Here is a 57671-nt window from a genome sequence, read left to right as displayed (position 1 = left end):
TCAGGTAGGTACCCCAGGGGGTCACCCCCATGGAACAGTTGTTGATCGTTCCGAGAATGGTCTCTCCGCCAGGATCGCTTGCCGTCTTCATGCTGTCTGCACCGCGCATCGGGCCACTGATCGCCATCGGCGTACTAGCGGTAATGCGACGACCATAGGGAGAATCCTTCACCTGCCGCCAGTGACCGGCCTTGTCACGGCGCACCTCAATCACGCTGACGCCGTGGGCCGCCTGCTCTTTCCTGACCTGCGCCTCGGGGCGGGTAATCCCGCCGCCCTCGGCCCGCATTGCGGTGAAACCATCGCTATGGAGAGTGGGGTTGATGTATTCGTGATTGACCACCAGCAGACCATGGGCATTGGGTGCATCGGGAAACGGGAAGTAGGCCATTCCGTCATGGTTCTGCCCAGCTTGCGTGTTCTGCGCCTCCCAATTATCGGAAGCGTCGGGAGCCCATTCAGGCGCACCCTTGACGACCGGATCGCCCCAGGAGAAAAAGCGCTCCACACGATAGCCTTCCGGCACCTGCACGCTGTCGAAATTCGGGTCCAGCATGGGGGGCAAGGGCTTAAAGCCGATGGAGCCATCCTTCACCCCTGCGAACAGCATCGTGATCGAGTCTTCCGCTGCTCGAACACCCGGCAAGCCGCCCATACAGAAAAACCCTATAGCAGCGCCCAGACCGCCCTTGAGAACACGCCGGCGGGAATGGTCAACCACTTGACCCAGATTGAGTGCCGCGCTGGCATTGCGGGGCGTATCGTCAATTCGCTCGATCGCCTGATGGAAGTCCTCGTCAGACGGGCTGTTCGGGTCTAGCAGGCTCATCATGGTTCTCCGTTGGCAATGGCGGCGGCCGAACGCTACTTCGATAGCCTCTCAGCCTGGCGCCTTTTCCCTCAAGTAGAGGCCACCGTAGAACAGCCTGGGCTTTCATCAAAGCATAATCACCGGGTACGCGTTCGACACGCTCGGACCATCCCCCCGGCTTATGGGATGAGCCTAACGGAATACCCAGCGTATAGCTCAATACAACTTCCCAAACAACCAGCAGGCGCTTATGAGCCAGCACTGCACGATAACGGGATTCCGCACCCTGGGACGCTCTGTATCAACTTGCCCTCATCTGACACCCAGCGTTACATATTGAGTCACGCCACATATTGATGCCCGTTCGTGACTGTGTCCAAAATGCGCCTCTCAACCCGTTCCGGAAAAAACCATGCATTACCTCATCGCCGGGGCAGTGGCCGTAGCCCTGCTGCTTTGCCTCGGGCCGGCGCTGGCGTCCGATCGCTTTGCACCTGCCATCCTTTTCAACGCCGATGTGGTCATGGACAACGCCTACAACCAGCAGTTGCTGCGAGGCGTACAGACCTATGCCGAACGCAAGGAGAGCGACTACGAGTACCGGGCATCTGCGGATCTCACGACTTATCGGCGACATCTGGAAGCGCTGGCCAGGGCCGGCCGCGATCCGATCCTGACGCCGGGACCGCATACCCGTGAGATTGTCGAAGCAGTAGCGGGGCGCTATCCGGACATCACGTTCATCACCATCGATTACACGCTGGACCTGCCGAACGTCCGCTCGATCATGTTCCGCGAGAACGAAGCCGCTTTCCTGGCAGGCATCCTCGCCGCCATGCGCTCTGAAACAGGACGCCTGGGCTTTATCGGCGGCATGGATCTCCCGGCCATCCGCAGCTTCGCCGATGGATTCATCGCCGGGGCCCGCTCCGCTAAACCCGACATCGAGTTCGAACGCCGTTTTCTCTCGGATACCTCGCCACGCCCGTTCGACGACCGCGAGGCCGGCCATGCAGCCGCCAGCCAATTGCTGGCCGGGGGCAGCGATATCATCTTTGCCGCTGCGGGCGCTAGCGGCGATGGCGCCCTGGCGGCCATAAACCAGGCCGGCGCCCTCGCCGTCGGCGTGGACAGCAACCAGAACGGCCTCTACCCCGGGACAGTCCTGACATCGGTGATGAAGAACCTGGACCGCGCAGTCTACGTGGCCCTGGTGAGTGAACGCTGGGGTCTCTGGCGTTCCCCGGTGAAGCATCTGGGCATGGCCCAGGGCGGCGTCAGTCTCGCCATGGACAGGAATAATGCGTCACTCATCGACGACACCATGCGCCAGGCCATCGACCAGGCCCGCAAAGATATCCTCGCTGAACGCCTGGTGCTGGAGGGCGACAGGTCCCGGAAACGCGTCCAAGCTATAGAACGCCCGGCTCGCCTCACTGTGGCCTTGACGGACCGTGAGCAATGGCCCTACATCGTCGACCCGGCGTCCACCCAGGGAAACGATCAGCCGGGCCTCATCATCGACGCCCTGAACATCGCCAGCCAGCAACTCGACATCACTTTCGACTATGACCGCCAACCACTGCTACGCGGCGCCTACAGCCTATTGCGCAACAAGGCCGATGCCCTGCTGGTGCGTTCTATCAGTGCGGATCTGAAGAAAAACGGGGTGTACCCCATGAAGGGCATGGCCGAAGACCCGGATCGGGCCATCATGAATTGGGACCTGGCGGTATACCGTCGCAAGGACAGCCCCACTGGCAAGGATTACCGGTTGACGCCCATAGCGGTGCCCCTGGCGACCCGTATTGCCGACGAACTCTCAAGAGAAGGTGTTGAACTTTACGCCAATGATGACCTCGATAGCCGGCTCGCGATGCTCATGCGCGAACGGGTCAACAGCCTCGTTGCCGACCCGCTCCATGCCGACTACCTGATTAGCCAGTCACCCGAAATGAGCGGGCGCCTGGAAAAGACTGCGGATTCCATCGGCGAGGAAGCCAGCTACCTGCTCTTCAACCGCACGTTCTACAACCGCTACCCCGAATTCTGCGAGCAGCTCTGGAATCGCCTTTCCGAAGTGCGGGAATCGGTTGAACTCTGGGACAGGGCAGACCGCTACTTCACGGCACCGCAACCATAGGCCACCCTTACCAGGGTAACTCCTCACCATTGCTGTGCCAGAAGGAACCGGTGTTATCCAGGTTGAGACTATCGATCCGTTCCGCCAGTCCGGCTGCCGCCTCCTGAGGTGAAATCATACCGCCGAAGTTGACCATGCGGGTCTTGACGTAACCCGGATGGAGTTGGGCCACGGCAATGCCCTTCGGCTTCAGGTCCATGGCCAGCGAACGGCCGAAGGCGTTGAGCGCCGCCTTGGAGGCCCGGTAGCCATAACGACCTCCGGAATCGTTGTCGGCGATGGACCCCATGCGGCTGGTGACATTGACGATCTTGCCACCGCGGTGGATGAACTGAAGCACGGCTTCCGTAACCCGTAGGGGCGCGTAGGCATTGACCTCCATCTGGGTGCGAATGGAGTCGAAGTCGATCGAGCCCAATTGCTCATCCTGCAACAGTCCCGCGTTATTGATCAGCAGGTCGATGGCTTCAACGTCGCGCAGGCCATCGACGATCCGGCTGATGCCCGCCGGGTCGGTGACGTCCACCCCGTCAATCACCTTTTCAGCCACCGCTTCCAGCTCGGGGGAAGACTGCCGGCATACGCCGATGACTCCCCAACCTCGATCGGCATAGAGCCGCGCCAGTTCCAGACCGATGCCTCGATTGGCGCCGGTAATCAGAACCCGTTGCATGCTGAAACTCCTTTGTCCTTGGAACTAAAGAGCATTCTCCTGAAAACTGGAGAATGTCCTCCCGAAAACCTGTTCCCGCGAAAATGCGCGGGTCAGGACGCGCTGACGACCGGGCTGGTGCCTGCGTCCACCGAAAATGCCTCGGCCTCCTGCTCACAACTCCACTGGTCCTGGACCAGTTGCAGAAAGACTTCGAGCTCCGGCAACTGGTTCAGCCGGTCCTTACGCATCACGACATAGAGCGGCAGCCGCTCGGCGGTATGCTCGTAAAGCCTCAGCTCGCCCCGGCAGGCTGCCATGGACGCAAGATTGGCTTCCACCAATCCCAGGCCGAGACCTGCCTTGACCATGGCGATCGTGGAGTACTCGTCATCAGACGCTGCGACGATGTTCGAGCCGGCATAGTGCACCCCCAGCCGCTGACGCATCAACTCAAGGTAGGGGCATTTGTCGGAAGGTGAGACCCAGGGCAGTCGGGCCAGTTCACTGGTATCGTCGGGTAAGTCGCCGAGGCCGCGGTTCAGTGGGCCGATGGTAACGATGTTGATGTAACCCAATCCGATGCGCAGCAGGGCGGGATCGTCCTGCCCGCCGAACACGAAGCCGGCATCCAGCTCGCCAGCGAGCACCGCCCTTTGGTTCTCGGCCGAGCTGGCAGAGCGGATGACCAGGGAGACGTCGGGCAGTTCTCGGGATGAAGCTTCCAGAACCGATTCGATACGCAGCAGTTCCGGCAGGGAATTGAGACCAAACAGCAACTGTGTACGCGCCCGGCCAGCGATAGCCCTGGCCGTGGTCTCGAATTCGGCGAGGTTGCCGAGGACGCGATTGGCCAGGGGCAGCAGCCTGCAGCCGGCGTCGGTGAGTAGCATGCCCTTGCTGGTACGTTCAAAAAGCTGCAGGTCGAGTGCATCCTCAAGTTGCTTGAGTTGGGCGCTCACGGCCGCCGGTGTGGAGAAACGCCGTTCGGCGGCGCGTGTCAGGTTCTTCTCTTCGGCGATGAGCACGAAGGAGCGCAGCTTTTCGATCTGGATATTCATGACGCGTCCCCTGTCGACCATGCGGGTCCCAGAAACCGTCCCGCACCTGTTTCGGCAGAATACTACGCCACCTCGGTACGCGACACCCCGGCAGCCCAGGCAAGCGTTCAGAATCCCTGAACGCAATGTGAAGAATAACTAGATTCCGCATCTTTCCGCGCTTCCCTAGCATGGACTCCATGATCCAGCGATGGCCGCTAATTCTCGGCCGGGAGGCAAAACCCATGAGCACGAGCATGACTTTCAGTGGTCAACAGAACGTTGATGGTCACAAACACGTAGCCAGCCATAAGCGCCGGTCCATCCTCGGGAGCACGCAGAACGTCCTGCGCGGCTGGCGGGCCCGTTACCGCAACCGTCGCGCCCTGCGGAACGAATTCGGCCGGGCGAGCCCATCATGGCTGGCGCACATCGAACAGGACATCGGACTGGAACCGGGCAGTCTCCGGCAAGAGATGAGCAAACCTTTCTGGGCGGAGTGATCGCCCGGTAGCACCCGGCCCATCAAGCTCCTCCAGAGCTGCTAGTTGGGACGAATCGAAAGGTTCGTCCCTTTTTTTGGGTTTACTTCGAGCCTGGAGACCAGGGCAGCCCTACAGGCTGCTCCGAAGCTAAAGCGTCGGCTACATTTTTGCGGGCAACTGGAGCGTGTAGCATAAGCTTCAGCTTCTGAGACGCCGAAGGTGCCCAGAGACCCAACCTCTTGTTGGGTTTCCTCTAACCCGGACACAAAGGCAGCCCTGCGGGCTGCTCCGAAGGTGCCGGAGATCCCGCTACCTAAGCCGAACATTTAGCGACAGGCGTGCCCTGAATACCCGAAGGCAGTGCCTGCTTCTCGTTCCCCCGCTGGCGAAACAATGCGCGAATGGCACCAACCCTCGCCCGACGCGTCAGGTCGCGCGGCGTTCCCTGGGTCATGTACAGATTTGAGAGTGAGGAATGCGGCTGGCGTGACATGATCTGTCCTCCCGATGAAGTACTGGAATGCTGCCTCATCTCCATGACAACGCAGTTGCCACCGGCAATCCATCGAAAGGTTTTTGATGCCGGCGTTCAGGATACGTGAACGCCGGTAGTCGTCACGCCTCTCCGTTAGCCAACGTTGTAGCCGGCTTCGGGGCCAGGCGGCGCTGACGGTGGCGCAGCCCGATCACCACCGCACCGGTCAGATACATGGTGATCGAATAGACCGCCGCCGGTATCGCGATCTCGGGGTTACTGAGGAATGATGTCGCCACCATGATCGCCAGGGTGGAATTCTGGATACCGATCTCGATGGTGATCGACGTGGACTGATCCGCGTTCAGGCGGAATCCACGAGCCGCAAGGAAGCCCGCCCCCATCATGAACACGTTCAGCACCAATGTCGCCACGCCACTGCTGGTCACCTGGGTAATGATGCGGTCACCTTGCTTGGCCGTAATCACAATAATCAGGAACACCAGGAACAGCGCACCAAAGAGATTGATCTTCGGCTCGAGCCAGGCCGCGAACCTGGCGGCCTTCGCCCGGACCGCCATACCGATTATCACCGGCAATAACGTAATCGCGAACAATGCGGCCATCATGGTGCCCACCGGCACCTGGACCTGGGTACTGGCATCGGCAAAGGTCAGGAACGCCAGGCTCACGATCAGCGGGATGGTAAAGATGGTCAGCAGACTGCTGATCGCGGTGAGCGTGATGGACAAGGCCAAGTCACCGCGAGCCAGGTAAGTCACCAGGTTGGAGGTGGTACCGCCGGGGCAGGCCGCCAGCAGGACCAGCCCGATCGCCAGCGCCGCGGAGGGCATCAGCCAGGCCGCGACGGCAAACCCCGCTATTGGCAGGAGCACCATCTGGCCGAAGGTACCGAGCAGGACCGCCTTAGGGTAGCGCCCAACCCGGGTGAAATCGGCGATCTGCAAGGACAGGCCCATGCCGAACATGATGATGAACAGACAAAGGGGGAGAACAATCTGCGAGAAAACGCTGCTGGTCATGGTTTGAGGCCTTCAGTCCTGATACGCAGCCCGGCCGGAACCGAAACTTCATCATGGACATGTTTTGTTGTTTTTGGATCGACTTGGCGCCGGTAAACCATAGAAGACTATCACCAGCAGTGAACAACCAACTGTAAAATCGTTGACGTTTGGCCAGATTCATCACTTTGCCTCGCGGCAACAAAGGCGTCATATTGTGGGTGATAAGATCTCTGCGAAAAAAGGAGTTCGGCCGCACGCCTATGAAACATCTTTTCCTGATCCGGCACGGCAAATCCAGTTGGTCAGATCCGGCATTGGAAGACTGGGAGCGCCCGCTGAACAAGCGCGGCAAACGCCAGATTGAAATCATGGCCGGTCCGCTCGCACGGCAGGGCGCCTTTAACGGCCAGATCTATTCCAGCAACGCCATGCGTGCCCGCAAGACTATCGAAGGCATGGTTGCCATACTTGGCGACGACACCCTGCCTTCACGCGTTCGATTCAAGTCCAAACTCTACACCTTCGATGGCGATGTGCTGCGCAAGTGGCTCACCAAGCGCGACGAGGATATCGTAACCATCGTCGGACATAACCCCGCCCTGCTCGAACTGGCCAACGACCTGTTGCGCAAACCGATCAGCGAGCTGCCCACCGGCAGTTGCGTGCATCTGATGCTGCCGATCCAGCATTGGTGCGAACTGGAAGATGATACCGCCGCGTTGGGCAGCTGGCTGCTGCCACGCTGGATCGACTACAAGCTGTTCCAGAAAAAGCAGCCCCCGGACCCCGGCAAGAAAGAGGCAAAGCACCCGCTCCAGGCGCTGTCGCTGTCGTTACCGCATATCATGGAGCGACTGAAGCACCTGGAACCTGGCGCCAAACTGGGCTTCGACATCGAATTCCTGCACCAGTACCGCATCGCCATACGCCGTGCCCGGGCGGTGTTGGAAACCGTCTTCCAGATCACCGGCGACAAGACCCTGAAGAAACCGGTCAAGCGCTTCAAGCGACACGCCCAGGCCACCAGCCAACTACGGGACCTTGACGTATTCATGGAGACGCTGGCGCATTGGGAGGAAGACGCTGAATTTCGCGATGCCCTGCGCAGCAGCGGCGCCCCGGAGGCCTTTGCAGAACAGCGCAACGAAGCCCAGAAGGCTTTCGCCGAGCATGTCGAAACCCGCCAGTACATGGACGATATGGATTTCCTGCAGGCGTTCGTCCACGCCGGCGAGCTGGAGGACATCCTCCAGCAGCTCAATAAATACCGCATCCGTGAAGCGCTGGACGCGCGGATCGCGGACCACAACGCCCGGCTGGTCGCCCTGTCCGACCTGTCGTCCGACCAGGACTTCCATCGCCTGCGTAAGAATCTCAAGCGTATTCGCTATCTGGCGGATCTCGACCGTGCGCTACCGTCGGATTTCCGCAAGGACCTCAAGAAACGCCAGAAGCTGCTGGGGGAGTTCCAGGATCGCCATGTGCAGGAAGACTTCATGATGAAGTACCAGGCCGACGCGGACCCGGAAGGCATCCTGACACCCCTGATCCAGCGCCTGACCGGCCAGAAGCAGGCCGCCCGCCAGCGCATCCTCACCCTGGACCCGATCGACACTCCGGCGCCGGTAGCCCGCGCGGCTGCGAAGAAACAGGACGAGCCGGAGGAGGGTTAAGGGATCTCCCTAGACGGGATCGAGCAACTCGATCCAATGCTGCACCGGCCGGTCGGCCTTGGTGCCCAGATGCAACTGGCAGCCGACGTTGGCGGTGGCAATACGGTCCGGCTGATCGACGGTCAGCGCCTGCAGCTTGTTCTTCAGCAGCCGCTGACTCAGTTCCGGCTGAAGGATGGAGTACGTGCCCGCCGATCCGCAGCACAAATGCCTGTCACGGGTTTCAGCCAAAGTAATCCCCGCCTTGCGCATCACCTGTTCCACCACACCATTCTGTTTCATGGCGTGCTGCAAGGTGCAGGGGCAATGGAAGGCCACCTTGCCCGGATCCTTCGCTGGCTTGAGCGGACCGAGATCCTCCTGCAGCAGGAAGGCGCCCAGGTCGCGGGTCATGGAACTGATGGTTTCTGCCTTTTCGGCATAGGCCGGATCGTGGCGCAGCAGATGGCCGTAATCCTGAACCATGGCGCCGCAACCGGATGCGGTCATGACGATCGCCTCGGCACCGTTCTCCACCAGAGGCCACCAGGCGTCGATGTTGCGACGCATGTCGTCCAGACCATCTTCATGAGCCGAGAGATGATAGTTCAAAGCCCCGCAACAGCCGGCCTCTGACGCCTCCACCAGGGAGACACCCAGCTTGTCGAGCACCCGCGCCGCAGCGGCGTTTGTATTGGGTGTTGCCGCGGACTGGACGCAACCGGCAAGCGCAACGACCACGCGATCATGCTTCGCCGTCGGCCAGGGTTTGGCCGTCTGGCGCGGCGGCACTTTGGCCTTGAGGGTGTCAGGCAAGGCGGGTTGGAACAGTTGGCCCAGCCGCAATAGCGGCGCAAACAGCGTGCGATTGGGAACGATGCGGCGCAACGCCCAGCGGATGACCTTTTCCCGGCGCGAGCGTTCAAGACGCTCATCGATAAACCCGCGAGTGATATCCACCAGCCGGCCATACTGCACACCTGAGGGACAGGTGGTTTCGCAGCTGCGGCAGGTCAGGCAACGGTCCAGGTGGGTCTGGGTCTTCTCGGTAACGTCATAGCCTTCCAGGAACTGCTTCATCAGGTAGATACGCCCGCGCGGGCCGTCCCGCTCGTCGTTGAGCTCCTGATAGGTGGGGCAAGTTGCGGTACAGAAACCGCAGTGCACGCAGGCCCGCAGGATGGACTCCGCCTCCTGCCCTTCGGCGGTATTGCTGAATTTCTGAACAAGATTGGTCTGCATAGGATAACTTCCGGAAAATCTATAACCAGCTGTAGAGGCGTCCGGGATTAAACAGCCCGTCCGGATCGAAGGCCTCTTTCAGCCGTCGCTGGATACGCTTGAGGGGTTCCGGCTGGCGGTGCATGATCTCGCCGCTGCGATCACCGCCGCGGAACAGGCTGACCTGACCACCGGCCGCTTCGGCCAGATGCTCCATGTCCGACATAATGGCATCGCCTCGGTACCAGCGCTGGGCGCCGCCCCAGTCGATGATCCAGTCGCCGTCCAGGTCGGGGTTGGCGGCAGTGGAATTAACCGAGAAACGCCACAGCGATTCCGGCCCCTCGAAATAGGCCAGTTGATGATCGCGCAGACCTCGCCAGAAGCCTTCCGCGTCTTCGGTCACTTCGCCGGACCATTGATGCGCAGTGGCCTCGACAGCGGATTGTGCGCCTGCGAGTCGCAGGTAGAGCTGCCCATCCATCCAGCATGCGCCGGTCAGCGGCTTGGCCTCCCCTGCCCGCTCGTTCATGAAGCGGATCGCGTCCTCGATCGACATGGGCTGGATCAGGGTCAGCGTCGCCGCAGGACGCGGCATGACTTTCAGGCTGATCTCGGTCATTACTCCCAGGCACCCCAGGGCCCCGGCCTGCAGGCGGGAAACGTCATAGCCCGCCACATTCTTCATCACCTGGCCGCCGAACTTGAGGTGCTCTGCCTTGCCGTTTATCAGACGGATACCCAGCACCTGATCCCGCACGGAATTTGTCCAGGGCCGCCCGGGGCCGGACTGGTTGCAGGCCACGGTGCCGCCGATCGTCGCGGTGTCGTCGAATCGCGGCGGTTCAAAGGAAAGCATCTGGTTGTTCTCCGCCAGGGTGGCTTCGATCTCGGTGAGCGGCGTACCGGCACGAGCGGTCAGAACCAGCTCCACCGGCTGGTAATTGACGATGCCGGCATGTTCGCTGACATCCAGCGGCGTAGTTGGAACACCCGCATCACGGCCCATAAAGGCCTTACTACCGCCACCGACGATGGTCAGCTTTCGCCCTGCCTCCCGGGCCCCCTTTACCTGGGCCTGAAGCGCTTCTGCCTGATCTGCCATTACGCCTCCGCGGCCTGTTTGCTGGGTTGCAGTGCCCGGTACTCCTGGCACTGACGCAAGGTGGGCACGCCTTTGCCGGGGTTGAGCAACCCATTAGGATCGAACGCCGCCTTGAGCGCGTGGAACTGGATCAGCTCGTCATCGCGGAACTGCACCGCCATCTGTCGGATCTTCTCAATGCCCACACCGTGCTCGCCGGTGATGCACCCCCCTACCGCGACGCAGAGTTCAAGGATGGCGCTGCCAAACGCCTCCGTGCGCTCGAACTCACCGGGCACGTTTGCATCGAAAAGAATCAGCGGGTGCAGGTTGCCGTCCCCGGCGTGGAAGACGTTGGCTACCCGCAACTTGAAGCGCTCGGACATGTTCTGCATTTCGGTCAGTACATGGGCCAGTTGGCCACGGGGGATGGTGCCGTCCATACAGTAGTAGTCTGGTGAGATACGACCCACCGCAGGGAAGGCGGATTTGCGCCCCTTCCACAGCAATGCCCGTTCTTCCTCGCTCTGGGAGGTGCGAACCGACGTGGCGCCAAATGAACGGAACAGATTTTCGGCCTGTTCGATATGCTCCTGCACTTCCTCGGCGGTGCCGTCCACTTCGCACAGCAGCAGGGCCTGGGCGTCCCGGGGGTAACCAGCGTGGGCAAAGTCCTCGGCGGCAGTAATAGCGTAGCCGTCCATCATTTCCAAACCACCCGGGATAATGCCATGGGCAATAATGCCGCCCACCGCGTCGCCGGCATTCTGGATTGAATCGAATCCGGCCATCACCACCTGTGCCTTTTCCGGCTTGGGCAGGAGTTTTACTTTCACTTCGGTGATGATACCCAGCATGCCTTCAGAGCCGGTGCTCAGGGCCAGCAGGTCCATACCGCAACTGTCCAGTCCATCGCTGCCAACGATGATGCGTTCGCCTTCGACGGTCACCATCTCTACGCTGAGGATGTTATGCACGGTCAGCCCATACTTGAGGCAATGTACGCCGCCGGAATTCTCGGCCACGTTACCGCCGATGGTGCAGGCAATCTGGGATGATGGGTCCGGCCCGTAATAGAGACCGTACTGGGCGACCTCTTCGCTGATCGCGAGATTGCGCACACCCGGCTGTAGACGGGCCGTACGGGCCAGCGGATCGATCTGGAGCACACGATTGAACTTGGCGAGAGACAGCAGTACGCCATTGGAACTGGGCATGGCGCCGGCACTCAGACCGGTGCCAGCGCCCCGGGCCACTACCGGCACGTCGTTGGCGTGACACAGGCGCATAACGTCCTGCACCTGCTCGACGGTTTCCGGCAGGACCACGAGCATCGGCATCTCGCAATACATGGACATGCCGTCGCACTCGTAGGGCTTCATGGTTTCGTCGTCATCGATCACGAATTGGGGATCGATGAAGGACCGCAGCCGACGCGCCAGCTCGGCCCGGTCAATCTTCGGTGCTGCAGACATAGGTCTCTCTCTTCGGGACATAGGCGCTTGTCAGGTCGCGGCGCCCGGTTTTTATGGTTCATCGCGGATTAGCACCTCAGGTAGTCGGAAGCCCTCCTCACGAGTCGCAAGACCATGGGCACCTTCGGCGCCTCAGAAGCATCTGCTACATGCTCGAGTTAGCTGGAAAATGTAGCCGACGCTTCAGCTTCGGAGCAGCCCGCCGGGCTGCCCATTCCCGAAATGCTTTCCGTTACACGGATCCCCACTAAAGTGCGAAGAACCTTTTTTTATAGTGGTGCTTAGAGCAGCAAACCCGCCTTGAGTTCAGCCCCGGTTCTGCAGGAAATAGTCGATCCCTGCCTGGGCGCAATCCATATCCTGCTGGGGCGTCCCGGAACTGAGGCCGATGCCGCCGACCACGTCGCCGTCGACCACGACCGGCAGGCCACCGCCGACGGTGCTTAGCTTACCGCCTACTTCGGTATGGATACCGAACGCCAGGTTGCCCGGGACGTTGGCCGCATTATATTCATGGGTCGCCTTGCGTGCGGCGGCCGCGGTAAAGGCCTTGTCCTGGGCCACGAAGGCGCTGGACACCTTGCCGCCATCCATCCGTTCGAAGGCAATCAGGTTACCGGATTCATCGGTAATGGCGATACACATGGGCACGCCAATTTCGTTGGCTTTTTCCGATGCGCCTTTGATAAGGATGCGAGCATCGGCGATATCGAGTCGTTTCACCGTCAACATGTAACTTTTCTCCTCTGAATGTCGTTGGTCACTCCCCGGTTATAACGGGGAGCGACCAACGGAAGCCATGCGACTTTCAGCCATCATCAATTTCAGACGGCACCTTAACCGTAGACGATACCGGGTAGCCAAGTAATCAGCGTCGGGAAGAGCACGCACAGGAACAAGCCGACAGCCTGGAGGGCCAGGAATACCAGTGATGATTTGAAAATGGTGCCCATGGAGATCTCCGGCGGGCAAACGCCGCGAATGTAGAACAGCGCATAGCCGAACGGCGGGCTGAGGAAGGACATCTGCATGTTCACCAGATAGAGCACGCCGAACCAGAGCACCACGTCCTCACCCGGCACCGCGGGCAGGCCGAACAGGCCGTCGAAGGTCAGCGCCTCGACGATGGGAATGAAGATCGGCACGGCCAGCAGAAGGATCCCCACCCAATCCAGGAACATACCCAGCACCACCAGCAGGAGCATCAGCAGGAACAGGATGCCGTACGCCGACATACCTGTGCCCAGGATGGCATTGGTGATGAACTCCTGTCCGCCCTGGAGAATGTAAAAGCCCACGAACACCGAGGCGCCGAACATGATCCACAGCACCATCGCGGACGCCTTGGCGGTGGTGATCGACGCTTCCTTGAGCGTCTGTATGGAGAAGGCCTTGTGCATCCAGGCCACCAGGATAGCGCCGAACGAACCAATACCCGCTGCTTCCACCGGTGTGGCGATACCCCCGAACAGCAGACCCAGCACCAACGCCACCAGGATCAATGGCGCGATCAGATCCTTGAGCAACAGTAGTTTGCCCTTCAGGGAAATGCGCTCTTCCTTGGCGACTGGCGGGCCCAGCCTGGGGTTGATGGCAGTGCGAATCAGCACATAGGCAATGTACATACCCGAGAGCAACAGCCCCGGCACCACGGAGCCCAGATAGAGTTCGCCCACTGACTGCTGGGCCACCACCGCGTAGAGGATGGCCAGGATCGACGGCGGGATCAGGATACCCAGGGTACCGCCGGCCATGATCGAGCCCAGGGCGATCTGATGATCGTAGCCCCGCTTTAGCATCGCCGGTAGAGCGATGATGCCCATGGTGACCACCGCCGCACCGATAACGCCCACCATGGCCGCCAGGATGGTCGAGGCGAGGATCGTCGCCGATGCCAGACCGCCGCTCAGGCCGCCCATCCACTTGTAGACCACGTTGAACATTTCCTCGATCAGCCCGGCCCGCTCCAGCATCGCGGCCATGAAGATGAACAGCGGGATCGCCGCCAGATCCGAGTTGGTCATCATCGGGAAGATACGGCTGGGCACGATGTTGAGCATCAACGCATCGCCCACCAGGTAGATGAAGACCACCCCCAGACCACCAGTAACGAACGCCAGCGGAAGCCCCATCATTAGCGCCACCAGCAATGAGCCGAACATCAGGTAGGTCAGAGGAGCGATACCAATGCCGTAGAGACTGCCGGCCAGGCGGAACAGGAAGTACTCGTCGCTGTAGGGATCGTAGAACAGGATATTGATCACTTCGACGCAGATGATGAACGCCAGGACGACGGTCGAAACGATCATCAACCAGGTGCCCACGTGGCCGATCAGAGCGCTGGTGGCGCTGGCAGCGGCGTTGGGTTTCGCGGTATTGACGCTCATGCCGCACCCTCCTTACCCAGACGAATAAACAGGGCAATGTCCTTGATCAGTTTCGACACGCCCGCCAGCAGGATCAGGATAGCCCCCAGCAACATCATCGCTTTCACCGGGTAGTACTGGATGCCCCAGGTTTCCACGGTGGTCTCATGCATCGAGTAGGAATTCTGAAAGAAGGTCCACGATGTGATTGCCAGTGCAAGGGCGAAGATGAAGAAGAACATGGAGGTAAATATATCCATGCCCACCTGCCCGCGCTCCGGCAGCAGGTTGTAGAGCACGTCCACCCGTACATGGGCGCCATGCAGCAGGGCAAAGGCTCCAGCGAGTAGGTACTGCATGCCCAACAGCAGGAAGCTGGCCTCGTGCACCCAGATGGTGGGCATGTTGAAGATGTAGCGCATCACCACTTCGAAGAAGTAAAAGCACACGGCGTTGACGGTCCAGAACGCCACGAACACGCCGGAATGTTCGCTGATCCAGTCGATCACGCGGGTAAACCCGTTCACCCCGGCATCCGGATGGCGCTCCTGCGGTGTGGGTTCATGGAGTTCGCCCGGTACCGGCGTCAATTCTTCCTCGACCGGTCCCTTGCGTTTCCGCTGCCAGCGATCCAGCGCCATCATGATCAGCGGCATCACCGCCAGCCAGCCCCAATAGAACCAGTGGGGCAGGACAAAACCAAACCCTTCAAGATCGGACATAATTCACCCCTCAGCTAACGAATGAGGGAGAGCCGAAGCTCTCCCCTGTGCAGGTCATGTTGAGAGGCTTATTCCATGCCCTTGATGTCGTCCGGACTCACGTAACCGACGGTCTCGTTCATCATGTAGTCGAGCTGCATGTCGAAGATCGCGCGAGCATCCTCGTCCTTGTTGGCCCACTTGTACCAGATGGGAATGGCGGCGCGGCGGAACTCCATCAGGTCCTGCTGGCTCAGACGGGACACGGTGTCGCCTTCCGCCTTGAACTTCTCCATGGCCTCGACGTTGCGCTCCTGGATGGTGAGGTAGTGCTTCATCGAGTAGCTACGGACCTCGTCCTCGACCAGTTGCTGCAGTTCCGGATCCAGTGCATTCCAGGCGCGCATATTGACGGTCAGGTCCATCAGGTCCACCGGCTGGTAGATCGACATCACCCCCGGCGGTCCAAACAGGATGTAGTCGGTCACCTGGGAGAAGCCCAGTTCGTAATTCACTGCCGGACCCACGTAGTCAGCCGCGTCGATGGTGCCCTTTTCCAGCGCCGGGAAGATATCGGAACCCGGTAGACTCACGGTGGACACACCGAACTGCTGGAACACCTCGGCCACCATGCCGCCGGGCACACGGATCTTCATGCCCTTCAGGTCAGCCAGGCTGCTCACCGGTTTCTTCGAGTGGATGATGTTGGCGTCATGCTGGATTGGGCCGACATAGAACAGGCCGTATTTCTGGTAGATTTCCCGTGTCTTTTCCAGCATGCCCATGGCATAGAACAGCGTATCCCACTGGTGCGGCTGATCAGGGCCGGCAGGATAGGACGATAGGAAGACCGACGCGGGAATCTTGCCGGACCAGTAGAGGGTGAATGGATTCATTCCCTGCAGGACACCGTTGCGCACCGCGTCGAACAGGGCGTTGTTGTCCGCCGCTACGGCCTTGGCCGGGAAACAACGGAAGATCAGCTCGCCGCCGCTCTTCTTCTCCATGGAATTACACCATTCCTCGAAGAGGTCATAGCCCACGGTACCGGCATCCCATACGGACTGAATCTTCCAGGTGGTAGCCGCAGAAGCCGGTGTACTGACAGAAAAGGTGGCGAGTAAAGAGGCGCCGGCCAGGGCGGCGACGAAGGTAAAGGATTTCATCAGGCCTTTTTTCAGGCCGAGGCGCTCACGCGCCGTCTTTCGGGCGATACCGATATTTCGACGATTGATTAGAGCTTCCATTTGTAGCTGTCCCCACTGTCATTGTTGTTGTCAGGATCCTGGAGTCAGCGAGCTCGCACGCTAATGGGCCGGTTTTCTGGAGCCCGATACTACCCTCGGCGCGAAGCTCCCAGCACCACTACTGATAATCGTCGGGGTTTCGCGATTCGTCCAGAAATTGATCAATTGTCAAAAACTATGTCGGTGATATGACAGAAACAACCTACTAACCAATTGATGCATGGGCATTTCTAAATCGCTGTCACAAAAGTGCCATTTGGCTGCTATAACGTAGGGTGCGATCTGGAAAGCTGCGGTGCCCCGATCAGTGCAATCGGGCGGGGCCATCGAAAACCGTCAACTCAAAGGGATATGTAAGATGAAAAAGTTGCTGACCATCGCTTGCGCTACGCTATTGATGCCGATGCTGGCTCACGCGGATTTCCAACTCGACGATCGCTACACCGACAAGGACGGCGATCTGATTGCGGACATTCCGGAGGACGAGTCCAAACAGATCGATCCGTCCACCCTGATCTTTGCCTACACCCCGGTCGAAGACCCGGCCGTGTACAAGGAAGCCTGGTCCGATTTCCTGACGCACCTGGAAGAGGTCACCGGCAAGAAGGTCCAATTCTTCCCGGTGCAGTCCAACGCCGCCCAGATCGAAGCCATGCGTGCCGGCCGTCTGCACATCGCCGGCTTCAATACCGGCTCAAACCCGCTGGCTGTGGCCTGCGCCGGTTTCCGTCCATTCACCATCATGGCATCTCAAGATGGCTCCTTCGGCTACGAGATGGAAATCATCACCCATCCGGATTCGGGCATCGAAGACGTCGAGGACATCAAGGGCAAGGAACTGGCCTTTACCTCACAGACCTCCAACTCCGGCTACAAGGCGCCCTCGGCGATCCTGAAAGCCGACTACGGCATGGTCGCCGGTGAAGACTTCGAACCGGTGTTTTCCGGCAAGCATGACAATTCCATCCTCGGCGTGGCGAACAAGGACTACCCGGCGGCCGCCATTGCCAACTCGGTCCTGGATCGGATGCTCCAACGTGACGTCGTGACCGAAGACCAGATCAAGACCCTCTACACCTCCCAGACCTTCCCGACCACCGGCTACGGCATTGCCTACAACCTCAAGCCGGAATTGCAGGACAAGATCAAGGAAGCCTTCTTTTCCTTCGACTGGGAAGGCTCGTCCCTGCAGGAAGAATTCGCGAAGTCCGGCGAGGCGAAGTTCATTCCCATCACCTTCAAGGAACACTGGGAAGTTATCCGCAAGATCGATGCGGCCAACGGCGTGACCTATGATTGCCGTTAAGAACGGGGATTGCCGTTGAACACGGGAACTGCCGTTAATCGTCGAAGCCAATAACAACGAAACAGGAAGTGGATTGACCTGTGCTGGAACTGAAAGCCCTATCGAAAACCTACAAGACCGGCGACAAGGCCCTCTCGGAAGTGAGCTTCGCCATCCCCGCCGGCCAGGTAGTGGGACTGATCGGTCCGTCCGGCGCGGGCAAGTCCACCCTGATTCGCTGTATCAACAGACTGGTGGAGCCGAGTTCGGGCAGCGTCCTTCTCGGCGACACCGACCTGACCCGCCTCAACGGTCGCGCCTTGCGTCAGGCCCGGCGGAGGATCGGCATGATCTTCCAGGAATATGCCCTGGTCGAGCGCCTGACGGTGATGGAGAACGTACTCTCCGGCCGGCTGGGTTACGTGTCCGGCTGGCGCTCTTTCCTGCGGCGGTATCCCCAGGACGACATCGACCTGGCGTTCAAGTTACTGGAACAGGTCGGCCTGGGGGATCACTTCAACAAGCGCGCAGACGCCCTGTCCGGCGGCCAGCGCCAGCGCGTGGGCATCGCCCGCGCCCTGGAACAGAACCCCGAACTGCTACTGGTGGACGAGCCCACGGCATCCCTCGACCCGAAGACCTCACGGCAGATCATGCGGCTAATCCAGAGCATGTGCCGGGAGCGCAACCTGCCGGCCATCATCAATATCCACGACGTGATGCTGGCGCAGAATTTCACCGACCGCATCATCGGTCTGCGCAGCGGCGAAGTGGTGTTCGACGGTGCGCCTGACGCTTTGACCGACGACGTGCTCACAACCATCTACGGTGACGAGGACTGGACACAGTTACGCCGGGATAACGAAGACCCGGATCCGGCCTCGGATCCGAATGACGTGTCCGTGGTGGAGGGGCTGTGAGCACGACACCACGCACCTGGAAACGTCCGCCAGCCCTTTTTACCCATACGGGCTGGCGACGCACGATCTACATCGGCGCCGTGGTCTACCTGATGCTGGCCGTGCAGTCCATCGAGGTGGACTGGATGCGCGTCTACGAAGGCCTGGAGCGGGGCTGGCGCTTCGTCCAGGGCTTCCTGGTGCCGGACTTCACCTCGCGCTGGAGCGATATCCAGAGTGGGCTGATCGAAAGCCTGACCATGACGATGACCTCCACCGTCGCCGGCATCCTGATTTCCGTCCCCATCGGTATCGGTGCTGCACGCAACCTCTCGCCCATGCCGGTGTACCTGTTCTGCAGGGGCATCATCACGCTCTCCCGCTCGTTCCAGGAAATCATCATCGCTATCCTGCTGGTGGCCATGTTCGGCTTCGGTCCGTTTGCCGGGTTCCTGACGCTGGCCTTCGCCACCATCGGCTTCCTGTCCAAACTGCTGGCGGAAGATATCGAGGCCTGCGACGCCGAGCAGATCGAAGCGGTGCGCGCAACCGGCGCCGGCTGGTGGCAGGTCGTGAACTACGCGGTGCAACCCCAGGTGATGCCGCGACTGATCGGCCTGAGCCTGTACCGGCTGGATATCAACTTCCGGGAATCCGCGGTGATCGGCATCGTTGGGGCCGGCGGTATCGGCGCCACGTTGAACACCGCGATCGATCGCTATGAATACGATTCCGCCGGGGCGATCCTGATTATCATCATCGCGATCGTGCTGGTGGTGGAGTATTCCTCGTCCCATGTCCGGCGGTGGGTGCAATGACGACCGAAACCCTGACACCCCGCTGGCAGTTCCGTACCCCCAAGCAACGTCTGCTGCGCTGGATCGGCTGGTTCTGGCTGGTCGCGCTGACCGTGTTTTGCTGGGAGATCATGACCCGGGATACCATCTGGGCCTTCGTAGCCGATGCCCCGCGACAAGCGGCAGATATTGGCGACCGCATGTTCCCGCCGGCCTGGGCCTACATCAATACGCTATGGGAGCCGCTCTGGGACACGCTCAATATCGCCACCCTGGGCACCCTACTGGGCATTCTTTTCGCCGTACCCGTCGCCTTTCTCGCCGCCCGCAACACAACGCCGAGCGTCTATTTCGTGCGCCCGATTGCGCTGCTGATTATCGTGTCGTCCCGCTCGATCAATTCGCTGATCTGGGCGTTATTGCTGGTGGCGATTATCGGCCCCGGGCTGCTGGCCGGGATCGTCGCCATCGGCCTGCGCTCCATCGGCTTCGTCGCCAAGCTCCTCTATGAATCCATCGAGGAAATCGACCAGCGTCAGGTGGAAGCCGTGCGGGCGACCGGTGCATCAGGCGTACAGATCATCGACTACGCCATCGTGCCGCAGATCCTGCCGGCCTTTTGGGGCATCAGCGTATTCCGCTGGGACATCAATATTCGGGAATCCACGATACTGGGGCTGGTCGGCGCCGGGGGTTTGGGTCTACAGTTACAGGCATCACTGAATGTACTGGCCTGGCCCCAGGTGACCATGATCTTTATCGTGATTCTGGCCACGGTCGTCATATCGGAATGGGTTTCTGCCCGGGTCAGACAAGCGGTACTTTAAGATGAATTCGCAAAATGCGGTCAAGCCGGTGCATCAACTGATGCTGCCGACGCCCCGATGGGCCTTTTCCGAATACGAACGTATCCGGCACAGACTCCCCAATAGTATCGTTCCCGAGAGACCGGAACACGTCGCAGCCCACCGCAACATTGGTCCACTCACCGACCAGTTCGACGGTTTCGTCTTCGACGCCTATGGCGTACTCAATACCGGCGACCGGCCCCTGGCCAATGCGGTGATGCGCTTCGCGGAGCTCCAGCGAGCCGGCAAGCGTTGCCTGATCCTCTCGAATGCTGCAACCGCCAGCTCCGACCGGCTGCTTTCGAAATACCGGGCCTTCGGTTTTGCCATCGACGAGGACCAACTGATTTCCAGCCGTTGGTTGTTGGAACGGGCATTGGCTTCGACTGTTCGACCCGGTCTCTGGGGCGTGATCGCCCCGCTGGAGGCCAACCCGCAGACCCTGCCGCTGAACTACATCAGCATCCACGGCGAACCCAACGACACCCTGCGGGACCGTATGGACCGCTGTGACGGCTTCATCTTTCTCAGCACCCATGGCTGGACTAGCAACCACCAGGCCCAACTGGAAGCCAGCCTCGGCAGTTACCCGCGGCCGGTGGAAGTCGCCAACCCGGACCTGGTAGCCCCGCGAGGCGACAAACTCACCCTGGAACCGGGCTTCTACGCCCACCGCCTGATCGACCACACCGGCATCACCCCCGTGTTCTACGGCAAACCCTATGCTCCTGCTTTCCAGGAGGCCCTGCACCGACTGGCCGGCATCGAACCATCGCGAGTGCTGATGATCGGTGACACCTTGCACACCGATATTCTCGGTGGACAGAGTGCCGGCATGCATACGCTGCTGGTCACCGATAACGGGTCGCTGAAAGGGTTGGACGTGGACGCCTGTATGAACCGTTCGGGCATCCATCCGGATTTTGTGGCGCCGGTGATTTAGTCGGCCTGCTCACTCCGCAACGCGCTGATCTCCAATTCATTGAAAAATCAAGCCGATTAAATTTTATACAACTTTTAACAATTCCACCGACCGGCGCCCACAAATTACCTGCTAGATTCACATAATCTTTTCCTGCTCCAAGGGTCGCACAGTGTCTGTTTGCCAATTTATCCCTCCTCTCCCCCTGGAAAACCTCAACGGCATTTTTCCCCACATTTTCAAACATATGGATGCTGCAGTCATCGTTGCCGATGCAGGCCGACGAATCATCATGATTAATGATGAAGCGCGAAAAGTATTTGGGTACGAAGAAACGGAACTCGTCGGGCGGGAAACGAAAATGCTTTACGCAGACCCTGCTGACTTCGAGGAACAGGGTCGCAGGCGGTTCAATAAGGACGCAGTTGATTCCGGTGAAAAGTACGTCACGCGGTATTCTAGAAAGAACGGAGAGTTGTTCGATGGCGAAACCATCGGCGGCCCCATCAAGAATGACAAGGACGAGAACATTTTCTTCGTCGGCTTTATCAGGGACGTCTCAGATAGGATTGCCACCGAAACATCGCTAAATCGCCTGCACGCGATCACATCATCCCGGGAGCTTAGTCTCAGAGAGCGAGTGGACGCCATACTCAAGCTTGGTACCGAACATTTCGGGTTGCCCATAGGCATCGTCAGTCACATTGATGGCCCAATCTACGAAATTGAATACGCCGTTCACCCAGACGGGGCCCTGGAACAAGGCATGGTATTCGATTTCAGGGATACTTACTGCAGTCACGTATACCGTCAGACCGAAGTTGCCGGATTTCACCATGTCGCTAAGAGCGAAATACGCACCCATCCCTGCTACAAGGATTTCAAACTGGAAGCCTACCTGGGTGCGACGATTTTTGTTAACGGCGACCGGTTCGGCACGCTCAATTTTTCCAGCATTCAAGCCAGGCGTCCCTTCACCCGACAGGAAATTGAAATGGTCCGCTTGCTGGCTGAGTGGATAGGGCACGAACTATCGCTAGCCAGGGAGCTCAGGTCGCTTATCCAGGCTCGTGAGGATTTGAACCGCACAAGTGCAAGGGATGAGCTCACCGGTCTTTACAATCGCCGGTATGCCATGGAGAAGGTTGGCACCGAGCTGGAGCGATTGAACCAGTTTCACTTGCCTCTAGTCACCGCTATTCTGAGCTTCAACGATCTAAAAACGCTGAACCGAACCTTCGGTTATGCCGAGGGTGACAACGCACTTCGCGCTTTCGCGCAGAAAATCACTCTTCTATCCCGCGCTACGGACGTCGTTGCTCGCTGGAGCGGCAGCGAGTTCATAGCAGTGCTACCCAATACCGATGAAAGAGGCGCCAAAATCTTTCTGGAACGACTTACGGAAGGTGTTCGCAAAGCGAATTTCAGCCAAGTCTTTACCGGGAAGGAACTCCAAATGGCTGTAGGTTTAGCTGTCGCGCATCCCGGCGAAAGTGCCGATGACGTCATCCGACGCGCCGAAGTTGATCTGCAGCGAGTCACCGCCTCTTAGAGGAGGGTACTCACCGGTATGAACGCAGTATCGGGGCACTGCAATTTCGGCACGAATCCTCTAGTTACAACAAATTATGTTCACCTCAAGGATGACTTTGTTAACTTAGGCGGTGAAAGCCTTAGAGGAACATGTCCATGCCTGAAAAACCTGCCTCCCTCTCCGCCCTGAGAGGCGTCCTTCCCTATGTCTTCGGCCATATGGACGTCGCCGCCATTGTCGCCGATGCAGACCGTCGAATTATCATGATCAACGACGCGGCCCTGGAGATGTTCGGTTATGACGAAGCGGAGCTGAAAGGTCATGAGACCAGGATCATTTATGCGGATCCGGACGACTTCGAGGAACAGGGACGCAAACGGTTCAATAAAGAGGCCCAAGAAGCACAGGAAACCTACATTACCCGGTACCGCTGCAAGAACGGTAACGTGTTCGAGGGGGAGACGCTTGGAGGGCCGATCAAGAGTACCGATGACGAGAACCTTGCCTTCGTCGGCTTCATCCGTGACGTCACGCACCGGGTTGCGACTGAACAAACCCTCAGTAAACTCCACTCTATCACGTCGTCCCGGGACCTGAATTTCCAGGCGCGGGTGGACGCCATTCTCCGACTGGGAACCGAACACTTTGGACTGCCTATTGGCATTTTCAGCCACATCCACGGCAATCTTTATACGGTGATGCAAGCGGTCCATCCGGACGATGCGCTTACCCCCGGCATGACGTTCGAATTTGCGAACACATACTGTAGCCACGTGTTCGACGTTACGGATGTACGCGGCTTCTACCATGTGGGTGAGAGCGACATCCGCGCCCATCCGTGTTATCAGAGTTTTCAGTTGGAAGCTTATCTCGGGTCCACTATCTTCGTTGACGGTCACCGCTACGGAACGCTGAACTTTTCAAGCCCTGAGCCTACCCGCCCCTTCAGAGCCCAGGATATCGAACTGGTCCGACTGTTTGCCGAGTGGATTGGTCACGAATTAGCGCGCAAACGTGACCTGGAGGCTCTCGAAAATGCCAAGCAAGAACTTGAGATCTTGGCCAGAACCGATGCACTTACTGGACTGTTCAATCGTGGATATATGGAAGATCGACTTTCCGGGGAAATCGATCGCTCAAGACGCTATAAGCACCCGCTCACAGTTGCCCTGTTCGACTTTGATCATTTTAAAAAATTGAACGACACCTACGGTCATGCCGCTGGCGACGAAGCGCTGAAGCTTTTTGCCGCAACTGCGACGCGCATGTCGCGTAAATCCGATGTGGTGGCGCGCTGGGGTGGCGAGGAATTCCTCGCCGTATTCCCGTCTACAGGCGTGAGGGGCGCTGTGACCTTTCTCGAACGGCTTTCCGACGAGATCAGAGACGCCGACTTCGCGCCAGAGGGAGAATCGATCCCTTTAACCATGAGTATCGGCGTGGCTAGTGCTCACTCCGACGACGACCTGGATACGTTGGTCAGTCGTGCGGATGCGGCGATGTATCTCGCAAAAACGCGGGGGCGCGACCAAATTCGCACCCAGTCGGATATAGGTAAGCCCAAAACCTGAATTAGGGCATCGTATACCCATCACGTCTCCGAAGCCTATTTGCTGCCTGACGACAAGCCTACTTTCAAGCCCTCAGCCTAATCAGGCAATGGCCTTAAAGTAGCTCGATACGAGGCTCATTTACGCCGAAGCTCACACGCCGGGTTACACCGCGTCCGGTGCGATACGCATAAGCGAAACTGTCACGGAACCGTCCTCGACAGTTGTCCGAATGCAAACTATTCTCTTTCTCTCAAAAGATTAATGTTCTTGCGAGCTAGTCACTGAAACGTGGCGGTCTTCGAATCCTGATGTCTCGAAGTAACGTGAATGCCCACTGGCGACGCACTTCGATCATCCTAAGGAAAGGAGACCGCACCATGAGAACGTTCCACCGAACGGCACCAGCGGCGATCGCTGCTTTGCTCATTCAGGGATTTTTTGCTGAACCCGCCACCGCGCAGCAAGGCGTGCAGCCGGACGACCTTAAACGACAATCTGTGCTGCCCTACGCTGAACAGAAGTTCACCGGCAGCGTCGGGACCAGCTATTTGGACTCCGACCCAGCCCAGTTCCCGCAACCCATCGCTGCGCCCGCGGACGCGCCCAACGTCCTCCTCGTGCTCCTGGACGATGTTGGTTTTGGCCAGTTCTCGGTCTCCGGTGGGGGCGTGCCCTCGCCATCGATGGAGGCGCTCGCGGAGGAAGGCGTATTCTATAACCGGTTTCATACCACAGCCGTCTGCTCACCAACGCGTGCGGCGCTACTGACCGGGCGAAACCATCACGTTGCGGGTACCGGCAACATTACCGAAGTCGCCACGGGCTACGACGGCTATACCGGAATCATTCCAAAGGATACCGCCACCATCGCGGAGATCCTGCGGCAGAACGGCTACATCACTTCCTGGTTCGGCAAGAATCACAACACGCCGATTTACGAGACGAGCCCCATGGGTCCGTTCGATCATTGGCCGAACGGGCTCGGCTTCGACCATTTCTACGGCTTCATGGCGGGCGACACCAACCAGCTTCGCCCCTACCTTTATGAGAACCAGACGCCCATTGGAACGCCCCAGGCGGAGGACTACTACCTCAGTGTCGACCTTGCGGACAAAACCATCGGTTGGCTCGAGGACATAGAAGCTATCCAGCCCGACAAGCCCTGGTTCACCTACCTGGCGCCAGCAGCGACCCACGCTCCACATCAGGCGCCGCAGGCAATGATCGACCAGTTCAAGGGCAAGTTTGACATGGGGTGGGATGCCTACCGCGAACAGACTTTCCAGCGCCAGAAGGAACTCGGCGTTGTGCCGGAGAACGCCGAACTGACCGCGAGACCCAATAGCCTGCCCGCCTGGCATACGCTGGGAGAGGATGAAAAGCGGGTGTACGCACGGATGATGGAAGTCTTTGCGGCCTACGGGCTGCATGTAGACCAGCAAGTCGGACGCGTACTCGACTATGTCAAATCCCTCCCGGACGCCGACAACACGATGGTCATCTACATCATCGGCGATAACGGCTCATCCGCCGAAGGGGGCCTGCCCGGGACATTGAACGAGAATGCCATCTTCAATGGTTACCAGATGCAGATTGAAGATATCCTGCCTCGCCTGGATGAAATCGGTACTGAAAAGCACTTCAACCATTTCCCCGCCGCCTGGGCCCATGCGATGGACACGCCATTCCAGTGGACCAAGCAGATCGCCAGTCATCTCGGGGGCACCCGCAATGCGATGGTTATGAAGTGGCCGGCACGCTATAACCAGGGTGGCGAGATTCGCAGCCAGTTCACCCACGTTATCGACGTGGCACCGACCATACTTGAAGCCGCTGGCGTGACCGAGCCGCGCAGCGTCAACGGCACGGCGCAAACGCCAATCCAGGGCAAGAGCTTCCTCGCGTCGCTGTCGGACAAGGCTGCCCCCGAGCACCGGACCAGTCAGTACTTCGAGCTGTTCGCCAATCGCGGCATGTACAAGGATGGCTGGTGGGCCGGTTCGATGGCGTTCGAACCCTGGGACCCTGAGCGTAAGGGTTTCGATCCGATCACTGCCAAGTGGGAGCTTTACAATCTTGAGGAAGACTTCTCCCAGGCCACCGATCTGGCCGAGCAGAACCCCGAGAAACTGGCAGAAATGAAAGCGCTCTGGTGGGCACAGGCTTCTGCCAACAACGCCCTGCCTCTCGATTGGCGGGGGCCGGAACGGTTCAGTGCAGAATTGACCGGTAAACCTAACCTGGCTGGGGACCGGACACGATTCGAATACCGGGGCCCGCTCGCAGGTCTCCCTGAAGCCTCCGCCCCTGACCTGAAGAACAAGTCCTTCAGTGTGATCGCCAAGGTCAACGTTAAAGACAACGCCAACGGCATGATCTTCACCCAGGGCGGCAATACGGGTGGCTGGGCTTTGTACCTGCAGGACGGCAAGCTCTACGCAGCCCACAACTTTATTGATGTCGAGCACTATTCGGTTACCAGCGAGCAGCCGGTGGCCGCCGGCGAGCGCGAACTGATGATGACGTTCGACTATGAAGGCGGCGAAAAGATGGGAGGGGCCGGATCGCTCACCCTGTCGGTCGATGGCTCCCAGGTGGCCAAAGGCAGGGTCGAAAAGACCACACCGTTCAAATACTCATTGTCCGAGAATCAGGACATTGGCTCCGACACGGGCACACCGGTCAACTACGACTACCAGACGCCCCTCACGTTCGAAGGCGAACTGAAGGAAGTGGTCGTGGAGCTGACGGGTAGTTAGGTGTGCCCACCTTGCCCGAAGAACAATGCGTAAGGGCGTCCATGCGGCGCCCTTACGCGGTATGGACTTGCTGTGGGTTACGCCAGTTATCCATTCACAGGACAGATGAGCATCATTTAGGAAAAAGCAGCACTACATTCACCCGAGCGCCCCACCCCTCTGGCCCACTCTCGGGACTCTCGGCGTAATAACGCGGGCCGGCCTGAACCTGCATCGTCTGCGACCCCACCTTGAAGACCTGAGCGGCAAAAAGTCCGATGGGTATGGTCCAGTCGTTGGTTTTCCAGTTGTAGGTCGAATCCGCTGTCAGGGTGACGCTCAATGCCGTGGGTGTGGTGTAAGTGAAGAAGGGCTGGACGAAAGACTGGCTGACATCTTCCCGATTGTCGTCACCGGCCACGGACCAAATCTGGTTAACCAGCCCGCCTGTAGTCCAAGGGCCGGCCTGCCGCAGCGCGACCGCCGTCGGACCGATGCCCCACTTGTCAGCCCCCAGCAGGTCGTCCGTGCCGGTAGGCAACAGGAACACGGGGCCGGCGCCCCAGATCCAGCCATTGGCCGTCGGCTCCACCGGTGAGAAAAACAGGCTTTGTACGGTGTCCCCTAAACCCGACTGGCTACCCGCGCCGGGGAAGATATCGCTCTGGTCGATAATCGGCAAAATGGTCCGGCTGATCAGGTTCCAATCGTCGTTGAGGGAAATTGGCACGACTGGTTGAACGTTCACCGTTAATCGTTCGCCGTCGTCTTGAGGGCCAATATTCCAGTCGACATTCGCCTGGAAGGGCACCGAAACCAGACTCGCTATCGGGTTGGCCAGCTGCTTGGCCAAGTCTGAGGCGTCCTGGGAATAAACGCTGAAACTGGCCGCAGCCATGCTAAATCCAACGACAAACTTTGTTCCAAACGATAGGCGTGAATGTGCAAAACGCAGCCTTGTGCATTTCATTCCTGCTCTCCGTTAGCCCTACATATTGATCTGCTCAAAAAGGCTCAGGCGGATAAGAGTTGCAGACGAAAGCCTTAGCTCACTACAGCAAACCGGAGAAAATGACGCTCCAAGCAGCGTCCTTCACCCAGAGTGTCAGCAATTGAAATCGAGTTGGCTGGTATCAAGCTGAGGGCAGGAATTCCGATGCGATCGCGCATCAGTTTAGCCACGATCTCGAACACACAACCGACGGTCCCTCTGCAACTCCGTCTGCAAACCTCAACCACACTGAGCATCCGTACGTTTCGTCAATACAGCGCTAGGTCGTCGACTGCGGTTCTGGCGAGAAAATGGCGTTAACGTAAAGCAACGCTCCCCTTAAGCGTAGAGCTAATCCATGACATTTCCACTTCGACGGGTGGTTTCGGAAGCGGTCTCACTATGTGGAAGCTGTGAGACAAGGAGGTCATCAAGAAAACGCCATAGCTGGATGAACAAGAGACCATAAACTGAAAAATTTATCGCACTTTGGCAGGAACCCGCGTAACGGAAAGCATTCCGGGAATGGGCAGCCCGGCGGGCTGCTCCGAAGCTGAAGCGTCGGCTACATTTTACGGACCACTCGAGCATGTAGCAGATGCTTCAGCTTCTGAGGCGCCGAGGGCGCCCATGATCTTACGACTGGTGCGGAGGGCTTCCCGTCACGCCAATCTGCGATGGGCCTAAAAAAGGCCTATTCTGATAGAACAGCAAACGGCATTAGGCGCGCCTCGCCAGGTTTAAGGCATTGCAGACGACTCGCGCTTCTGGCGCTCAATCACAAGCCAAACTGACGAGGGAGACGCCATGACTGGAGCCACGAGCGTTCATTCCTGTTGGTCGATGATCCTCCCTACCCTGATGCTGGTCGGCCTTCTGGCCGGCTGCGCTTCGTTGCCATCACTGGAGGAGCGCGAGTCGTCCGAGGCGTTATCCATTCAGCAGGCACAGGAGACGCGACTCGGTCAGAGTCTGGCCGCTAGGTTGGCGGCGCATCCGGGCCTGGCGGGCATCTATCCGCTCCCCGATGCCCGCGAGGCCTTTGCCACGCGGGTCCTGCTGGCCGATATGGCGGACGAAACCCTTGATGTGCAGTACTACATCTGGCGAGCAGACACGACCGGGCTGATCCTGCTCGCCTCGCTCATGGAGGCGGCGGATCGCGGGGTTCGGGTTCGCCTGTTACTGGATGACATGAACACCTCGGGCATGGACCCGATCCTGCGGGCGGCCGATGCCCATCCAAACCTGGATGTCCGGCTGTTCAATCCCTTCGTATACCGATCCGCGCGCTGGTATGGGTTTCTGACCGACTTTTCCCGCCTGAATCGCCGCATGCACAACAAGTCGTTTACGGCGGACAACATGATCTCCGTTATTGGTGGCCGCAACGTGGGCGATGAATACTTCGGTGCGACGGAGGACGTGGCTTTCAGCGACCTTGATGTCATGGTGGCGGGCGATGTCGTGCGGGAAGTGTCCGTTGATTTCGACCGTTACTGGGCCAGCGAGTCGGCCTACCCGGCGGCGTCGATACTGGGTGAGGCGGACGAGACAGACCTCGACGAATGGAGCCAAGCCATTGAGGCCGTATGGAAGACGGAACGTGCCCGAACCTACGTCAAAGCGATCCTGGCCTCGGACTTCGTCCACCAGACCCAAACCCGCACCTTACCGGTAGAATGGGCCAAGACGCGTATGTTCAGCGACGCTCCGGGTAAAGGTCTGGGCCAAGTGGCGGAGGACGGGTTGCTATCAACGCAGCTTTCCGAGTCGATCGGCGAGATCCACGACCAGTTCAACCTGGTTTCGCCCTACTTTATTCCCACCGACACCGGTGTCGCCGCCCTGAATCGTATGGAGAGTCTCGGCGTCGAGGTGCGTGTGCTCACCAATTCCCTCAGCGCTACCGATGTCGCCCTGGTTCACTCCGGCTACGCCCGTTATCGCAAGGCGCTACTCGAAGGCGGCGTCGAACTCTATGAGATGAAGGCCCTGCCCGGACACGGCGCGATGGCCGAATCCATCAGCAACTTCGGCGCCTCCGCCACCAGCCTGCACGCCAAGACATTCGAGGTTGACGGCACCTGGCTCTTCGTCGGCTCGTTCAATTTCGACCCACGCTCGACCCACCTGAACACGGAGCTGGGCTTCCTGATCCAGAGCCCGTCCCTCGCCGCCAAACTCGAAACACTGTTCGACGAAACCGTCCCCCGGGTTGCCTACCGCGTCCAGCTCGACGAGGACGGCGATCTGTACTGGATCGACGGTGAGGGAGAGGATGCCGAGCGTTGGGATGTGGAACCTGAGACCGGCTGGTTCAAGCGGTTCAACGTGGGCTTTTTCTCCCTGCTTCCAATCGAGGGCATGCTCTGACCCGGCCGTGTTAGCCCTCTCGCGAAAGGCTGGCTCCCACCACGCTACTGAAGCAGGCGTTGATAATGCGCAGCCTGCTTCTCTTGCCCCAGTTCCCGGTGGAAGCTGACCAGCCCCGAGAGTATCTGGGGATCGCCCGAAAACCGGGAAAGCGCCTGTTCGAGCACGTCTATGGCCTGCCGCGTGTTGCCGGTGGAATGAAGTGCCACCGCGTAGACATAGACGTAGCGAGCGGTTGCGGTGGAAGATTCGGCCGACCGCTGCAGGTAACCCAGTGCCGGGTCCAGCCGTTTCTGGCGGACCAGTAGCAGCCCCAGGGAATGCTGCAGCGTGGTGGGATCCTCCACTAGTTCCAGCCCTGCCTCCAGTACCGCTTTACCGGCCTCGTCGTCGCCGTTGGCCCGCATGAAGTCAGCCAGGTTCACGTATGCCGGCGCATAATGGGGCGCCAGGTCGAGGGCCTCGCGGTAGTAGGATTCAGCCTTGTCGTTTTCGCCCATCTGCCGGTAGGTGTTGCCCAGGTTGACCAGGGATTCAGGGCGGTCCGCATTGTATTGTTGAGACCGGATATAGTCCGCTATTGCGGCATCGTATCGCTGGCGCAGTTCAGGAGGGTTTCCCGACACGGCCGTCGGCGGCAGGTTGCTGGCGACCAGGCTGCGTATCACCCGATGCGGGTCGTAGAGCCCCGGTAGGCCAAACATAGGCCGGTACTGCTCGGGAATACCGTTGAGCGCTTCGGCGGCGCCCAGTGCGACCAGCGGATCGTCCGAACGACTGGCCTGCTGAAGAACCGGCGCCGATTGCCCCGAAAGGTAGCGTGGCAGCAGTGAGACGGCGGTGGCCCGCGCCATCGCCGGCTGCGTGGTATCGAGGATCAGTTCGGAAAGCAGCCGTTCGGCATGGCTACCGCCATAGCGACCGGCATGGATGGCCCTGGCGAAATGCCCGTCGGGCGGCGTGCCATGGCGTTTCTCCAGCGCTTCGGCCGCCCACTGGGCTGTCCTGTCGCTGTGGCACTGGGTGCACGCGTTGGGCACATCCAGGTCCGCCGTGAGATCCGGTCGCGGAATACGGAAACTGTGGTCCCGCCGGTTATCGATGCCCATATAGGTTTTCTCGGGCATATGGCAGTTGACGCATCGCGCGCCCGCGCTGTCTGGCGAATGGCCGTGATGGGCCTCTACATCGTATTTCGAGGCCTGGTGGCACTGGCCGCACACTGCGTTGCCCTTCGCTTTCAGTTCCAGGCTATGGGGGTTATGGCAATCCGAGCAGGTGACGCCCGCGTGGTACATCCTGCTTTGGACAAACGACCCATAGACGAAGACTTCGCCATCGATCTGGCCATCCACGTGATAGAGGCCCGGTTCCAGCAGGGACGGCATGAAGTGATTGAACAGCCCGTCCTCGGGGCGCGCACCGTGGAACTGGGTAGAGCGGCGGGAATGACACTGGGCGCAGACGTCCAGTTCCGGCTGTGCCTCCGGGCCGTGTTTCCATGGGTGGGGATTGCCTGTCTTCGGGTCGATCACCCAGGCCTTCGGCTCCGCACGGGACAGGGACACGCTGAAACCGGCGTTCGCCAGGTTCCCCTTATCACTGCCCATAGCTTCGATGTGGTCCTTTCCCGGCCCGTGGCAGGCTTCGCAGGCGACATTGATTTCGCTCCAGGAGGTGTCATAGCTGGCCGTCTCGAGATCGTAGTTCTTCGCCAGGTTGGTGGAGTGGCAGTCCGCGCACATGAAGTTCCAGTTCTGGTCCAGACCGGTCCAATGCAGGGGGTCTCCAGCCCGCACGGGTTCCTCGGGATAGAGGTGATACCAGCGCTGCCCGCCGTCCGCTGTGGAACGGGAATCCCACACGATACCCAAAGCCTGCAGCCGGCCGCCGGGCATCTCGATCAGGTACTGCTGCAGGGGATAGACGCCGAAGGTGTAGGCGATAGGGAAATCCTGCAGCTTGCCGTCAGGACCATCGGTGCGGACGAAGAACTGGTCGTTCCGGCGGAAGAATCGGGATTCGGTACCAAAGTAGTCGAAGGTGGCGCCGTCGAAATCCCCCAAGACAGTATCGGGAGCTGCCGGCTGCATGGAGAGGTCATGGTGGGAATCCTGCCATTGCGCGTGCTCGGCGGCATGGCAGCCTTGACAGGTATCGGCCCCGACGAAGTCGTCCGCGTCCGGTTGTGCCGCAATTGCGATTTGAGCCAGGCACAGGCCGAGGATGGTGAACAAGTGAGGAAATCGGATCAGCAACGGTGGCGCCTCGTCCATGCCAACAACATCGGGGCGCCGGATACACCTCAGGGAAGCGCAGCTGTTGGTCGCAGGTCACACCCGGAATTGGGTGTGACGGTGTCCGTCCATCAAACTTAATGTCGAACTTAAGTATGGAAAGGGACAGGCGGATTACAAGCTGGATCCATCCGAAGACCGCTTGTTCCCCGAGCTTGAGGCTTCCGCGTTCGACTTCTCTTTATCGCCATTGGAACTATAGGCAACCTGAGCATAGTTCACGGCCGCGACCATCATCACGCCTCCAATCGTGTTGCCCAGCAACGTTGGCGTGAAGAACCCGAACAGGAACTCGAGAAAACTATGGGAACTGTTGAACACGGCGTAGATGGCAGCCACCGAACCGGCGATGATATGCGGAAAATGGGCAAGGCCGATGACGTAACTCACCAGGATGATGACACCGACCCGGGCGGATTCGGCAAAAGGCATCAGCCAGAGCATCAATGCGACCAGCCAGCCGGCGAAGATAGCCCTTACGAAAACCGTGCCGAAGGGGTGGCCGTACTCCCGGGTGGAAATGGTTTTCAGGGCTTCGTCGATCTTGGGGTCGAGCACATCGAAGTACGATAATGCGAAGGCAAAGATGGCCACACCCACCATGTTACACAGCAGCACTACGAGCCAGAGATTGAGGGTCTTGCCGACAACGCTCATACTCCTGACCCGGAGCACCTCTAGCACGGGTGTCAGGGTGTTCTCGGTAAACAGTTGCTGACGACCGAGGATCACGAAGAGGAAGCCGATGGAGTAGCCGAAGCTGCTGACGATAGGTGTCCATTCGGCGTCCGGCGTGTAGCTGTAGAGAAGGGCCTGGGCGATCAGTGAGAACCCCATCGACAGCCCGGCGGCCAGGGCCGACCAGCCCAGCCCAATCATTGGACGGGTCAGTTCGGTTTCCGCCTCGGCGCGGATTGCCTCATAGACCACCGCAGCACTGGGCGCCTCGCGGCGTTTTGCATCTCGTTTTTCATGGGAATTAACCACTTGCTTGGTGGAAGCGTCCTGCGACATAGCGTGTGATCCTGGTATGGGAAATCGAAGGGTGAGGTCGAAGCGCCAATGAGGTCAACAACCTGTCGCCGCTGACGGGTTAAATTTCAGACACTTTGACTCATCCCGAAGAAGGTACGTATCGCTGTTGGATTCCGGCCAATCCGATGCTGAATTTCCACGTATTTTTGTGGTCCGGGAACTCTGGCCTTAAGCTCTATATGGACAACAAACGAAGGACGTTCGACGGGATAACGGGGTTCAAGTGCCGGATAAGGGCAGTGAGCCGGACCGTCGTCGACTATAGAGACGAAGCGACGTTTCCCTTCGCCGGGCGCGTCATGGCGCTCATGTGGTCGTTCGCCTCCGCACTCCCAACCGACCGATGTAAGGAAACACGCCATGATGCTGCGCCTCGGCGGCCAGGTCACCCATGAAACCGAAGATGCCCTGGGCAAGATCCGGGTGCTCGATTACCGCAAGCACCGGGTACTGACGTTCGACTCGGTATTCGAGCAAAGCAAGATCGCCCTGGGTAAATCCTGGCTGCCCGTGCACGAGTACAATCGGGCCATGCTGCTGCCGCTGGTGTATGCGGAGCCGTCCCATGCAACGGTGCTGGGCCTGGGCGGCGGGGTGATGGTCAATGCCCTGCACTACCTGCTGCCGCTATGCCGAATCCATGCCGTGGAACTGCGCGCAGAGGTGGTCAACGTCGCCCGTGAGTTCTTCGGCCTGCCCGATCATCCGACGATCGATATCACCGTTTCCGACGCCCGCCCTGCGCTGCAGGAGATTGCCGAAGGCAGTACCGACCTGATCCTGGCGGACCTGTACGGCCCGGATCACATGAGCCCCGCACAGGCCCACCGCCGGTTTATCGACTACTGCCACCACGCCCTGAGCGACACCGGGTGGCTGGCCATGAACTTCCATGTCGCGCCTGACCGGGGCGGGCCGCTGATGGGCCACTTGAACCGTCTGTTCGCCGACGTGCTGCTCTACCGCACCCGCACCAATAACTACGTGCTCTATGCCAGCAAGCAGCCTGTGGATCTGCTGTTACCGACCCATCCTGCCCTGAAGAGTCTGGAAACGCGTCTACCCATTGGCTGGCGCGGCATTATGGAACGGGTTTACCGCTAATCAACGGCGCAGGTATGAGGCCGCCATACTCTTCAGCGACTGCCGGAGCATCGAGCCGGATTCTTCGTCGCCTTTTATCATCGAACCGAGATACCCCTTCACCTGATCCATTTCCAGGTGCGTCGGCAGCGGCGGCACATTGGGATCGACAATGGCGTTGATCACCACCGGGCGGTCGCTTTTCAACGCCTCGTCCCAAACGGACTGAACACGCTTCGGCTTGTCGATTTTCAACCCTTTGAGCCCAAGCATCTCGGCATACTTGTCGTAGTCGAAATCCGGTAACGCCTGGGAGGTTTCGTATTTGGGATCGCCTTCCATCACCCGCTGCTCCCAGGTCACCTGGTTCAGGTCGCGGTTATTGAGCACAAGCACGATCAGGCGCGGGTCCTCCCATTCCTTCCAGTGTTGCGCCAGGGTGATCAGCCCATTGTTACCCAGCATCTGCATGGCGCCGTCGCCGACCATGGCGATCACCGGGCGATCCGGATGGGCAAACTTGGCGGCCATGGCGTAGGGCACGGCATTGCCCATGGACGCGAGGCCACCTGATGTGGAGCCGCTGATGCTCTCGTGGTTGATGGGCAGGAAGCGGGCGTACCAATCGGTGGCCGTGCCCACATCCGCCGCAAGCAATGCATTTTCCGGCAATTTGGGTGCCAGTTCCCAGAACAGCTTCTGCGGATTGAGCGGCTTGGCCTTCACGTCCGCGCGCTCAGCGAGCACGCCGTTCCAGCGTTTGATGTGATCGGCCAGCTTGTCACGCCACTTGCCGTTATCCTTGCGATTGATACGAGGCAGCAGCGCTTCAATGGTGTCCCGGGCGCTGCCGTGTAGGTTCACCTCTGTCGGAAAGCGCAATCCCAGCTTGGAAGCATCGATATCGATTTGCACCGCCCGGACCTTGTCCGATTGCGGCAGGAATTCGGCGTAAGGGAAACTGGTGCCGACCAGCAGGAGCGTATCGCACTCGCTCATCATCCAGTCGCTGGGCTCGGTACCGAGCAGGCCAAGGGTCCCGGTTACGCCTTCGCGATTATCGGCAATCATGGTTTTGGCAAGGATCGCCTTGGCCACCCCCGCGCCCAGTTTTTCCCGTAAAGCCATCAGCGGCTCGACCGCGTCTTTCACCCCGGCGCCGGCCAGGATTGCAACTTTTTCGCCGGCGTTGAGCACTTCGGCCGCAGCGTCCAGATCCGCCTGCGCCGGCATCAGCGTAGCGGGTTCGCGGTAACCGATGCCGGAAAAGGTGCTGCCATGACCCGCGGCGGGCATCTGCATTTCAGCATCCTGCAGATCATTGGGAACGACAATACAAGCCACCGTTCGCTCTGCAATGGCCACACGCATCGCCCGGTCCACCACATGGCGCGCCTGTGCTGGGGCCATCAGGGTTTGGGTGTAGCCGGACACGTCCTGCAGAACGCTGTCGAGGCCGACTTCCTGCTGGAAGTCCGACCCCAGACTGGTGCGCGCCTGCTGGCCGAGGATCGCCACCACCGGCATATGATCCTTGGCCGCGTCATAGAGGCCGTTCAACGCGTGGATGGCACCGGGGCCGGACGTGGTGACCACCACCCCCGGCTGTCCGGTATATTTGGCATGGCCGCACGCCATGAAGGCCGCCAGCTCTTCATGCCGGGTCTGGATCATCCGCACCCGATCCTCCGCCCGGCGCAAGGCGCCCATGACGCCATTGATACCGTCGCCAGAATAGCCATAGACGCGGCCGATTCCCCATTGCTCAAGGCGGCTTACGATGAAGTCACCAACCGTTTCCTTGCTCATGTCATCCTCCTTGAACCTGTTTCAGGCCGCCAGGAATTCACCGATGCGACGTATACCTGCCAGGTTGGTGTCGAGATCCGCCGCAAACGACAACCGCAGATGCCCCTCGGCGCCAAAGGCCCGGCCGGGCACCAGTGCGACCTTGGCCTCATGCAGTAGCTTGTCCGCCAACTGGACGTCATTTTCGATGTCATCGCGCTCCGCAATCACCTCGCGGAAATCCGGCAGCAGATAGAACGTGCCGTCCGCCGGCTGACAGCTCACATTGGGTAGCGCTTTCACTTCCGGCAGGATGCGGTCGTGGCGCTCGCGGAAAGCCTGGACCATGTCGGTAACGACCTGCTGGTCGCCCCTCAGTGCCTGTTCCGCTGCATGCTGGCTGATGGAACAGGTGCCGGCGGTGCTCTGGCCTTGCAACTTGTCCATGGTTTCGATCAGGTCCTTGGGACCGGCCATATAACCCACGCGCCAGCCAGTCATGGCGTAGGCCTTGGAGACGCCATTGACCACGACGCAGCGGTCCTTAAGATCCGGATTCACATTGAGGAAATTGTGATAGGGTCCGTCGACCCAGCGCAGGTGTTCGTAGATTTCGTCGCAGACGACGGTGATATCCGGATGTTTGCGTAGTACGTCACCGATAGCCGCGAGTTCCTCCCGGTCGTAGATGCGGCCGGTCGGGTTATTGGGGGAGTTGAGAATCACGATCCGGGTGCGCTCGGAAATCGCTGCTTCCAGGGCACTGGAACGAAGCGTGAAACCCTCGTCGGGATCACACTGGGCAAAGACCGGTTCCGCTTCAGCCATGGTGACCTGGGCCGGGTACGACACCCAATAGGGCTGGGGCACCACGGCCTCGTCGCCGGTCTCCAACAGCGTCTGGCACAGGTTATACAGACTCTGCTTGGCTCCGCAGGTGACCATGATGTTTTCCGGTGAGAAGGCCAGGTCGTTCTCACGCTGGAACTTGTCGCAGACCGCTTCCTTCAGGCTCTGGGTGCCCGCCGCGGCGGTATAGTTGGTGAAGCCCCGGTCGATGGCCCGCCTGGCGGCGTCCTTGATGGGCTCCGGCGTGTCGAAGTCGGGCTCTCCGGCACCGAGTCGCGCCACATCTTCACCGCCCTCCTGCATCGCCGCTGCCTCGGCATTGATCTGCAGCGTCATGGACGGCGAAACCCGCGCGATACGTTGAGAATAGTTGGTCATAATTCCCCTCCTTTCGCGCCATTTCTTACCTGAAAGCTACGCGTCCTGAACGGGGTAATAAAATAACCTGGGTGAGTTTATTGCAGGGACGTAACGCGACGAAACCAGGCAGGATCAGGAGGAGCGTGGCGCAAACATGATGATCGCCATACCCAGGAGAGCGACCCCGGAACCAACGACATCCCAGACGGTGGGGCGAATCCCATCGACCGCCCAAAGCCACAGGATCGCAACGCAAATATACACGCCGCCATAGGCCGCGTAGACCCTGCCCGCTGCGGTGGGGTGCAAGGAGAGGAGCCAGGCGAACAGAGCCAGGCTGAGGGCACCGGGCAGCAGTAGCCAGACGCTCTTGGCTTCCCGGAGCCAGAGGTAGGGCAAGTAGCAGCCAACGATTTCCGCAACCGCCGTGATCAGGAACAGACCCAGCGTTTTTAGCTCAGGCATTGCTCTCCGCCAGATCCAGAAGCGCCTGGCCGGTCAGCCGATAGCCGATCCATTCGCTCTGCGGTCGGGCGCCGATGGACTCATAGAACTGGATCGCGGGCTCGTTCCAGTCGAGTACGTTCCATTCGAAACGGCCACAACCCTTTGAAACAGCAACCCGCGCCAGGTATCTGAGCAGGGCCTTCCCCGCACCGCTACCCCGCTCTGATGGCGTGACGAAAAGATCTTCCAGGAACAGGCCGTTCTTGCCCAGCCAGGTGGAGTAGTTGTAGAAATAGACGGCGAATCCGATCGGCTTGCTGTCCTTCTCGCAAATAACGGCGTGGACCGTCGACTCCGGCCCGAAGATGGACTCGGCCACGGTCTCCTCGGTCGCCACCACCTCGTGCTCAGCCTTCTCGTAGATGGCCAGTTCGCGGACGAACTGAAGGATCTGGCCGGAATCGTCAACAGTGGCTTTGCGGATGTTGAGGCTGGACATGGGGAACTCCTGGCAAGACGAATGGACGTTGCTGCGGAACGCAACCAGATTAACGGCGACAGCAGAACCGGTCCAGATGTTGGGTCACTTCAACTTGTAGCTTTCGTTGCCAGGAATTCGCCCTTGCCCACCGGCACCAGACTGGTGGTGAAGTCCGGGTCCGCGTTCAGCAACCCGATAAATGGCATCATCTGCTGTTCATGGGAAACCGCGTTGTCGACCACCAGCAGGCCGCCGTTGATGAGCACGCGCTTGATATCGGCGAACCAGCCAACGTACTCGGTGCGCTCGGAGTCGAGGAACAGGAAGTCCACTGATGCATCCGCCATTGTCCTGAGCACCTCTTTTGCATCGGCGTTGTGGGATTCGATCACCTGAGCAAGTCCCGACTTGGCGAAGGTTTCTGCTGCAAGTTGGTACTTACTTTCAAGATACTCAACCGTGACGACTTGCCCGCCCGTAGCCACTGCCGCTTCCGCCAGCCAGAGGGTGGAATACCCATTGGACGTGCCGATCTCGAGAATGGAGCGCGCTCCAGTCGCTCGCACCAGCACAGACAGGAACTCGCCCGTATCGCGGGTGATATTGAGCATTCGTCCTTCCCGTTCGGTCACGGCACGGTCATTGCTGTGACCGAAGGCTTCCAGTTCCTGCTTGAGCTGATCCAGAGCGTTGTGCATCGTTCTTCCTCGTAAGTCACGTTGAACGCCGCTTATCTTATCCGAATCAGTCGGGCGAGTGGGCCAGGAAGACAGGCGGTATTGTGTCTCCCTGACCACTCTTCAGTTAAAAGCCCGCGGGCGCCGATGCCTCCCGAAAGTTCCCGATCTGCCTGTCCAGGGCCCGCTGGTATGCCGGGCGGGCCAGGCAGCGCTGGCAGTAGGCATCGAGTACCGGCAGGCGGCTTACGATATCGGTATGCCGCAGTATCTGCAGGACAGTCGTCATCAGGATATCGGCAGCGCTAAAGCGCTCATCCAGATAATCCCGACCTTCCAGATGCGTCGACAGGTCGGCAAGTTTGACGTTCAGCGCTTCCACAGCGGGGGGCCGCGCGTGCTCGGTCCAGGCCTCGCCATCATGGAAGAAGTCGAGTATCGCAAGTTGCTGGACATAGGGCTCGATGGTGTTCAAGGCCGCGAACATCCAGGTCAATACCCGCGCCTGCGCTGCCGAGCCCTTTGGCATCAACACTTCTGATTTCTGGGCGATGTGATGCACGATGGCGCCCGATTCGAAGAGCGTGAAGTCATCTTCCTTGTAGGCGGGCACCTGGCCGAAAGGCTGTAGTTGGCGGTAGGCTGCCGTGGACTGATCGTCGTGATCCAACAACAGTTCCTCATACGGCAAGCCCGCCTCCTCCAGGGCCCAGCGTACCCTGATATCCCGCACCAGCCCGTAGGCAAACGGCGGTACCGAACGAAATGCACTGACAGTAATCTTGGCCATGCGTCCTCCTCACACAGAGTGTGTCATTGGGTTTGCATGGATAATCGAACCGGCGGGACAGGATTCGACATTCACCGCGAAAAGGGAACCAACCTTAACTCATGGCGTCCTACGTGCCTTTGAACCTGGAACGATTCTCGCTTGAAAACTCCAGCCTCCCAGACTCATAGTAATCCGATGAAGAAACACGCCCTGTTTACATTGCGCTGGTTCGTCCGCTTCGTCCTACTGCTGGTGGTCCTGCTTGCGGGGCCGCTGCTGGTCGCCGCCTGTAGCGGTTTCGACACTCAGGACACCTGGTACAACGCCGACCGCTCCAGTGCCGGTATCGCGCCCCTGCCGGAGGATGCGCCGGAGGCCATCGTGCAGGTCTACCATGCGCGCGCTTTTGGTTGGCGCGGCTACTTTGCGGTGCATACCTGGATCGCCACCAAGGAAGAAGGGGCCTCCACGTACTGGGTGCATGAGGTCACCGGCTGGGGAAGCCAGAAAGTACGCTCACGACCTGCAGAACCGGACACGGCCTGGTATGGGAGTGAGCCGATACAGATTGCCGATATCCGAGGCGCGCAGGCGGCGAGTTTGATCCCGCAGATCCAACAGGCGATTGCGGACTATCCGTTCCAGCGCGTTTACGAAGCCTGGCCCGGCCCCAACAGCAACACTTTCACAGCCTGGATCGTCCGTCAGGTACCGGGACTGGATGTCGCCCTGCCCAATACAGCAATCGGCAAAGACTACCTGGAAGCACCCTACCTAGCGGCCGCACCCAGTGATTCCGGATACCAGCTCTCGCTGCTGGGCTACGCCGGGGTGCTGGCCAGCGTCCGTGAAGGTCTGGAAATCAACGTACTGGGCTTGTCGTTCGGGATTGACCCTCTATCCTTGGGGATCAAGGTACCGGGTGTGGGCCAGTTGGGCCTGCTCGATCCCTGGCAGCCTGAAACAGCTTCCATGAACGAGGAAATGGCTGCAGCTGAATGAGCCCTTCGAGGGGATCACCTTGTCGGATAAGGCCAATCGCGCCCGGCGTCAGAGCGGGCAAAACGTCAAATGATGTTGCCGCCGAATGACTTAGATGTCAGCCTCGGTCAGCAGGCCACCCGGCTGTTCGGGTAAATCAGCGCACAAACGACTATTATTTTCCTGAGGGGAACGACGACGCTTCACCGGAGCATGGTAATCGTACAACGCAAGGATCCGTACGCGCGCTACCTAGCGAGCTACACGAACTGGTAGTCCGTTTTCAGTAAGCATTCAGTAGCAGGCAGGCCTCGACATGGAATTGTCCAAGCTTGACGATCTGTACTCAACACTCCTCGAATCTGCCGTCGATGGCATTATCACCATCGATGAGAGGGGTATTATCAAGAGCTTCAATAGCAGCGCCGAGCGGCTATTCGGCTATACGCGGGACGAGGTGATCGGCCGAAAGATCAATATGCTCATGCCGCGTCCCGTCAGCCGGGAACACGACAAGTTTATCCGCAATTATCTCAAGGGCGAGGAAGCCCGGATTATCGGTATCGGACGCGAGGTGGAAGGTCTTCATAAGGAGGGCCACACGTTCCCCCTCCACCTTTCGGTAGGTGAAGCCGTAAAAGATGGTCGACGCAAATTCATTGGTATCTGTCACGACCTGACCAGCTATCATCGGGTGCTGCGCCAGCTCGCCGAAGCCGAGGAGCGTTACCGCGATATTGTGGAAAGCCAGAAGCAATTGATCTGTCGCGTCGACAGCAAGCTGCGGATCACCTTCGCTAATGCCTCCTTTTCACAGATCATCGGTGTCCAGCAGGACAGTCTGATCGGTATACCGTTGACCGAGATTGCCCTGGACGATGACCAGCAGCTTGGCCCCAGACTGTGCAAGATGTTCCAGAACAACAGCGATCTGGACGAGGTCAATATCACCGTTACCATGAAATCCCGTGATAGTGGCGCCCTCGTGGATTGGTCTTTCAAGCGCGTAGACGTCCAGGAACCAGGTGAAAAGCTTGAGCTGCAGGGATTCGGCATCGACATTTCCGAAAAGGAAGAAGCCCTCAAGCATGCGCTGTACCTGGAAAACCACGACCAGTTAACCGGTTTCCTCAACAAACGCGCCTTTACCAGCGCCCTGGAACCCTGGATCAATCCGCGCCGCACCTATGCCCTGATGCACCTGGACTGCAAACGTTTCACCATGATCAACCAGAAGTATGGCTACGATGTGGGGGACCAGGTGATTGCCGAAGCGGCGGCACGGGTGAACCAAACGCTAGATCGTCCCTGCCTCTGTGCTCGCGAGGGCGGGAGCGGCATGCTACTGGCGGTGCCAGTACGGGACCACGCCGATGCCAATGCGCTGGCACGACGACTGATCGAATCCCTCGAACGCCCCACCCCTATCGATGGAGAAAGTCTTCGACTCGAAACCGCCTGCGGCATTGCGCTCTACCCCACCAACAGCGACCAACCCGACACACTGATCCAGATCGCCGGTTCGGCACTGCAATATGCGAAGACCCATGACCAGCCCGTGGCTTTCTTCAGTCCGCAGTTTCATGCCGGCATCACTTGGCAACTGGACATCGAGCAGGGCCTGAAGCACGCCATCGAAACCGAGGCGCTTGAGATCTACCTCCAGCCCAAGCTGGACCTGACCAGCCACCGGATCCTTAGCTATGAGGCGCTGGTGCGCTGGAACCACGCCGAACATGGATTCATCTCACCGGCGGCTTTCATTCCCGTGGCCGAGCGCACCATGCTCGGCCAGACACTGGACCGCTATGTACTCTCGGCGGTCATCCGGTTGATCGCCAACTGCCGGGAGCAGGGTCTTGAGGAACCGGTCATCGCCGTCAACATGACCGCCAAGCATTTTTCCGACACCAGCCTGCCGGTCTTCATCCAGGAGCTGCTCGATACCCATGGGGTATCCGCCAACAAGCTGCAGTTAGAGATCACCGAAGGCATCGTGATGAAGCTGCGCCGGACCACCACCCGGGTCCTGGACGAGCTGCGCAGCCTGGGTATCGAGATCAGCCTGGACGACTTCGGTACCGGCTATTCCTCGCTGAGTTACCTGCAGCAGTTGTATGTCCACGAACTCAAGATCGACAAGGTCTTTATCGACGACCTGGAGAGCGTTCGCGGCGCCACATTGGTGCGATCGATCATCGCGATCGGAAAGGTCAGCGGCCTGCGTATCGTCGCCGAGGGAATCGAGACCGAAGAACAGGTCAACGTACTTCGCTCCATGAATTGCGATCTGGGGCAGGGCTATTTCTTTGCCAAACCCCAGCCAGGTCGACGACTGCTGGGGCTAGACGCGCCCCCCCTTTCCCACTGATCGCCCCTCCCTTCGGCAAGTACGTATAGGTGCCTGTTTTCCGGCATGCACTTCGTTGATATCTGTCAAATATAAAGATGCATCCAGTATCTATGATTTTCCCCAACATGGTTCGAAAACGGTACCGACAGCAATCATGACCAGCCACTGCCAAATGACTTGGCAGTCGAACCGCCAACGCCGGCCCAAGGAATGGTTCAGGCGAGCGGACGCATCTCTCTTCGAGGTTGTAACGATGAGAACCAGCAAACTACGCAACGCCATAGCCACTCTGATCCTGGGCACTTCTGCGCTAACCCCCGTTTATGCCACGGACACTATTGCGGATACCGGTGCAGCAACCTACCGCCCCGACATCACCTTCACCCTGCGCACGAACATCGCCGAGGGTAAGCTGGTCTTTGTCGGCGATAGTGGTGACATCAAGGGAAAACTGAACCCTCAACTCAACGTGCCTGAAGGCGCGGTCGTACAGATCAATCTGGTCAATGGCGACGGGGCCGTGCACGACATCGCGGTACCCCAGTTTGGCGCCGATTCTGACAATATTTCCGGACAGGGGGCGAGTACGGCCATTGTCTTCCGTGCCAACAAGAAGGGTGAATTCGAATACCTATGCACTCTACCCGGCCACAAACTGGCCGGCATGCTGGGCAAACTCGTGGTCGGCGATACCGGGCAGAATGTGGCCAACACATTTCAGGGCTCGGAGGTTTCCCGCAGTCCCATGGAGGTCGGCGAGCCCGTGGGTGACCGTGGGCCACGGGAAATGACCGTGAATCTCGAAACCACAGAGGTGGTCGGCCAGTTGGCCGATGGCACCACCTACAACTACTGGACCTTCAATGACAAGGTACCGGGACCGTTTATCCGCGCACGGGTCGGCGACACCATTACGGTCAACCTGGCCAACGCCAAAGACAGCCACATGATCCACTCGGTCGATTTCCATGCGGTGACCGGACCCGGTGGTGGCGCGGCGGTAACCCAGGCGGCGCCTGGACAGAGCAAGAGTTTCACCTTCAAGGCGCTTAACCCGGGGCTCTACGTCTATCACTGTGCAACACCGATGGTCGCCCAGCACATTTCCAATGGCATGTATGGGATGATACTGGTGGAGCCTGAAGGCGGACTTTCGGAAGTGGACCACGAGTTCTACGTGATGCAGGGCGAGCTCTACACCACCCAGCGCCACGGCACTCAGGGCCAACACGAGTTCTCGCTGGAAAAACTACTGGACGAGAAACCCGAGCATCTGACTTTCAACGGCACCATGAATGCACTGACTAAAACCCACCGGATGGAGTCGGCTGTGGGCGACGACGTGCGGATTTTCTTCGGTGTGGGCGGACCCAACGCCACGTCCAGCTTCCACGTCATCGGTGAAATTTTCGACAATGTCTATAATCTGGCAGACCTGACCTCGCCTCCGCAGCACAACGTCCAAACAGTATCGGTTCCGCCCGGCGGCGCGACCATGGTTGAATTCCGGACAGAAGTGCCGGGCAAATACATCCTGGTGGACCATGCCCTGTCCCGCCTGGAGAAAGGGCTGGCAGGCTTCCTTCATGTCAGCGGCGACCATCAGCCCGCCATCTTCCACTCAAGCGAAGCGGCCGACCCGGCCTCTGGTCACTAACCCAAGTCCTCTCTTCCGGGGCCGGCGAGTCCGGCCCCTGTCATTTGCGGTCATTGCTCACCGGGGCGGCTATGTCATGGACTGTCATGGACAAGCCGGAGCGACTGCGCCAGCATGGCTCTCTTTCCCGCCAAGAGAGACTGCATGGCCGCGCCTTTCGATACCCTCCTGTTCTGGATTCTTGCCGTCGTCGGCGTGATCCTGACCGGCATTTCCAAATCCGGCTTTGCCGGTGGCGCAGGCGTACTGGCCGTTCCCTTGCTGGCGCTGGTCATCCCACTCCCCACGGCAACGGTGATCATGCTGCCAGTGTTGCTGTTCATGGACGTGCGGGCGATTCACTTGTACCGGAAGCAGGCGTCCTGGACCGAACTCAAGCGCCTGGCACCGTCGGTCCTGATCGGCATTGCTATCGGCGGGGCGCTGCTGGGCACGCTCTCTACAAGTGCACTGGAGTTGGTGACCGGTATCGTCTCGGTGTTATTCGCCGGCTGGCAGAACTTCTCCGGCTGGCTGAGCCGTTTCCAGCGCGCCAGCTGGTTCTGGGGTGCAATTTCCGGTGTCACCAGCACGCTGATCCACGCCGGCGGGCCACCGTTAAGCGTCTACTTCCTGGGCCAGCAATTGGAAAAGCTGAAGTGGCTGGGCACGGCCGCCGTGCTGTTCGGCCTGATGAACCTGACCAAGGTAATCCCATACCAGATCAACGGCTTCTGGGAGGAGCGGTTGCTGTTCGTCTCGCTGCTCTTACTACCGGCGGCCTGGGTCGGCATCCAGCTTGGTTATGCCATCCAGAAGCGCTTCGACGGCGATACGTTTATCCGGATTTGCCGGGTGCTGTTGCTGGTCTCGGGGAGTTTGCTAATCGTGAAGGGTATTAGCGGCTAACGCCTGTTCCATACACAAAAACACCGGGGTTGCCGGTGTTTTTGTGCTTCTAGGCCTGCCAGAAAAACTTGTGCGCCTCGCGCTTCAGGCTGCCTGGAATCATACCCAGATCCCGCTCGATCACCGCCGTGTCGCTCCACATCATGTGCTGACGCAGTGATTTCCGGGAAGTCGCTCGATGTTGCCAGACTCTGAGGGTCTGGAGAATCCTGCCTTGCATGGTCGTTACCCCGCTTTGGTCTGAAGGTGGAAAGGACGGGGTATATAAGTCGCTCGCCTTGGACATCTGCAGCGGTCACTCCCCGTTTGCTTATGGTCACAAAATGACCGCAAACGGGGCAGGCACAGGTAGACTGAAATGTGACCAATACAGTGCGGCTTCAGGCGCCAACTGTAACCAGTACAGATGGAATGGGCGGCAGGCGGTCTCTGCTAGGCCGGTTTATCCGCCACGGCGTGACCTTCACTTTGCCATGCCCCCATCGACCCCATGAAGACGTCGACGTTGTTGAAGCCCTGACTGACCAGCACAGAGGCGGCGACGGTTGCCCGGGCGCCACTCGCACACATCACGGTGTAATGCGTATCGCGCGAAAGCGATTCGAGTTCGACCGGAACATGACCGACATAGATGTGCCTGGAGCCTTCGATAACGCCGCTTTCCACTTCGGACTGGCTACGCACATCGAGCAGCTGCCAGCCGGATGGGCGTTCCTCGACCCGACGCGCCACCTCGTCGACGCCAACCACGGAAACGGCGTCGAATGACAAAGCGTTGGCCGCCCAGCCCGGTATCGGTAAAGCGAAGTACCCTGCAATGTTATCGAAGCCGATACGGGCGAGATGCCGGGCGGCTGTTTCAGCCTGGGCATCACTCTCGGCAATCAGCGTGATTTGTTTATCGGGTTCGATGAGCCATCCGGCAAAAGAAGCCAACATACCGACCGGCAAGGCAAGACTCCCCGCCACATGCGACCCGAGGTAGGCAGTCACATCCCTGACATCAACGAGCACTGAATGCTTAGCCAGCTCCCGTAGCTCCTTCAGGTCCAGAGGGGCGGGAACCAATACACGGCTCGCTGGCGTGCCTCCTTCGAGATTGAGTCGCTCCATCAAGCGGAAGTACGGCGGCTGGTAGTGATGTTCGTCGAGTTTGGCGGCAATGAATTCGTCTCGATCAGTGATCTGGAGCATCTTGTTGTGGGCGCGCTCATAACCGATCGATGAAAAATCGCGGTTGGCCATGTTGTCCCCACAGACCGAACCCGCACCATGGGCCGGTAGCACGTATACATGATCGCCGAGGGTCAGGAGCTTTTGCAGGCTGTCAAAAAGAAGTCCTGCAACTTCCTTGGCGCGATCTGGATAAAAATCCGTACGTCCGACATCACCGACGAAGAGTGCGTCGCCGGTGCAGACGGCTACGGCGTCATCGCCAAACGACTGGTCGTACAGCACGTAGGACACACTGTCATCGGTGTGTCCCGGCGTTTCCAGAACCTCGATACGCACCTCGCCAGCCTTGAAGCTTTCTCCCTCAGCCGCCGTTTTGGCATATTTCACATCCCCAGCGGCGTTAGGGCCGTGATAGACCGTGGCACCCGTCAGCTCAGCGAGGATCGGTGCGCCGGAAACCAGATCTTCGTTACGATGTGTCTCAAAGATATGCGTAATGCGGCAGCCGAGTTGGGCTGCCTTCTCGACGTAGATCTCGCAGTCGCGACGGGGGTCGATAACGACCGCTTTTCCGCCTCCCCCGATCAGATATGAGAGTTGCGAGAGTCCTTCTGACTTTATCTTCTCAATAAACATGAATATCCCTCTCTCCGTCGAATGTTGCTCGGGCCGCTCATCGCTGCAGTCCAGACCCCGCTGGGACAAACGGCAATGACGAACGTTTCAGAAGCTGAGGGTTTCGAAAAAAAATTGTGGGAAATGCAGGGGCGGGCTCCCCTTCCTGAACACGCGGCGACCCTGTGTCACCGCGATGTGCGGAATCGTCGAAACCCTCTTGTGACAGCGTACGGGAGCCCGGGCGGGCATACCATTAATACGGATATACATCTTCATGAGCGTTTATCCATCCCGCTCCTTCAAAATGCGACGACTGCCCGGGCTAGAACGTTGATTCAGTAACTACCGACGCCTGTGGATGACGCAGTTCCGGCGTACGGTCCGGTCGCATCCGGATAGAACTTGACCGGCGAATCCGTAATGCAGACGCTACAGGCCCAGACAAACGCCGCCGTGAATACGGCAAGCAAGATATCGTTGTTCTTTCGACGAACGGGACGCGTACTCACCATTGGCTCCTCCTGAACACGATGGATGTTGATACGATCGAGCGACACTGAGCCCGATCTGTTCAACGACGATGCGCCATGGTGATTAACTGAACATTAAGGGGGCCTGACCGTTTCGGACGAGAGCACGTCGCATCATTTTCGGGTGGCGAATTCCAGAATCCAATCCTGGCCATTCCAGGCGTTGCGTTCGGAACGGACACTACCTGCAAACCGGGAGACGATGGTCTCGACGATTGCCAATCCCAGGCCATGTCCCCGCACCTCTGAGCGCGCGCTTTCCTGGCTACTGGCGTCATCATCGATACTGCCGTAATCCCGCACCACGAACGTCACCGTCCCCAGGACCTCGCGTACCTGCAGTTCAACCGGGCGGTCACCGCCAGAGTATTTCAATGCATTTTCAACAAGATTTCGTACGGCGACCGCCGCCAGCACCTGGGGCACCTGCAGACTGCTACCGACGGCCTGAGCCTCGACCTGCAGTCTTTCACCATGGGGCAGATCGGCAGTGGCTTCCGCGACCACCCGATCGACACGGGACTCGGCATCGCCAGGCCATTCCCTGCCCTGCTCAAGCCGAGCCAGCAACAGCAACTGCTCCGTGACGCGCTGGAGCCGGCCGACGCCCCGCTCCGCGTTCCTCAGTGCCTGTTGCTGCTGCTCGCCCGAGGTCTTTTGGGCCACCTGAAGATGGGTCTTGATCCCCGTCAGGGGGGTGCGGAATTCATGAGCAGCATTGCTGGCGAAGCGCTGCTCGCGTCGTACCGTACGGTCGACCCGGACGAACAGGTTGTTGAGGGTCTCGACGACCGGCTCAAGTTCGGCTGGCGCCGTACCGATATCGACCGGATCGAGGTTGGTGGGCTCGCGGCTGCCCAGCGCCAGGGATAAACGCTGTAGCGGACGAAGACCGCGTTTCACACCCAACCAGAGCGCGAGCAGACTGCCAACCAACGCAAGCGCAAAGGGAACGACCATCACGATGATGATGCCGTTTTGCAGTCTCGACCGCTCGGTCATGCGGTCTGCCGTGGTAATCAGCACCCCCTTGTGGTCGAGCGTGAAGAGCCGCCACTGGGTTTCGCCGATAGTGCGAGTCGCGAACCCGGTCCCAGCGGTATCCGACAGCAGGGCGTCGGCTCCACTGGTCTGCAGCAGCACCTGTCCGCCTGCGGAACGCACCTGACAGGCGACGCCTTCGGTTTCGGGTTCAACCAGCAGCGGGTTCTCACTGGGCGCTGTCAACAGATCCGGCTGGCGTGCAATGAGTCCAGCCACCATGGTCGCCGAAGCGGCCAGCCGCTGGTCCAGGGTCTCTGAAACCTGCCGGTCAAGATAGACATAGAGAAGCCCCGCGGCAGTCAACCACAAGACAACGAAGCTGCCACCCAGAAGCAGCAGCAGGCGGCGCTGCAGGCTCATACCGCAGAATCTTCAGATGCGGCCAGCGGCGGTCCCAGCCTGAATCCGACGCCGCGCACCGTCTCGATGAGTTCGCGCCCCAGCTTCCGGCGCAGGTGATAGATATGTACGTTCAAGGCATTGCTCTCGACATCAGCGGCCATGCCATAGAGGCTATCTTTTAGCTGTTCTTCGGTCAGTACAGCGCCGCGGGCATTGAGGAATTTTTCCAGCAACGTCAGTTCCCGGCGCGACAGCGCGACGGGATGGTCGCCCAGCAGCACTTCGCCCTTCGATGGCCGGAGGACAAGGTCACCATGAACGATTTCGGAAACGGCACGTCCGGCTGCCCGGCGCACCAAGGCATGGAGGCGGGCCGCCAGCTCGTCCAACTCGAACGGTTTGAGCACGTAATCGTCCCCACCGGCCTCAAGCCCGACGATCCGTTCATCCAGCGCATCCCGAGCGGTCAGTATCAGGATCGGGACGTCGTTTCCCTCACCGCGCCATTTACGCAACATGGAGAGCCCATCCACGTCCGGCAGTCCCAGATCCAGTATGACCGCATCAGCAGTAAACAATCCCAGCGCCTGATCCGCCTGACGACCACGGCTCACCCAATCCACCACAAACCCGTGCAATTCAAGGCCCGCAATCAGACCGGACGCAACCAGTTCGTCATCTTCTACCAGCAATACGTGCATGCATCCGCCCATGACTTTCGATGTGATTTTGGCACTGACAATGGTGTGTCCTGTTTCAGCCCCAAGCGTTCTGTTCGAGACCAGAGAGTCTCCTTTGCCGCCGGAAAGTTCCCTTTAATGTTGCCTTAATCGCGCGCCAGCAGGCTGACGGCACGTTCAATGCCCTGCCCGGTTATTCCGCTGATCGGCCATAAACCAAGGAGTTCGGAGTGGTACACCCTCGCCTGCCAGTAATTTTGCTCGGTTACCTGCTCCTGCTGGCTGCACCCGGGGTCTTTTGGGCGCAACCGAGCCTGGCCAGTGACGATTATCTCTCCCCTGAGCAGGCGTTCGACTATCAGCTGTCGACCAATGCCGACGGCTCCGTCACCCTGTCCTGGGATATCGCGCCAGACTACTACCTTTACCGGAAACGCATGAACGTCGAGGGTGTGGATTCGCCGATCAGGTCCGTCGACTATCCGGAAGGAGAGATCATTACCGATGAATTTTTCGGCGATTCCGAGGTTTATTTCAATTCTGCGCAGATCCTGATTCAACCGCAGGATGCCCGCAAGCTGAAACTGACCTGGCAGGGCTGTGCCGAGGCGGGCCTTTGCTATCCCCCCCAGCACACCACCGTGACGTTGGATCGCGCCGGTCCTGCGACGGGCAAGGCGCAAGCCACCGCCGCCGATGGGCCTGGCTCTCCGGCGGCGCAGAACCAGGCGACGGACCAGTCACTCGCCCGACAACTCGCCGGTAGCGGACTCTTGCTGAATCTCGCCATTTTCTTCGGCCTCGGTCTGCTGCTGGTGTTTACGCCCTGTGTCCTGCCGATGATTCCGATCCTTTCCGCCGTGATCGTCGGTAGCCAGGCAAGGCGAGCGCGGGCTCTCTGGCTTTCGTCGGTTTTCGTCGTCTCCATGGCATTCACCTATGCCTTGCTCGGTGTCGCAGCCGCACTGGCTGGCGCCAATCTCCAGGCAGCACTACAGGCACCAGTATTCATCGTGCCCCTGGCCGTCATTTTTGTGCTATTGGCACTGGCCATGTTTGGTATTTATGAGCTCCGCATCCCGGCCGTCCTGCGGCAGCGCCTTGACCGCGTGAATCAGCGGCAAAAAGGGGGCAGTCTCACCGGCGCCGCCGTCATGGGCTTCCTCTCTGCGCTCCTCGCCAGCCCGTGCATGACGGCTCCTCTTGCAGGCGCACTGATCTATATTGCCGATACGGGCGACGCGACACTCGGTGGCCTTGCTCTGCTGGCTCTCGGTCTGGGCATGGGGGCGCCGCTCATCCTGCTGGCCACCGTGGGCTCGGGGCTGCTACCCAAACCCGGCCGTTGGATGGTGGCGGTGAAGGCCGCCTTCGGCTTCATTCTACTGGGCACCGCCGTCTGGTTCCTCGAGCGCATTATTCCCGGCCCCGCCGAGCTCCTTCTCTGGGGTGCTCTTGCGCTGGGCCTGGGACTCACGCTCTGGCGCCTGCGCAAACCACTGGCCTCGTCCGAGGCATTGCAGCAGCTGGTCGGCAGTGTCGGCCTGATGATCTGCCTGTGGGGTGGATTGATGGTGATCGGTGGGGCCGCCGGTGGTGATCAATGGCTACGTCCGCTGCAGCCGTTCGTTCGCCTGCCCCCGCAAGCGGCGGAGATGACTCGGCCAGCACCGGAAACTGAATTCACCGTATTCAAATCAAAATCTGATCTCGATGAAGCACTCGACAAAGCCGGCAACCAAGGTCAGTGGACGCTGGTCGAGTTCTACGCGGACTGGTGCGTCTCGTGCAAAGTCATCGAGGAAGAAGTTTTCGGCGACCCTGCCGTTCAAAGGGCGATGGCGGATATGCAGTTGCTGCAGGCGGATGTGACCCGCAACGACGCCATCGACCAGGCGCTCATGCGTCAACTCCAGGTGGTGGGCCCGCCGACGATCCTGCTATTCGGTCCCGACGGCAAGGAGTACCGGGCGCAGCGGACAGTAGGCGAGATATCGGCGGAAGCCTTTCTCGATCGACTGGAATCCGCTCATTCCTCTTAGTGCAAGGTGTCAGGGAATAACGATGTTAACGGTCAACCTGGGTCCGCTGAGTCTGCCAACCGGCCATTTGCTTTTACTGCTCGCCTTCATTGTGGCCTTGGTGGTTGGGGGACTGTCTGGTCGCAAACAGAAGACACCGGTCGCTGGCATGCTCTCCGACATCCTTGTCGTGGCCGCCGTCAGTGCGCGCATCGGTTTTGTGCTGATGTATTTCGAACATTACCGGGACAACCTCTGGGACGTCGTCGATATCCGCGACGGTGGCTTCAGCGTTATCGCCGGTGTGGCCGGGGCATTGGCCTGCACGGCCTATCTGATGTGGCGCAGCCCTGTTTCCCGCCGCCCACTTGGTTTCGCCATGGCGTCGGGAATGATCGTCTGGGGAACCCTCTTGCTGACCATCAACCTCATCGAAACCCAGGCAAATGCAGTCCCCGACGCCCGCTTCGCAACGCTCGACGGCACAGGTACCACGCTTGCTGAAATTGGCTCCGGCAAGCCCATGGTCGTCAATCTGTGGGCGTCCTGGTGCCCGCCCTGCATCCGGGAGATGCCCGTACTGGACGCTGCCCAGGAACGCCTACCCAATGTCAGCTTCGTGTTCGTCAACCAGGGCGAACAGCCGGAGACGATCCGCCGCTTTCTGGCCGACCAGGCGTTGGAACTCGACCACATCCTGACCGATCCGGGAGGCGCGCTGGGCCGCATCACCGGTAGCCAGGCGCTGCCGACGACCTTGTTCTTTAACGCGGCCGGCCAGCAGGTCGACGCGCACCTGGGCGAGCTCTCTCGCGCAACGTTGGCGCGCAGTCTCGAGCAGATCACCGATGACGAAAGCCCTTAACGCACCCGCTCGACCTCAATCGGGTTTCAGACTTACTGAAGGAGTTAACCACCTATGAAACCATTCCGTTTGGCCGTTCCCGCCATGGCCCTGTTGGCGTTGTCTTTGCTGGCCCAGCCAGCATGGTCCGAGAGTTATCCGAAAGCCGTGCAGCTATTGATCGATCGTGGGGTGGAGATAGCCGGCAGCTTCGAGGCGCCGGGGGGAATGATCGGTTATATTGCCGATATGCAGGGCCAGCCAGTCGCCTTCTACCTCACCCCTGACGGCAAACACGTCGTAATCGGCCCGATGCTGACCGAGGATGGCAAGAACCTGACCGACCCGAAAATACAGGAACTCGTGCAAGGCCCGAAAAACAAGGAGGCGTGGAAACAGGTGGAGAACAGCCACTGGGTCCGTGACGGCGACAAGGATGCGCCTGTCATCCTCTACACCTTTACCGACCCGAACTGTCCGTTCTGTCACCGCTTCCGGCAGGCGGCGGCACCCTGGATCGAAGCCGGCCGGGTGCAGCTCCGCCATGTGCTCGTCGGAATCCTGAAACAGGACAGCCTCCCAAAAGCCGCGACCATTCTCGGCAGTGACGATCCCCAGGAAGCCCTGCACGAAAATCAACAGCGGTATAACGACGGAGGGATAACCGTCGACCGACAGATCGTCAGCGCGCATCACGAGCAGATTACCGAAAACAACCGCTTAATGGGCGAGCTTGGACTCAGCGCCACACCCAGCACCTTCTATCGCGACAACGATGGCAAGATCCAGATGAAGCAGGGCCTACCCAGACCGCAGGAGATGGCGGAGATCATGGGTAGCGAAAAACCTTAGCCGTTCCTGCAATACCCCGCTGTCGAACCAACCCATCAGACGACACCTACCTGGCTGGTGTGATGGCTCGTATTCTAATGACTATACTGCTTTTCGGTGGGTTGCCGTTGAAGCCGCGATATAGACCTAGAATCGATCCAGCCTGGGACTTGAGGAGGTGCGTGAATGAAAGTAATAGACAGCGAGACGGTCGCGCAGTCCCTGCCCTGGGCATCGCTGGTAGATCGGTTGGGTGAAGCTTTCACCGGCGGCATCGAAACTCCGCCCCGGCATCATCATGCGATCCAGCGCAGCGAGGGCGAAGCGACCATGCTGTTGATGCCTGCCTGGCAGGAGGCCGACCAGACGCCGGGGTACCTGGGCGTGAAGATGGTCAACGTGTTTCCGCAAAACGCCGATAAGGGGCTGCCGGCCATCAGCGGTGTCTACCTCCTCAGCGATGGGCGCACTGGTGCCCCGCTGGCCTGTATCGACGGCAGCGAACTGACCCGGCGCCGCACCGCTGCGGCCTCGGCCCTGGCGGCGCGCTACCTGGCGCGGGAGGATGCGGAGACCCTGGTGGTCATCGGTACCGGCAAGCTGGCCCCGATGCTGATCGAAGCACACGCGGCTGTACGACCGATCCGCAAGGTCGTCGTCTGGGGCCGCAAGCTGGAAAAAGCCCAGACATTGGCTGGGCAATACCGGGACTATCGTAAGGGCCTGGTACCGTTCGAATCCGTTGAAGCCACAGACGACCTGGCCTCGGCGTTAAGAGAGATTGATATCGTCAGTGCGGCCACGCTGTCCAAGGCGCCGCTCATTCTCGGCGAGTGGCTGTCGCCAGGAACCCACGTCGACCTGGTGGGCGCCTTCCGCAAGGACATGCGCGAAACCGACAGCGAATGCATCGCCCGGTCCCAGGTCTTCGTGGATTCCTACGCCGGCGCCCGGGGCGAAGCCGGCGACCTGCATTATGCCGTCGCCGAGGACCGGTTCACCTTCGACGAGATCAGGGCCGATCTCGCCGCCCTGGCGAGCAGCGAGCATGCCGGTCGTAAACAGGACGAAGACATAACCCTGTTCAAGTCCGTCGGCGTCTCGCTGGAAGACTTGGCCGCCGCCATCCTGGTTTGGGAAAACAGCCAGGCCTGACGCTCTTGGCAATTGCGATAACGACCGGCAACCTAAGCGGCGTTTAACAAGCCGACTGAAACTTGATCGACTAACGTTGTCAGGTCGCTTGCGCTGTAGTCTGGCGGTGTCATGGCCGGATGAAAGACACTGTCCTGGCGGCGAACCCACCCAGCGCCCATTCCCGCATTCATAGCTCCCTGGGTGTCCCAGGCATGGGCTGCAATCATGGCGCTGCGCTCCGGCTTGCCACCCACGGCCGCAATAGCGCCAAGGTAGACCTCTCTGTACGGCTTCCACTGGCTGAACGTATCGATGGATACGACATGGTCCACCAGATTCTCCAACGCATTGCGCGCAATCAGCGATTCCGTATTTTTCTGCGAACCATTGGTAAAGAACAGAACCTCAAGGTCCCTGCTTTTGGCCAGGGCCAACGCATCCTGCACGTCGGAATGGGCATCCAGTTGTCCGAACACAGGCAGTATCTGCTCAATCTTCGAGGCTGGCGCAGACACGCCAAGGTTGACCAACAGTACATGCAGCGTGCCTTTCGCCATTTCGACGAAAGGAACGTAGGCACCTGTTGCGGAGGTTGCAAATGCATCGCGAAGCAATTGGGCGAAGAACAGATCCTTGGTATGCGCGGGTAGGTCCAGTCTGTCAAAAGACCGAGACAGTGCATCGAGTGAAAAAATCGTTTCGATAACGTCGAAGACGATGACCGGCTTCGTTGGCTTCATGAGTACGACTCCTTGTAAACGCTGCCACGATTATTCAGGGACTCGACGCGCTGGCTGATGACATGACGAAACTGGAAGGTTATCGCACACAAACGAGGGCACCCGCGCGTCCAAGTCTTTCGGAGTATGGCTGCAATACCAGACCGCCGTCATTCCGATTTGTGAAAACAGCATAAGCTACCGGCACCAAGGCCGGAAAAGAGAGTCTACCCGTCCGGGCATGCGCTGGTTACCTTCCCATGGGGATTCTGGTAAGCTCCGCAACCCTGATGACATTGCAGACCCGAACTTTCCGATGCCCATCCCACAAAGTACGTTGACGATCACTCCACCCTAGGCCGCCCCCAACTCGGCCCGCGGATTGCTTTCCAGTTCCTTCAGGATCTGGCTACACCTTCGTTTAACACAGATCCGCGATGATCCAAGGTGCCCTGTTTACCGAGGTCTCGTCTACTTCGATATAGGGGTCGATGCCCTGCGGCGGGCATTCGAATAGCCCTAATGACACAACTCGCATTCGACTGACTGGAACAACATGCTGAACTCTATCAAAGCCGACTGGTTTTCAAACCTCCGGGGCGATCTGCTATCCGGAATCGTGGTGGCCCTCGCCCTGATTCCAGAAGCCATCGCCTTTTCCATTATCGCCGGCGTCGATCCCAAGATCGGCCTCTACGCCTCGTTCTGTATCGCCGTTATCATCGCGTTTGTCGGCGGTCGGCCGGGCATGATCTCGGCCGCAACCGGTGCCATGGCGCTGCTTATGGTCACGCTTGTCAAGGAGCATGGGCTGCAGTACCTGCTCGCCGCCACACTGCTGACCGGTGTGTTCCAGATCATTGCCGGCTACCTGAAACTCGGCGGGCTGATGCGCTTCGTCTCACGCTCGGTCGTGACCGGTTTCGTGAACGCCCTGGCGATCCTGATATTCATGGCACAGCTGCCTGAGCTGACCAATGTGACCTGGCACGTCTACGCAATGACCGCTGCCGGCCTGGGTATCATTTACCTGTTCCCACTTTTGCCGTTTGTGGGTCGACTGATCCCGTCCCCGCTGGTTTGCATCGTCTCGCTGACCTTCGTATCCATCCTCCTGGGACTGGACATCCGCACCGTAGGCGATATGGGCGAACTACCGGATACCCTGCCGGTTTTCCTGTGGCCGGATGTTCCGCTCAACCTCGAGACCCTGATGATTATCCTGCCCTACTCCCTGGGCCTGGCGGTCGTGGGTCTGCTCGAGTCGATGATGACCGCCACCATCGTGGACGAACTCACGGATACGACCAGTGACCGCAACCGTGAATGCCGCGGCCAGGGCATTGCCAACATCGGTGCCGGCCTGCTGGGCGGCATGGCAGGTTGCGCGATGATTGGCCAGTCCGTCATCAACGTGAAGTCCGGAGGCCGGACGCGGCTCTCAACCCTTACGGCGGGTGTCTTCCTGCTGATCATGGTGCTGGTGCTCGATGCCTGGTTGGTACAGATCCCCATGGCCGCGCTGGTGGCGGTGATGATCATGGTTTCCATCGGCACCTTTAGCTGGGAGTCTGTTCGCAACCTCAAGCACCATCCTCTGTCGACCAATATCGTCATGTTGGTAACCGTGGTGGTCGTGGTCGCGACCCACAACCTGGCCTTCGGTGTACTCGCCGGCGTGCTTCTGGCTGCGCTGTTCTTCGCCAATAAGGTAGGGCACTACATGCGGGTGGATGCGGAG

The 57671-nt window shown here is 59.4% G+C and carries 48 protein-coding genes (2 of these 48 running past the window's edge); 22 read left to right on the top strand and 26 right to left on the bottom strand.

Annotation, left to right across the window (positions count from 1 at the left end):
- Nucleotides 1-829, bottom strand: the beginning of a protein-coding gene (locus tag RE428_RS02555) for a PhoX family protein (protein WP_004579106.1). Its footprint begins 1181 nt before the window's first position; 829 of the gene's 2010 nt are visible here — the first part of the coding sequence; the start codon lies at nt 827-829; the stop codon falls past the left edge of the window.
- Between the two features lie 394 nt (nt 830-1223).
- Here RE428_RS02555 and RE428_RS02550 point away from each other — a divergent pair, with 394 nt between their 5' ends.
- The gene (locus tag RE428_RS02550; protein ID WP_004579107.1) at nt 1224-2954 is read left to right on the top strand and encodes a BMP family ABC transporter substrate-binding protein; all 1731 of its coding nucleotides are present in this window, start codon (nt 1224-1226) and stop codon (nt 2952-2954) included.
- A gap of 7 nt (nt 2955-2961) precedes the next feature.
- Here RE428_RS02550 and RE428_RS02545 read toward each other — a convergent pair whose 3' ends face one another.
- On the bottom strand, nt 2962-3627 hold the full coding sequence (locus RE428_RS02545) for an SDR family oxidoreductase (protein WP_004579108.1): 666 nt from the start codon (nt 3625-3627) through the stop codon (nt 2962-2964).
- A 92-nt stretch (nt 3628-3719) separates the two neighbouring features.
- On the bottom strand, nt 3720-4667 hold the full coding sequence (locus RE428_RS02540) for a LysR family transcriptional regulator (RefSeq protein WP_004579109.1): 948 nt from the start codon (nt 4665-4667) through the stop codon (nt 3720-3722).
- Nucleotides 4668-4891: 224 nt separating this feature from the next.
- Here RE428_RS02540 and RE428_RS02535 point away from each other — a divergent pair, with 224 nt between their 5' ends.
- A complete protein-coding gene (locus tag RE428_RS02535) occupies nt 4892-5149 on the top strand; it encodes a DUF1127 domain-containing protein (RefSeq protein ID WP_004579110.1) in 258 nt (85 codons plus the stop codon).
- A gap of 597 nt (nt 5150-5746) precedes the next feature.
- Here RE428_RS02535 and RE428_RS02530 read toward each other — a convergent pair.
- Nucleotides 5747-6649, bottom strand: coding sequence for a bile acid:sodium symporter family protein (locus tag RE428_RS02530; RefSeq protein WP_004579111.1), 903 nt, complete (start codon nt 6647-6649; stop codon nt 5747-5749).
- A gap of 242 nt (nt 6650-6891) precedes the next feature.
- Here RE428_RS02530 and RE428_RS02525 point away from each other — a divergent pair, with 242 nt between their 5' ends.
- Nucleotides 6892-8304, top strand: coding sequence for a CHAD domain-containing protein (locus RE428_RS02525; RefSeq protein ID WP_004579112.1), 1413 nt, complete (start codon nt 6892-6894; stop codon nt 8302-8304).
- A gap of 9 nt (nt 8305-8313) precedes the next feature.
- Here RE428_RS02525 and glcF read toward each other — a convergent pair whose 3' ends face one another.
- The 7 genes from glcF to dctP form a co-directional block, all read right to left on the bottom strand.
- Nucleotides 8314-9525, bottom strand: coding sequence for a glycolate oxidase subunit GlcF (gene glcF, locus RE428_RS02520; RefSeq protein WP_004579113.1), 1212 nt, complete (start codon nt 9523-9525; stop codon nt 8314-8316).
- 19 nt (nt 9526-9544) lie between these two features.
- On the bottom strand, nt 9545-10609 hold the full coding sequence (gene glcE / locus RE428_RS02515; RefSeq protein ID WP_004579114.1) for a glycolate oxidase subunit GlcE: 1065 nt from the start codon (nt 10607-10609) through the stop codon (nt 9545-9547).
- The gene (locus tag RE428_RS02510) at nt 10609-12084 is read right to left on the bottom strand and encodes an FAD-linked oxidase C-terminal domain-containing protein (RefSeq protein ID WP_406564723.1); all 1476 of its coding nucleotides are present in this window, start codon (nt 12082-12084) and stop codon (nt 10609-10611) included. The genes glcE and RE428_RS02510 overlap by 1 nt, the downstream gene beginning before the upstream one ends.
- 285 nt (nt 12085-12369) lie before the next feature.
- On the bottom strand, nt 12370-12795 hold the full coding sequence (locus tag RE428_RS02505; protein ID WP_004579116.1) for a GlcG/HbpS family heme-binding protein: 426 nt from the start codon (nt 12793-12795) through the stop codon (nt 12370-12372).
- A gap of 104 nt (nt 12796-12899) precedes the next feature.
- Nucleotides 12900-14450 carry a TRAP transporter large permease gene (locus RE428_RS02500; protein ID WP_004579117.1) on the bottom strand — a complete coding sequence of 517 codons (1551 nt, stop codon included), beginning with the start codon at nt 14448-14450 and terminating at the stop codon, nt 12900-12902.
- Nucleotides 14447-15151: a TRAP transporter small permease subunit gene (locus RE428_RS02495; RefSeq protein ID WP_004579118.1), complete on the bottom strand. Its 705-nt coding sequence runs from the start codon at nt 15149-15151 to the stop codon at nt 14447-14449. The genes RE428_RS02500 and RE428_RS02495 overlap by 4 nt, the downstream gene beginning before the upstream one ends.
- 68 nt (nt 15152-15219) lie before the next feature.
- Nucleotides 15220-16377 (bottom strand): TRAP transporter substrate-binding protein DctP, encoded by a 1158-nt coding sequence (dctP, locus tag RE428_RS02490; RefSeq protein ID WP_004579119.1) that lies wholly within the window; start codon nt 16375-16377, stop codon nt 15220-15222.
- Between the two features lie 358 nt (nt 16378-16735).
- Between dctP and phnD the strand changes: the two genes are divergently transcribed.
- The 8 genes from phnD to RE428_RS02450 all read left to right on the top strand — a co-directional run bounded on the left by phnD (nt 16736) and on the right by RE428_RS02450 (nt 26974).
- Nucleotides 16736-17683: a phosphate/phosphite/phosphonate ABC transporter substrate-binding protein gene (gene phnD / locus RE428_RS02485; protein WP_004579120.1), complete on the top strand. Its 948-nt coding sequence runs from the start codon at nt 16736-16738 to the stop codon at nt 17681-17683.
- 80 nt (nt 17684-17763) lie between these two features.
- The gene (gene phnC, locus RE428_RS02480) at nt 17764-18582 is read left to right on the top strand and encodes a phosphonate ABC transporter ATP-binding protein (RefSeq protein WP_004579121.1); all 819 of its coding nucleotides are present in this window, start codon (nt 17764-17766) and stop codon (nt 18580-18582) included.
- Nucleotides 18579-19379, top strand: coding sequence for a phosphonate ABC transporter, permease protein PhnE (phnE, locus tag RE428_RS02475; RefSeq protein ID WP_004579122.1), 801 nt, complete (start codon nt 18579-18581; stop codon nt 19377-19379). The genes phnC and phnE (RE428_RS02475) overlap by 4 nt, the downstream gene beginning before the upstream one ends.
- Entirely contained in the window at nt 19376-20185 is an 810-nt protein-coding gene (gene phnE / locus RE428_RS02470) for a phosphonate ABC transporter, permease protein PhnE (RefSeq protein ID WP_004579123.1), read from the top strand. The genes phnE (RE428_RS02475) and phnE (RE428_RS02470) overlap by 4 nt, the downstream gene beginning before the upstream one ends.
- Before the next feature lies 1 nt (nt 20186).
- The gene (locus tag RE428_RS02465) at nt 20187-21149 is read left to right on the top strand and encodes an HAD-IIA family hydrolase (protein ID WP_004579124.1); all 963 of its coding nucleotides are present in this window, start codon (nt 20187-20189) and stop codon (nt 21147-21149) included.
- 151 nt (nt 21150-21300) lie between these two features.
- A complete protein-coding gene (locus RE428_RS02460; RefSeq protein WP_004579125.1) occupies nt 21301-22680 on the top strand; it encodes a diguanylate cyclase domain-containing protein in 1380 nt (459 codons plus the stop codon).
- Between the two features lie 137 nt (nt 22681-22817).
- The gene (locus RE428_RS02455) at nt 22818-24233 is read left to right on the top strand and encodes a diguanylate cyclase (protein WP_004579126.1); all 1416 of its coding nucleotides are present in this window, start codon (nt 22818-22820) and stop codon (nt 24231-24233) included.
- Between the two features lie 359 nt (nt 24234-24592).
- Nucleotides 24593-26974: an arylsulfatase gene (locus tag RE428_RS02450; protein WP_004579127.1), complete on the top strand. Its 2382-nt coding sequence runs from the start codon at nt 24593-24595 to the stop codon at nt 26972-26974.
- Nucleotides 26975-27086: 112 nt separating this feature from the next.
- Here RE428_RS02450 and RE428_RS02445 read toward each other — a convergent pair whose 3' ends face one another.
- Nucleotides 27087-27851, bottom strand: a complete 765-nt coding sequence (locus tag RE428_RS02445; RefSeq protein WP_004579128.1) for a hypothetical protein — start codon at nt 27849-27851, stop codon at nt 27087-27089.
- Between the two features lie 900 nt (nt 27852-28751).
- Between RE428_RS02445 and RE428_RS02440 the strand changes: the two genes are divergently transcribed.
- On the top strand, nt 28752-30320 hold the full coding sequence (locus tag RE428_RS02440; protein ID WP_227500179.1) for a phospholipase D family protein: 1569 nt from the start codon (nt 28752-28754) through the stop codon (nt 30318-30320).
- A gap of 44 nt (nt 30321-30364) precedes the next feature.
- Here RE428_RS02440 and RE428_RS02435 read toward each other — a convergent pair whose 3' ends face one another.
- Nucleotides 30365-32596 carry a tetratricopeptide repeat protein gene (locus tag RE428_RS02435; RefSeq protein ID WP_004579130.1) on the bottom strand — a complete coding sequence of 744 codons (2232 nt, stop codon included), beginning with the start codon at nt 32594-32596 and terminating at the stop codon, nt 30365-30367.
- Nucleotides 32597-32731: 135 nt separating this feature from the next.
- The gene (locus tag RE428_RS02430; protein ID WP_004579131.1) at nt 32732-33631 is read right to left on the bottom strand and encodes a formate/nitrite transporter family protein; all 900 of its coding nucleotides are present in this window, start codon (nt 33629-33631) and stop codon (nt 32732-32734) included.
- 381 nt (nt 33632-34012) lie between these two features.
- On the opposite strand from RE428_RS02430, the gene RE428_RS02425 reads away from it, so the two are divergent.
- Complete coding sequence (locus RE428_RS02425; protein WP_004579132.1) at nt 34013-34756, top strand: spermidine synthase; 744 nt, start codon at nt 34013-34015, stop codon at nt 34754-34756.
- Here the strand turns inward: RE428_RS02425 and RE428_RS02420 are convergent, their stop codons facing one another.
- The 6 genes from RE428_RS02420 to RE428_RS02395 form a co-directional block, all read right to left on the bottom strand.
- The gene (locus RE428_RS02420; RefSeq protein WP_004579133.1) at nt 34757-36544 is read right to left on the bottom strand and encodes a thiamine pyrophosphate-requiring protein; all 1788 of its coding nucleotides are present in this window, start codon (nt 36542-36544) and stop codon (nt 34757-34759) included.
- Nucleotides 36545-36565: 21 nt separating this feature from the next.
- The gene (locus tag RE428_RS02415) at nt 36566-37750 is read right to left on the bottom strand and encodes a pyridoxal phosphate-dependent aminotransferase (protein WP_004579134.1); all 1185 of its coding nucleotides are present in this window, start codon (nt 37748-37750) and stop codon (nt 36566-36568) included.
- A 114-nt stretch (nt 37751-37864) separates the two neighbouring features.
- Entirely contained in the window at nt 37865-38197 is a 333-nt protein-coding gene (locus RE428_RS02410) for a YnfA family protein (protein WP_004579135.1), read from the bottom strand.
- On the bottom strand, nt 38190-38678 hold the full coding sequence (locus RE428_RS02405; RefSeq protein ID WP_004579136.1) for a GNAT family N-acetyltransferase: 489 nt from the start codon (nt 38676-38678) through the stop codon (nt 38190-38192). The genes RE428_RS02410 and RE428_RS02405 overlap by 8 nt, the downstream gene beginning before the upstream one ends.
- Nucleotides 38679-38767: 89 nt before the next feature.
- Complete coding sequence (locus RE428_RS02400) at nt 38768-39358, bottom strand: O-methyltransferase (protein WP_004579137.1); 591 nt, start codon at nt 39356-39358, stop codon at nt 38768-38770.
- A 106-nt stretch (nt 39359-39464) separates the two neighbouring features.
- A complete protein-coding gene (locus tag RE428_RS02395; protein ID WP_004579138.1) occupies nt 39465-40127 on the bottom strand; it encodes a glutathione S-transferase family protein in 663 nt (220 codons plus the stop codon).
- 177 nt (nt 40128-40304) lie between these two features.
- Here RE428_RS02395 and RE428_RS02390 point away from each other — a divergent pair, with 177 nt between their 5' ends.
- The 4 genes from RE428_RS02390 to RE428_RS02375 all read left to right on the top strand — a co-directional run bounded on the left by RE428_RS02390 (nt 40305) and on the right by RE428_RS02375 (nt 45988).
- Nucleotides 40305-41111, top strand: coding sequence for a DUF3750 domain-containing protein (locus RE428_RS02390; RefSeq protein WP_004579139.1), 807 nt, complete (start codon nt 40305-40307; stop codon nt 41109-41111).
- Nucleotides 41112-41406: 295 nt separating this feature from the next.
- Entirely contained in the window at nt 41407-43461 is a 2055-nt protein-coding gene (locus RE428_RS02385; protein ID WP_004579140.1) for a putative bifunctional diguanylate cyclase/phosphodiesterase, read from the top strand.
- 235 nt (nt 43462-43696) lie between these two features.
- Nucleotides 43697-45100, top strand: coding sequence for a copper-containing nitrite reductase (nirK, locus tag RE428_RS02380; RefSeq protein ID WP_004579141.1), 1404 nt, complete (start codon nt 43697-43699; stop codon nt 45098-45100).
- A 144-nt stretch (nt 45101-45244) separates the two neighbouring features.
- A complete protein-coding gene (locus tag RE428_RS02375; protein WP_004579142.1) occupies nt 45245-45988 on the top strand; it encodes a sulfite exporter TauE/SafE family protein in 744 nt (247 codons plus the stop codon).
- Nucleotides 45989-46037: 49 nt separating this feature from the next.
- On the opposite strand, the gene RE428_RS02370 is transcribed toward RE428_RS02375, so the two are convergent.
- From RE428_RS02370 to RE428_RS02350, 5 genes are all read right to left on the bottom strand, one after another.
- Entirely contained in the window at nt 46038-46208 is a 171-nt protein-coding gene (locus tag RE428_RS02370; RefSeq protein ID WP_154660722.1) for a hypothetical protein, read from the bottom strand.
- Nucleotides 46209-46420: 212 nt separating this feature from the next.
- Nucleotides 46421-47800: an MBL fold metallo-hydrolase gene (locus RE428_RS02365; RefSeq protein ID WP_004579143.1), complete on the bottom strand. Its 1380-nt coding sequence runs from the start codon at nt 47798-47800 to the stop codon at nt 46421-46423.
- A gap of 317 nt (nt 47801-48117) precedes the next feature.
- Nucleotides 48118-48294: a hypothetical protein gene (locus RE428_RS02360; protein ID WP_154660723.1), complete on the bottom strand. Its 177-nt coding sequence runs from the start codon at nt 48292-48294 to the stop codon at nt 48118-48120.
- A gap of 132 nt (nt 48295-48426) precedes the next feature.
- Complete coding sequence (locus RE428_RS02355; RefSeq protein ID WP_004579144.1) at nt 48427-49716, bottom strand: sensor histidine kinase; 1290 nt, start codon at nt 49714-49716, stop codon at nt 48427-48429.
- Nucleotides 49713-50399 carry a response regulator gene (locus RE428_RS02350; RefSeq protein WP_004579145.1) on the bottom strand — a complete coding sequence of 229 codons (687 nt, stop codon included), beginning with the start codon at nt 50397-50399 and terminating at the stop codon, nt 49713-49715. Before RE428_RS02350 ends, RE428_RS02355 begins: the two co-directional genes overlap by 4 nt.
- A 209-nt stretch (nt 50400-50608) precedes the next feature.
- Between RE428_RS02350 and dsbD the strand changes: the two genes are divergently transcribed.
- The 4 genes from dsbD to lhpI all read left to right on the top strand — a co-directional run bounded on the left by dsbD (nt 50609) and on the right by lhpI (nt 55229).
- Nucleotides 50609-52420, top strand: a complete 1812-nt coding sequence (gene dsbD, locus RE428_RS02345) for a protein-disulfide reductase DsbD (protein WP_004579146.1) — start codon at nt 50609-50611, stop codon at nt 52418-52420.
- 22 nt (nt 52421-52442) lie between these two features.
- Nucleotides 52443-53264 (top strand): TlpA disulfide reductase family protein, encoded by an 822-nt coding sequence (locus RE428_RS02340; RefSeq protein WP_004579147.1) that lies wholly within the window; start codon nt 52443-52445, stop codon nt 53262-53264.
- 54 nt (nt 53265-53318) lie between these two features.
- Nucleotides 53319-54095: a thiol:disulfide interchange protein DsbG gene (gene dsbG / locus RE428_RS02335; protein ID WP_004579148.1), complete on the top strand. Its 777-nt coding sequence runs from the start codon at nt 53319-53321 to the stop codon at nt 54093-54095.
- 165 nt (nt 54096-54260) lie between these two features.
- Nucleotides 54261-55229 (top strand): bifunctional Delta(1)-pyrroline-2-carboxylate/Delta(1)-piperideine-2-carboxylate reductase, encoded by a 969-nt coding sequence (gene lhpI / locus RE428_RS02330; protein WP_004579149.1) that lies wholly within the window; start codon nt 54261-54263, stop codon nt 55227-55229.
- Nucleotides 55230-55261: 32 nt separating this feature from the next.
- On the opposite strand, the gene RE428_RS02325 is transcribed toward lhpI, so the two are convergent.
- Entirely contained in the window at nt 55262-55951 is a 690-nt protein-coding gene (locus RE428_RS02325; RefSeq protein ID WP_004579150.1) for a haloacid dehalogenase type II, read from the bottom strand.
- A gap of 535 nt (nt 55952-56486) precedes the next feature.
- On the opposite strand from RE428_RS02325, the gene RE428_RS02320 reads away from it, so the two are divergent.
- Nucleotides 56487-57671: the 5' portion of a SulP family inorganic anion transporter gene (locus RE428_RS02320; RefSeq protein ID WP_004579151.1), read on the top strand. 303 nt of this gene lie beyond the right edge of the window; 1185 of the gene's 1488 nt are visible here — the first part of the coding sequence; its start codon is at nt 56487-56489; its stop codon lies beyond the right edge, outside the window.

It is taken from the genome of Marinobacter nanhaiticus D15-8W (assembly GCF_036511935.1).
In the GTDB taxonomy this organism is placed as follows: domain Bacteria; phylum Pseudomonadota; class Gammaproteobacteria; order Pseudomonadales; family Oleiphilaceae; genus Marinobacter_A; species Marinobacter_A nanhaiticus.
The sequence above is the reverse complement of the archived record's forward strand: the minus strand, read 5'-3'. Positions and strand labels throughout refer to the sequence as shown.

Bases quoted from the DNA above. Each gene is read 5' to 3' on its own strand.
- glcF (WP_004579113.1), bottom strand. From the start codon at position 9,525: ATGCAGACCAATCTTGTTCAGAAATTCAGCAATACCGCCGAAGGGCAG.
- RE428_RS02360 (WP_154660723.1), bottom strand. From the start codon at position 48,294: ATGGTGAGTACGCGTCCCGTTCGTCGAAAGAACAACGATATCTTGCTT.
- RE428_RS02440 (WP_227500179.1), top strand. From the start codon at position 28,752: ATGACTGGAGCCACGAGCGTTCATTCCTGTTGGTCGATGATCCTCCCT.
- RE428_RS02450 (WP_004579127.1), top strand. From the start codon at position 24,593: ATGAGAACGTTCCACCGAACGGCACCAGCGGCGATCGCTGCTTTGCTC.
- RE428_RS02325 (WP_004579150.1), bottom strand. From the start codon at position 55,951: ATGAAGCCAACGAAGCCGGTCATCGTCTTCGACGTTATCGAAACGATT.
- RE428_RS02505 (WP_004579116.1), bottom strand. From the start codon at position 12,795: ATGTTGACGGTGAAACGACTCGATATCGCCGATGCTCGCATCCTTATC.
- RE428_RS02350 (WP_004579145.1), bottom strand. From the start codon at position 50,399: ATGCACGTATTGCTGGTAGAAGATGACGAACTGGTTGCGTCCGGTCTG.
- RE428_RS02465 (WP_004579124.1), top strand. From the start codon at position 20,187: ATGAATTCGCAAAATGCGGTCAAGCCGGTGCATCAACTGATGCTGCCG.
- phnE (WP_004579123.1), top strand. From the start codon at position 19,376: ATGACGACCGAAACCCTGACACCCCGCTGGCAGTTCCGTACCCCCAAG.
- RE428_RS02420 (WP_004579133.1), bottom strand. From the start codon at position 36,544: ATGAGCAAGGAAACGGTTGGTGACTTCATCGTAAGCCGCCTTGAGCAA.
- RE428_RS02530 (WP_004579111.1), bottom strand. From the start codon at position 6,649: ATGACCAGCAGCGTTTTCTCGCAGATTGTTCTCCCCCTTTGTCTGTTC.
- RE428_RS02415 (WP_004579134.1), bottom strand. From the start codon at position 37,750: ATGACCAACTATTCTCAACGTATCGCGCGGGTTTCGCCGTCCATGACG.
- RE428_RS02540 (WP_004579109.1), bottom strand. From the start codon at position 4,667: ATGAATATCCAGATCGAAAAGCTGCGCTCCTTCGTGCTCATCGCCGAA.
- glcE (WP_004579114.1), bottom strand. From the start codon at position 10,609: ATGGCAGATCAGGCAGAAGCGCTTCAGGCCCAGGTAAAGGGGGCCCGG.
- RE428_RS02400 (WP_004579137.1), bottom strand. From the start codon at position 39,358: ATGCACAACGCTCTGGATCAGCTCAAGCAGGAACTGGAAGCCTTCGGT.
- dctP (WP_004579119.1), bottom strand. From the start codon at position 16,377: ATGGAAGCTCTAATCAATCGTCGAAATATCGGTATCGCCCGAAAGACG.
- RE428_RS02355 (WP_004579144.1), bottom strand. From the start codon at position 49,716: ATGAGCCTGCAGCGCCGCCTGCTGCTGCTTCTGGGTGGCAGCTTCGTT.
- RE428_RS02410 (WP_004579135.1), bottom strand. From the start codon at position 38,197: ATGCCTGAGCTAAAAACGCTGGGTCTGTTCCTGATCACGGCGGTTGCG.
- RE428_RS02445 (WP_004579128.1), bottom strand. From the start codon at position 27,851: ATGGCTGCGGCCAGTTTCAGCGTTTATTCCCAGGACGCCTCAGACTTG.
- nirK (WP_004579141.1), top strand. From the start codon at position 43,697: ATGAGAACCAGCAAACTACGCAACGCCATAGCCACTCTGATCCTGGGC.
- lhpI (WP_004579149.1), top strand. From the start codon at position 54,261: ATGAAAGTAATAGACAGCGAGACGGTCGCGCAGTCCCTGCCCTGGGCA.
- phnD (WP_004579120.1), top strand. From the start codon at position 16,736: ATGAAAAAGTTGCTGACCATCGCTTGCGCTACGCTATTGATGCCGATG.
- RE428_RS02455 (WP_004579126.1), top strand. From the start codon at position 22,818: ATGCCTGAAAAACCTGCCTCCCTCTCCGCCCTGAGAGGCGTCCTTCCC.
- RE428_RS02365 (WP_004579143.1), bottom strand. From the start codon at position 47,800: ATGTTTATTGAGAAGATAAAGTCAGAAGGACTCTCGCAACTCTCATAT.
- dsbG (WP_004579148.1), top strand. From the start codon at position 53,319: ATGAAACCATTCCGTTTGGCCGTTCCCGCCATGGCCCTGTTGGCGTTG.
- RE428_RS02535 (WP_004579110.1), top strand. From the start codon at position 4,892: ATGAGCACGAGCATGACTTTCAGTGGTCAACAGAACGTTGATGGTCAC.
- RE428_RS02395 (WP_004579138.1), bottom strand. From the start codon at position 40,127: ATGGCCAAGATTACTGTCAGTGCATTTCGTTCGGTACCGCCGTTTGCC.
- RE428_RS02510 (WP_406564723.1), bottom strand. From the start codon at position 12,084: ATGTCCCGAAGAGAGAGACCTATGTCTGCAGCACCGAAGATTGACCGG.
- RE428_RS02370 (WP_154660722.1), bottom strand. From the start codon at position 46,208: ATGCAAGGCAGGATTCTCCAGACCCTCAGAGTCTGGCAACATCGAGCG.
- RE428_RS02430 (WP_004579131.1), bottom strand. From the start codon at position 33,631: ATGTCGCAGGACGCTTCCACCAAGCAAGTGGTTAATTCCCATGAAAAA.
- RE428_RS02495 (WP_004579118.1), bottom strand. From the start codon at position 15,151: ATGTCCGATCTTGAAGGGTTTGGTTTTGTCCTGCCCCACTGGTTCTAT.
- RE428_RS02425 (WP_004579132.1), top strand. From the start codon at position 34,013: ATGATGCTGCGCCTCGGCGGCCAGGTCACCCATGAAACCGAAGATGCC.
- RE428_RS02405 (WP_004579136.1), bottom strand. From the start codon at position 38,678: ATGTCCAGCCTCAACATCCGCAAAGCCACTGTTGACGATTCCGGCCAG.
- RE428_RS02390 (WP_004579139.1), top strand. From the start codon at position 40,305: ATGAAGAAACACGCCCTGTTTACATTGCGCTGGTTCGTCCGCTTCGTC.
- RE428_RS02385 (WP_004579140.1), top strand. From the start codon at position 41,407: ATGGAATTGTCCAAGCTTGACGATCTGTACTCAACACTCCTCGAATCT.
- RE428_RS02500 (WP_004579117.1), bottom strand. From the start codon at position 14,450: ATGAGCGTCAATACCGCGAAACCCAACGCCGCTGCCAGCGCCACCAGC.
- RE428_RS02340 (WP_004579147.1), top strand. From the start codon at position 52,443: ATGTTAACGGTCAACCTGGGTCCGCTGAGTCTGCCAACCGGCCATTTG.
- RE428_RS02545 (WP_004579108.1), bottom strand. From the start codon at position 3,627: ATGCAACGGGTTCTGATTACCGGCGCCAATCGAGGCATCGGTCTGGAA.
- RE428_RS02525 (WP_004579112.1), top strand. From the start codon at position 6,892: ATGAAACATCTTTTCCTGATCCGGCACGGCAAATCCAGTTGGTCAGAT.
- RE428_RS02550 (WP_004579107.1), top strand. From the start codon at position 1,224: ATGCATTACCTCATCGCCGGGGCAGTGGCCGTAGCCCTGCTGCTTTGC.
- RE428_RS02375 (WP_004579142.1), top strand. From the start codon at position 45,245: ATGGCCGCGCCTTTCGATACCCTCCTGTTCTGGATTCTTGCCGTCGTC.
- RE428_RS02435 (WP_004579130.1), bottom strand. From the start codon at position 32,596: ATGGACGAGGCGCCACCGTTGCTGATCCGATTTCCTCACTTGTTCACC.